This is a genomic window from Rhodococcoides kyotonense (assembly GCF_900188125.1).
Taxonomy (GTDB): Bacteria; Actinomycetota; Actinomycetes; order Mycobacteriales; family Mycobacteriaceae; genus Rhodococcoides; species Rhodococcoides kyotonense.
In genome coordinates this window covers 57283-113334 of sequence record NZ_FZOW01000004.1, presented here as the reverse complement: position 1 = coordinate 113334, position 56052 = coordinate 57283, and the positions used below count along the sequence as shown (strand labels likewise).

Below are 56052 nucleotides of genomic sequence, written 5' to 3'. Positions count from 1 at the left end.
CGTCATCGACGAAATCTGCTGTCTGCCTCACGTCGAGAACGTTCGCCAGGCCCGGGTTGCGCAGCCCGAGGACGGTAAAGCCGTTGTCCTGCAACAGTTTTTCATCCGGTGGCTGCGTGTACCGCAGTGCGTGAGCCTGTCCGGACAGCAGCGAGCCGACGCGCACACTGTCCTCGCGCACCGGCACGATGGTCAGCGAGTCGAGGTAGGCCTCGCCCTGATGATCGGCCGTCGGCGGCGCCCAGTCGTACCCACGCCGTTTGACGAGGCGAATCTCCTTGGCCGGGATCTCGGATTCCGCGACGAACGGTCCGCTGCCGATCAGATTCGTGACGACGGACTGCTCCTCGTTCGTGGCGTCGATGGTGGCGTCGGCGACGAGGCCCGATGTGTTCATCGACAGAGTCGCGAGGAACGGCGCGTCGGGCTTGTCGAGCGTCACCGTCACTGTGCGCGCGTCGTTGTCGGCATCGGCAGACAGAACGTTCGGAAAGATGCTGTTGCGCGGAATGCCCTTGTCCGCATCGCCGTTCGCGAACCACAGCAGGTTCCGGGCCACGGATTGGGCGTCGAGCTGTTGTCCGTTGCTGTAGCTGACACCGTCGCGGACGACGAAGGTGTAGACGGTGCCGGTGGGGTCGATCGTCCACGAGTCCGCGATCCACGGAACGAACTGGAACGTCTTCGGATCCTGATAGACCAGACGATCGAGCATCTGGTCCTTGACGGCGCTGTTCTGCCAATAGCTGACCTGTACCTGCATCGAGGCGGTCACTTCGGCGTCGAGGTAGACGAAGTCGCCACCACGCTCGTTCGACGAGACCACCGGATCCGCCGACGCACCCGAGCAGGCGCTGACTGCGATGAGTGTGGCGGCCGCAAGGCTGACGGCGCGCAGAACGGACGAACGACGAGAGCGGAAATGCATGGGTTCCTTCGGGCTTCGAGACGATTCAGGCTGTCAGGGGGTTTCGGCCGGGGACGGAGTCGATCAGCCGGATCGTGTACTCGTCCCGTGGTGAATCGAATACTGTTCGTGCGCTGCCGGATTCGACGAGTCGGCCGTGCTCGAGCACCGTCACGGTGTCCGCGATCTGACGGACGAGCGACAGGTCGTGGGAGATGAACACGTACGTCAACCCGAACTCGGACTGCAGGTCGACGAGAAGATCCACGATCCGCGCCTGAACACTCACGTCGAGCGCCGACGTCGGCTCGTCGAGAACGAGAATGTCCGGAGCAAGAACCAAAGACCGAGCCAGTACGACGCGTTGGCGCTGGCCGCCGGACAGATCGAACGGTCGCCGATCGAGAATGTCCGACGGCAACGCCACCTTGTCCAGGACGTCGAGCACTTTCTTCCTACGCTCCGCCCGACGTCCGAGTCGGGAGATGGCGAGCGGTTCGGCGACGATGTTCTCGACGCTGTAGCGCGGATCCATTGCGGCCAGTGCGTTCTGCTGGACCAGTTGAAGGCGTCTCGCATTCGCCCGACGGGCCTTCCTGGACGTGTCGAGCGGCTCGCCGAAGATCTCCACACTCCCCGAATCCCGTTGCTCCAGGCCGCTGACGATCCTCGCGGCCGTCGTCTTCCCACTTCCGGACTCGCCGACGACGGCATGCGTCGTACCGCGGGCGACGGAGAACGAGACCCGGTCGAGTGCTGTCGTGGGCGGCCCACCGTCGGTCGACCGGAAGGTCTTCACGAGGTCGACGACACCGAGCGCCGTCTCGTGCGTGGCGGGGGCGAGACGGGAGGCGTACTTCTCCAGCGAGAGTGCCGGTGCGTCGGCGATGAGTTTTCGGGTGTAATCGTCCTGCGGTGATCCGAGAACCTCTGTAGCGCGCCCGGTTTCGCGCACTACGCCGTGATTGAGTACGAGCACGTCGTGCGCATGATCACGCGCGAGTGCGAGGTCGTGGGTGATCAGCAGGACGCCGAGCCCGAGGTCGGTGCGTAAGTCGCTCAGCAGGTCGAGAATGCGAGCCTGGACTGTGACGTCGAGTGCCGATGTCGGCTCGTCCGCGACGAGAATCGACGGACGGGCTGCGATGGCGATGGCGATGAGCACACGCTGCAGCTGTCCACCCGACAGTTGGTGAGGGTAGGCGCCGATGCGCTCTCGGGCATTTCGAACCCCGACGCGCTCGAGCAGCGACACCGCCTCCTGCTTCACCGACTTTCGATCGACGATGTCATGCAGCAGAAGGGTTTCGGCGATCTGATGGCCGATCTTCTTGAGCGGGTCGAGCGAGCCGAGCGGGTCCTGCGGCACGAAACCGATGGTGGACCCGCGCAATCCGCGCCACTGGGACTGGGTATATCCGGTGACGTCGGTACCGTGCACTGTCACGAGACCTTCGGTGATCCTGCCCGAGCCCGGCAACATCCCGATGGCCGCGCGAGCAATCGTCGTCTTTCCCGAGCCGGATTGCCCCACGAGGGCCAGTGTCTCACCGCGGCGTAGTTCGAAATCGACATCTCGGACGACCGGATCGGCGTCCCCGTAGGCGATGGTCAACCCCGCTGCTGCGACGACGGTCGCAAGGTCGGTGCGGTCTCGATCCAGAACGGTCATCTAGCCGACTCTCTTTCTGATCAGGTGGCTGACGCGACTGATGCTCGACACGGTGACCACTATGGCCACACCGGGAACGATGATCAGCCACGGCGCCGTATGAATGTAGTTGCGCGCTTCGGAGATCATCAGACCCCATTCCGGTGTGGGCGGATTGGCGCCGTATCCGAGGAAGCTCAGTGCCGCGATCGACAAGATCGCAGTACCGAATTGCAGTGCAGCCAAAGCGAGAACGGATGAGTACGCGTTAGGGAGGATGTGGCGCACCAGGATTCGAATGTTGCCTGCGCCGAGATGCTCGCTGGCTTCGACGAACGGAAGGTTCTTGACCGTCAACACCTCCGAGCGCATCAGACGGAAGAACACGACGATGGTCGAAACACCGACGGCGATAGCGGCATTGACCGTGCCGAAGCCGAGCGCCACGATGATCGTGATCGACAGCAACAACGTCGGAATCGACAACAAGACGTCGGCTATCCTGCTGGCCAGAGTGTCGACGACCTTGCCGAAGTACGCAGACACCAAGCCGAGGGCAGTGCCGACGACGAGGCCGATGACGACGGCGATCACCGAACCCAGCATCGTGACGGCGGTCCCGTGGACCAAGCGGCTCAACTGATCTCGGCCGAGGTAATCGGTGCCGAGCCAATGCGTCGTAGTCGGCCCGTGCAGCGGGGCGTCGGGAAATTCTTGCAGCGGATCGAACGGCGCGATGAGCGACGGCGCGACGATGAACGCGGCGACGACGAGGAGGGCCACGATCGCGAGAATGTCGCCGACGGTCCAGTGTCTTGTCCTGCGCTGGTGGGTTCGTGTCAGGGTTGTCGTCATGCGGTTACCGCCTCGCGGGTCGATGCCACCGATATGCGCGGGTCGATGACCGGATACACCAGGTCGACAATCAGATTGGTGATGACGAAGACCGTCGACACGAGGATGACGATCGCCTGAATGATCGGTAGGTCCTGGTTGCGGACCGCGTCCTCGACCAGAAATCCGATACCGGTGCGTGAGAAGATCGTCTCGGTGATGACGGAGCCGGCCAGCAGTTCGCCGATCGTGATGGCGGCGATCGTCAGTGTGGGAATCGAGCCGTTCTTGACGATGTGGCCGAATATGACGCGATCCTCGCGGAGTCCTTTGGATCGGAGGATGTCGACGTACGGCTGAGCCGATGCCGTCGCCAATCCTTGAATCATGACCTGTGCGATCGGTGCCGACACCGGAATGGCAAGTGCGACAGCGGGAAGCCAGAGCGACGCGACGCCCTCGTCGGCGATCGCGGAGACGATACCGAGTTGGAACGAAAAGATCTGCAGCAGAACAAGTCCGACGATGAACGACGGTACCGACAGGAAGATCGGTGGAATTCCGCGAGCGAATTCTCGAAGCCACGACGACGGCGCGAATACGGCAGTGAGTGCGATGCCGGCTGCTGCGACGACGGCAATGACGAAGGCGAACAACGCAAGTGCGGCCGTCTGCGGAATTGCACTGGCGAGCAACGACGTCACGGATTTGCCGCTCGTCAGGGAGAAACCGAGGTCACCGTGCAGAAGGCGTGACACCGAGATCCAGAACTGTTCGAGCGCGGACTTGTCGAGGTTGTAGTAAGCGGTCAGAACCTCGGCGTCCTTCGCGGAGATCGGGTTCTCAGGACTGTTGATCCTGCTCTCGATGGGATTTCCTGGAAGGATGTTCAGCACGAAGAACACGAACGTGTAGGTGAGCACGACGACGCTGAACGCTTGGACGATTCGTCGTAGGACATAACGCGACCGGTGGGACATGAATGAAGAACCTGTCGTAGAAGGCGATTGCGTCCATTGGACAGGACCTGTTCCAGCGCGTCGACCAATGGAATCGTGCAGATTCTTTTCACATTGGTATCGCCGCGTCCCTCCCCGTCATCGCACGACTCAGCCCACGCAAACGCATATGCGTTTGCGTTTGCGAGTGACGGGGGTGGGACGGGGTCAGGCGGCGTGCTCGATGATCTGCGGATCGGCGCGCTGGAGGATCGAATGCCACCGGAGCCGGGCAGCTTCGGTCGCGGAGTTCTCGATGCCTGCAGTCGTCGGTGCGGTCTGAGCCAGCAGAGTCAGAGCCTTCGTCGTCGAGATCAATCCGACCTTGTGACGGTGAGCGAACGCGGTCAGTTCTGCGAAGGCTTCGTCGGGGGAGTAGCCACACAGTCCGACCAGGATCCCGACGCCGATATCGATCTGGGTGCGCTGAGAGTCGGACATGGCCTGCCTCTTTCATGGTCGAAGGGACTTGTGATCCAAGTGTGGAGGGTTCTTTCCATTGCCACCATGGTTGAAATCCGGCTGATCGTTATTGTTGGAGTCGTGGCAGATGACCCGTCGACCAGACCGGACGAACGATTCACGCTCGCCAGCGAACGGACGTTCCTGGCGTGGATGCGGACGTCGCTCGGATTGCTGGCCGGTGGGATCGCGATCGTGCACCTGGTCCCCGACTTCAGTACGGGCTGGGTCAGAACCACACTCGGGCTGGTCCTGATCTTCATGGCGGCGTCGGCTGCGATGGTGGGACTGCGCCGATGGTTGCAGGTCCGCAAGGCACTGGAGTCCGGTGCACCGATGCCCGAGGCGCGCGAACTGTGGATCTTCGCCGTCGGCATCGGGTTCGTGGCCGTTCTCGCGGCCGTGGTGACGGTGCTCGGAATCGAATAAGACGCTGGGCGTCGGTTTCAGCGTGCACAATCGAATGATTAGTGACATATAACGAGGGAGTAGCGCGTGGCACAGGCTTTGAAGCTCGGTTACAAGGCGTCGGCGGAGCAGTTCGGTCCGCGGGAGCTCGTCGAACTCGGTGTGTTGGCCGAGGCGCACGGTATGGATTCGGCGACGGTCAGTGACCATTTTCAGCCGTGGCGTCACGAGGGTGGGCATGCGCCGTTCTCGCTGGCGTGGATGACGGCGGTGGGTGAGCGGACGAAGACGATTCAGCTCGGTACCTCGGTGCTCACGCCGACGTTCCGGTACAACCCGTCGGTGATCGCGCAGGCGTTCGCGACGATGGGCTGCCTGTATCCGGGACGCATCATGCTCGGCGTCGGTACCGGTGAAGCTCTGAACGAGATCGCGACCGGGTACAGCGGCGAGTGGCCGGAGTTCAAGGAGCGGTTCGCGCGGCTGCGTGAGTCGGTGCGGTTGATGCGTGAGCTGTGGCTCGGTGATCGCGTCGACTTCGAAGGTGAGTACTACACGACGAAGGGCGCCTCGATCTACGACGTCCCCGACGGCGGCATTCCGGTCTACATCGCGGCGGGCGGTCCCGTCGTCGCGCGGTATGCAGGTCGTGCGGGGGACGGTTTCATCTGTACCTCGGGTAAGGGTATGGAGTTGTACACCGACAAGCTGCTGCCGGCCGTGGAAGAGGGCGCGGGTAAGGCCGAGCGTGATGCCGGTGAGATCGACAAGATGATCGAGATCAAGATTTCCTACGACACCGATCCGGAGTTGGCGTTGGAGAACACTCGGTTCTGGGCGCCGTTGTCGCTGACGCCGGAGCAGAAGCATTCGATCGACGATCCGATCGAGATGGAGAAGGCGGCGGATGAGTTGCCGATCGAGCAGGTGGCGAAGCGGTGGATCGTGGCTTCGGATCCGGACGAGGCGGTCGCGAAGGTGAAGGACTACACCGATGCGGGGCTCAATCACCTCGTCTTCCACGCGCCCGGGCACGATCAGAAGCGGTTCCTCGAGCTGTTCGAGCGCGATCTGGCTCCGCGGTTGCGGGAGTTGGGCTGATTTTCCGCTGCCTCTGACCGCCGCTGTCTCTGACCGCCGCTGTCTCTGACCGCTTGAATGAACCATCGAAGCTATTGGTTCGTATGCGTGAACCATTCAAGCGGTCACGGGATCGGGCGCGGGCCTGCTTGAATGGCGCTGCGAAGCTATCTGATCGTATGAATGGACCATTCAAGCGGTGGGGGCGGCGGTGAGGCAACAGCGGCGGTCAGGCAACAGCGGCGGTGAGGGCGAACATCCTCATATCCCGGTCGGTCCGGGTCTTGTACTCGCCGTACACCCGGGTGATCTTGGTGAACTCGTCGAAGATCCTCACCTTCTCGGCCCCGAGGACAGGTGTCGCGGTCACCGGGATCTTCTTGCCCCCGATGGCGACGGTGGCCCGGGCGTCGGCGAGGAGGTTCGACGTCCAGGCAGGGTGGTGCTGCTGCCCGAAGTTGCTGCCGACGACGTAGAGCTGCTCGCCCTCGCGGTAGTAGAGCAGCGGTGAAGTCCGCGGCACTCCGGACTTGCGGCCCGTCGTCGTCAGCAGCACGACGGGTGCGCCGATCGGTCCGAGGATCGTGAACTTGCCGTCGGTTCGCTCGAGAAGCCTGCGGTCGACGCCCGCGAGGTTCCTGATGACCCACGACCCGGGCTTGGTCGCGGCGAACGCATTCGCGGGCTTCGTGAGGAAGCTGTTCTCGCTACCCCAGCGGACGTCGGGAAACGGTGATTCGGCCATGACCGATCCGACTACGGCAGGTCACCTTCTGTCAACACTTCACCCGCTACTCTGGCTGGCATGGCCGAGCCAGCATCGAGCATCTACATCGCGTCCCCCGAGGGCGACACCGGTAAATCGACCATCGCTCTCGGCGTCCTGCAGATGCTGTGCGCGTCCGCGGCACGTGTCGGAGTGTTCCGGCCCATCGCTCGTTCGACCACCGAGACGGACTACATCCTCGAACTTCTCATCGACCACACGACGGCCGATCTGACGTACGAGCAGTCCCTCGGCGTCACGTACGAGGAAGTACATGCCGATCCCGACGCGGCCCTCGGCGACATCGTCTCGCGCTATCACGACGTCGCATCCCAATGCGATGCGGTGGTGATCGTCGGCAGCGACTACACCGACGTCGGTAGCCCGAGCGAACTCGGGTTCAATGCGCGTATCGCCGCGAATCTCGGTGCGCCCGTGCTGCTGTCGTTGCGTGGGTCCGAGCGGTCGACGGAGGAGATCGTGCAGCTCGGCCAGCTGTGTCAGTCGGAACTGAAGGCCAACCACGCGCATCTCGTCGCGATCGTGGCGAATCGATGCGATCCGGAGAAACTCGACGACATCACTGCTGCCCTGCAGCCCCTCGGCGTACCGGCCTGGAGCCTGCCCGAGATCCCACTGTTGATCGCACCGACGATGGCCGAGCTGCTCGACGCCGTCGACGGCCAGCTGTACAGCGGCGACGCCGAGCTGATGCAGCGCGAGGCCCTGCGCGTCATGGTCGGGGGTATGACGGCCGAGCACATCCTCGAACGGCTGACGGAGGGCGTCGTCGTCATCGCGCCGGCGGATCGATCGGACGTCCTGCTCGCACTCGTCAATGCACATGAGGCAGAAGGCTTTCCGTCGCTCGCCGGCATCATCATGAACGGCGGAATCGAGCCACATCCGGCCATCGCGCGGCTCGTCGCCGGACTCGGACCACGTCTGCCGATCCTGACGACCGACCTCGGCACGTTCGACACGGCATCGGCGGCAGCCAAGGCACGCGGACGCGTCGCGGTCGGGTCTCAGCGCAAGGTCGACACCGCGCTGAGTCTGATGGAACAGCGCGTCGACGCCCGTGCGCTGCTCGACAGCCTCGAACTCAGCATCCCGTCGATCACGACACCCCAGATGTTCGAGTACCAGCTCATCCAGCGTGCCCGCGCCGACCGCAAGCACATCGTGCTGCCCGAAGGTGGCGACGACCGAATCCTGCGTGCGGCGGGGCGGTTGCTGCAGCGTCAGGTCGCACAGCTGACGATTCTCGGTGAGGAAGGCCCGATTCGTCGTCGTGCAGCGGAGTTGGGCGTCGACCTCGACGACGCTCAGGTTCTCGACCCGAGGGCCTCCGATCATGCCGAGGAGTTCGCGGCCGAGTACGCGGAACTGCGTAAGCACAAGGGCATGACCATCGAACGTGCGCGCGAGATCATGACCGACATCTCGTACTTCGGAACCATGATGGTGCACAAGGGAATCGCCGACGGCATGGTGTCCGGTGCCGCGCATACGACGGCCCACACCATCAGGCCGTCGTTCGAGATCATCAAGACCGCAGCCGGCGTGAACACGGTGTCGAGTATCTTCCTGATGTGTCTGTCGGATCGTGTTCTCGCATACGGCGACTGCGCGATCGTCCCCGATCCGTCGGCCGAGCAACTGGCCGACATCGCCATCTCGTCGGCGCAGACGTCGGCCCAGTTCGGCATCGACCCGCGCATCGCGATGCTGTCCTACTCGACGGGTGATTCCGGCACCGGCGCAGACGTCGACAAGGTCCGCGAAGCCACCCAGCTGGTGCGCGATCGTAGTCCAGAGTTGTTGGTGGAAGGGCCTATTCAGTACGACGCTGCCGTCGAGCCGACGGTGGCGAAATCGAAACTGCCGGACTCGAAGGTCGCCGGACGTGCGACGGTGTTCATCTTTCCTGATCTCAACACCGGCAACAACACGTACAAGGCGGTTCAGCGCAGCGCGGGCGCCGTCGCGGTCGGACCGGTGCTGCAAGGTCTCGCCAAGCCCGTCAACGACCTCTCGCGCGGCGCGTTGGTCGAGGACATCGTCAACACCGTCGCCATCACCGCCATCCAAGCGCAGGGACTGTCCGAATGAGCATTCTCGTCGTCAACTCCGGCTCGTCGTCGATCAAGTTCCAGGTCGTGAACACAGAAAACGGAACCGCCGTCGCGAGCGGTCTCGTCGAGCAGATCGGCGAGAGCGAGGGTCGCGTCGTACTCGATCTGTCCGGTGACGAATCCGAGAAGAAACTCGAGATCCCCGACCACGCCAAGGGCCTGCAGATCGCGTTCGACATGCTGGCCGATGCCGGCGTCGATCTCGGCGACAGTGTCAGTGCCGTCGGGCATCGCGTCGTGCACGGCGGTGAGGTCTTCTACCGGCCGACGCTCGTCGACGACAAAGTTCTGAAGAAGATCGACGAGTTGAGCAGCCTTGCGCCGCTGCATAATCCACCGAACGTTCTCGGTATCGAGGTGGCGCGCACGCAGCTTCCCGACGTGCCTCACGTCGCAGTGTTCGACACTGCGTTCTTCCACGGTCTCCCTGCCGCAGCCGCGACGTACGCCATCGATCGAGACATCGCCCGACAGCACGGTATTCGACGCTACGGCTTTCACGGCACGTCCCACGAGTACGTCTCGCAGCAGGTCGAGCAGTTCCTCGGTCGGGACGGGCTGAACCAGATCGTCCTGCATCTCGGCAACGGAGCATCCGCGTCGGCGATTCGTGCCGGCTCACCGATCGACACGTCCATGGGGCTGACGCCGCTCGAAGGACTCGTCATGGGTACACGTAGTGGTGACATCGATCCTGGCGTCGTCATGCATCTGCGTCGCAGTGCGGACATGGATGTGGATGCCATCGACGAACTGCTGAACCGACGGTCGGGCCTCAAAGGTTTGTCCGGTATCAACGACTTTCGAGCGTTGCAGAAACGAATCGACGACGGTGACTCCGACGCGTCGCTCGCGTACGACGTGTACGTTCATCGTCTCCGCAAGTACATCGGTGCGTACATGCTCGAGCTCGGGCACCTCGACACGATCACCTTCACGGCGGGTGTCGGCGAGAACGCAGCCAGCGTGCGGGCGGACGCGCTCGCGAACCTGTCCGGGTTCGGCATCGAGGTGGACGAAGAGCGAAACGCACAGCGCTCCAAGCATGCTCGGGTCATCTCGACGGATGCGTCGGCGGTGACGGTGCTCGTCGTTCCCACCAACGAGGAACTCGCCATCGCACGAGCGACGGACGCGCTGGTCAGAACCGCGAACGAGGCCTGATCGCGTTCGCGAGATCGACGAGCGTGAACCGGTGCGCACGGTCGGTTGCGTTGCGGGCCAGCGCACGTAGACCCGCTTCGGTGCCCTTGCGCAGACCGGTGTCGGTGAAGTGGACGCCGAGAATGGGTTCGCGTTCCGCTTCGGAGGCGTGGCCCGATCGGATCCAGTCCATCGCCATCGCGAGCACCAACGTGCGCATCTGCAGCGCCCGCGCTTCGCTGCGCGGGAGCATCCCGACGCGTCGTGCGGCCTCCCGAAAATCGCTCTCCTGCAGGTCTTTCGCCGAACGATCCATCAACAGCGTCAGGATGCTCGTCATTCTGGCGACCGCATAGTGACGGGAACTGATCGGGACCTGATCCAGCGCCGCGACGGCTGCGTCCGTCTCACCTCGGTAGGCGAGCTGGCGTGCGAGCCCGAACGCCGAACTCACGACCGCGCGGCTGGTCCGCCAGACGACGCGGTAATACGTTTCCGCGCGCGCACGACACTTCTCGCGCTCGTCGGCGTCGAGTGTCGCGTCACCTTCCACGATCAGTTCTGCACTGGCCGCGAGCGCGATCTTCGGAGCGAGCTCGCCCGGCATCGCATCGAGCACCTTCTCGAAATGGACAGGCGCGACGGTGAATTCGCTGCGGAGCAGGCAGAGCAGGCCTGCGTACCAGTCCACGCGCCACGGGTCGTCGCCTGTGGTTCTGACTTGCGACAGAACCGATGTCGCGGTACCGACGTCACCGAGGTCGATGTGCGCCTTGACTTCGGCGAGCGTGATCTCGAGGCCACCGGAGGAGCCGTCGGCGAATCGTTCGATGCCGTTGCGTCGCGCATGCGCCAACGAGTCGAGTGTCTGCTGCGGCTCACTGTGCACGGCGGCGGCCAGGAGTGGTGCGCTGGGATCGGTCGGATCGACGAGCGGAACCGGCAGCGCCGACACGACTTCTCGCGCGCTGATCCGGTCGCCGCGAACCTTGCCGTCGACGTAGGTGTCGGTGCGGCCGACGGATTCCTCGGTGCCGAACACCGTACGCGGCGGACTGAACGCGGTGGACAGGCCCGGTCGTTCGGTGCCCGTCTGCTGCGCCAGAACTTCTCGCAGGACACCCGTCGCCTGGCTTGCCAACACGTCGGCGGAGGCGAATCTCTGCGTCGGATCGGTGTTGGTGGCGCGCAACAACAGTCGATGGAACGACGGGTACGTCTGCAACAAGTCGTAGTCGTCCGGGGACGGGATGCCCGGATCGTAACGACCTCCGGTCGACGGCATCTTCAACGTCAGAACGGCGAGAGTCCTTCCGACGGTGTAGATGTCGGATGCGATCGTCGGACCGGTCTCGACGATCTCGGGCGCTTGATACCCAGCCGTTCCGTACAGGTATCCGTAGTCCTCGATCCCGGCGACGGCACCGAGGTCGATGAGTTTGATCTGGTCGTCGGTGACCATGATGTTCTCGGGCTTCAGGTCGTTGTAGACCAGCCCGATCGAGTGCAGATACGACAGCGCAGGCAGGACTTCGAGCACGTAGGCGATGGCCTGCTCGATCGGCATGCGCTCGTGATCGTCACGCGCAGAGAGGATGTCGCGTAGCGAGCGGCCACCGACGTACTCCATGACGATGAAGCCGACCTTCGTCCCGTCGCCTCGCGGCTGTTCGACGAAGTTGTAGATCTTCACGACGCCCGGATGCGCGACCTCGGCGAGGAACTGCCGTTCGGCGACCGCGACGGCATGGGCCTCGTCGTCACCGAAGTGCAGCAGACCCTTCAGCACCACCCAGCGGTCGCTGACGTTGCGGTCGATGGCCAGATAGATCCAGCCGAGACCACCGTGCGCGATGCAGCCCTGCACCTCGTACTGCCCGACGACCAGATCACCCGGCTCGAGCAGCGGCGAGAAGTCGAAATGCGCGCCGCAGTGAGGGCACCTGCCCGCCTCGACATCAGGCTCCCCGGCCGCGCTGCGACCGACCGGCGAATTGCACTTCCAGCAGAACCGCTTCTTCTGCGGCACCGTCGGATCCTTCATGACGGCGGTCGCGGGATCGACCGGATCTACGCGGGGGACGTCGACCAGCCCGGCGCCGAGGCGTCGGCGAATTCCGTTGCTGCGTCCGGACCGAGCCCGTCCGGACGTTCTCGACGACCGAGACGACCGTGCGACAGGGACAGCCTGGGTGCGTTCGGACGCTTGGGTTCGATCGACGGCCTGCGTCCGGTCCGCGGCTTGGGTACGTTCTGAGGCCTGGGTGCGTTCGGAGGCTTGGGTCCGCTCGGATACTTGAGTACGTTCGGAGGCCTGGGTGCGGTCGGACGCGGCCGTCATGGCCGCGGGGGCTGTTGCCGGCCCGGTGGGGGTTTCCGGATCGCGAGTGCTCATGCGGCGCTCAGTCCACGTACGACGGGGACGGTGGTCCGGGCGAGGCTCCCATGACCGTGAGCCAGCGCGAATACAGGCGGTTCCAGGTGCCGTCGGCGCGGATGCGTTCCAACGTGCCGTTGACTTCTCTGACCAAGTCCTCGCTCTCCTTCTTGATCCCTACGCCGTACGATTCCGGGCTCAGACTGGCGCCGACGAGTTCGAGATAGGGATCCTGCGCGGCGAGACCGGCGAGAATGGTGTCGTCGGTGCTGATGGCGTCGACCTGTCGTTGTTGTAGTACGACAAGGCAATCCGACCACATCGCAGCCGTCACGATCTGCGCTGTCGGCACGATGCGTTCGAGGCGTCGAAGCGACGTCGTGCCGTCGACCGCGCACACGCGCCGGTTCGCGAGATCGGCGACGCCGTTGATCCCGGAGTTCCGCACCGCGAGCACTCGATGCTGCGCCTGGAAGTAGACGGTCGAGAACGACACCTGCTCCTTGCGTGCACACGTGATGGTCATCGTCTTCACGACGACGTCGACGCTCGAATCCTGCAGTGCCTCGATACGTTCGGCGGAGGTGAGGATGCGGAAGTCGATGCGGTCGGGGTCACCGAACAGGTCGCGGGCGATCTCGTGTGCGATGTCGACGTCGAAGCCGACGAGTTTGCCGTCCATCGGTTCGAGGAACGAGAAGAGGTTGCTCCCGGTGTCGAGTCCGACGATGAGCCGGCCGCGTTCGCGGATGGCGTCGACGGTCGGAGTCGGTGGGGCAGGGACGAGTCCGGCAGGGGTCGGCCGCAAGCTGGCGGTGGGCCTGGTGCACTGCGCATCGGGTGCTGCCGGGTCCGGCGACGTACTTGCCGGTCCTGCGCCGTCGGGGAACGGCTGCTCGGAGTAGTCGACGTCGGGGACCGTCGGGATCGCAGGCTGCGTCGTACAGCCCACCGTCAGCAGTGCGACCAGAAGGAGAACCGCAAGAGCCACAGTACGTTTCACAGGTACTCCCGAAGTCTCGGTGCGATGCCTGCCCCGACGGCTGCGGCAGCGACGATCGTCAACGTCACTGCGCCGGAAGTCAATCCGCCCAATGCGGCTTTGGCTCGAAGGACGTTGCCGCGCAGCTCGATTCGAGCCTGCTCGATGCCGTCGACCAGTTTGCCGTCCAATGCGCGGAACTGGGCCGACGAATCGAGGACGCCGCTGCCCGTCGTGATGGTCACCGCCGAGTTGAAATCTCCCGTGCGCAAGGCGTCGGCGATTCTTCCGTGCGAGGCCTTCCACGCTGCCAACGTCTCGGTGATGTCCGGGTCGTCGGCGAACAAGGTCGTCAATTTGTCTGTGTTGGAGGTGAATTCGGCGTCGTATCCGCGGGTGCTGCCGCGTCGCACGAGGTCGAGAGTCTCGTCGGCGCGTGCTTGTTGGGCGAGGATGAAACCGGACGTGAGATTCTCGAGCGGGTCGACGCCTCGCTCGAGGGCGCGGTCGGTGGCCGTCGACGAGATCAGTCCGCCCACGAGCATCCAGCCGAGGAAGATGGCCATCGTCGCGGTGGCGCCGAGGAATCCCCAGTTGAACGTGCGATTGGTGCGCTTGGACAGGAAGATCTGCGCGAGTACGAGCAAGGCCAGGCACGCCACGATCAACGCGATCGCGAACAGCGGTGGACGCGTGAACCGCTCCTGATCGGCCGCGACACGCGCGGACTGGTCGGTGTACAGGCGCTCGGCGCGGGGGAGCAGCACCGTCTGCATCTGGTTCGACGCCTCACCGAGGTACGCAGCGCCGACGGGATTTCCGACGCGATTGTTGGTGCGTGCAGTTTCGACGAGCCCGGTGTACACGGGCAAACCGGCAGCAATTTCCATCAAGACCATGCGCGCGTCGTCGTCGGTGTCGCCGAGACCGTTGGATGCCCGGACGATCTCGGCACCCGCGTCGCCGATCGCTTGCGTGTACCGGTCGCGCGTCTCCTGCGGCTCGAGACCCCCGGCGAGGAACGCAGTGGACGCGGCCGCGTCGGCGACGGACAAGGCGCCGTAGAGATTCTGAGCCGAATTGGCCAGCGGCTCGGTGCGAACGAGCAGCGTGTCGAGTGTCTCGGCGCGATCGGCGACCGCCACGGACGTCACGACTCCGGACGCAACGAACGACACGACGAGAAGGACCCCGAAGGCGATCATGCGCACGGGAGTCGACCGCACCAACCGCTGCAGATCGCGACGCGAATCGCTGTCCGCGGTGGATGCTGCAGTCGTAGGAGGTACGGCAGCAGAGGGTGTAGTGCCGACCACAGTCACATGCCCGAGCATATAAGTAGCAGCACGCCCGTGTACTCGGACGGTGAACACACCCCACGTCGGTTCACCTAAGGTGTGTCGTATGCGCGGCGACGGCGACGGGTGGGTTGTAGGCGAGAACGGCACGCGGCACTGGGGAAAGCACGGCGCCGCAGGTCTGCTGTTGCGCGCGCCCTCGGCCGACGGCACCCCGACGGTGCTGCTCCAACACCGCGCTCCGTGGTCGCATCAAGGCGGAACGTGGGCCCTGCCGGGCGGGGCGCGGGACAGTCACGAGACCACCGTCCACGCCGCGGTGCGCGAGGCCGAGGAAGAAGCGGGCATCACGGCCGAGCACGTGCACGTGCGCGGCGAGAAAGTCACCGCACGAGCCGACAGTGAATGGACCTACACGACCGTCGTCGCCGACACTCCGAGTCAGCTCGCGACGACGCCCAACGGTGAAAGCACCGAGCTGCGTTGGGTTCCCGAGCACGTGGTGGACCAGTTGCCGCTGCATCCGGGCTTCGAGATCAGTTGGCCGACCCTGCGCACCATGCCGCTGCGCATCCTGCTCGACACCGCCAACGTGCTCGGCTCACGCCCCAACGGCTGGTGGCGTGATCGCAGCGGCGCTACGGGTGAGCTGCTGACGTCGCTCGCCGACGCGGTGCCGCGCACCGTCGAACTCCCCGGCGGAGACTTCGGCTGGCTGACGCACATCGACGCGGTTCTCGAGGGCGAGGCGCGTCGAGCAACGTTCGACGACGCACGCATCCCGGTCATTCACGCGCCCGGCAGCGGCGACGACGAACTCGCCCGACGCGCTGCCGCAGCGGACAGCCTGACCGCGCTCGTCACCGCCGACCGCGGACTGCAACAGCGACTGCCGACGTCCGTTCAGGTGCTGGCGCCGTCGACGGTGTTGTCGTGGCTGGAGTCAGCCTCGTAGCTTCTGCGACAGTTCCCGAGCCGCGGCCTGCGGATCGCGTGCCTGCGTGATGGCCCGCACGACGACGATCCGCTCGCACCCGGCCGCCAACACCTCGTCGACGTTGGTCGCGTCGACGCCACCGATGGCGAACCACGGCCGCGTCGGCGCCGATTCCGCGGTACTGCGGACCAGTTCGAGTCCAGCTGCGCTGCGATTGGGCTTCGTCGGCGTCGCCCAGACCGGACCCGTCGCGAAGTAGTCGACGCCGTCCTCGATCGCGGCGAGACTCGCCTGGTTGCGATTCTGCGTCGACCGGCCGATGAGCACGTCGTCGCCGAGAATCTGGCGTGCGTAATGCACCGGCAGGTCGCCCTGACCGAGATGCAGTACGTCGGCGCCCGACGCCAGCGCGAGGTCCGCGCGGTCGTTCACGGCCAGCAGCGCGCCGTGGCGTTTGGTCGCCGCCGACAGAATCGCCAACGCAGCCAGTTCGTCCTTCGCCTCGAGCGGGCCGAACTCGCGCTCACCGGCGGAGTTCTTGTCGCGAAGCTGGATGATGTCGACGCCACCGGACAACGCAGCCTCGGCGAACTGGGCTAGATCGCCCTTCTCACGCCTGGCGTCGGTGCACAGGTACAGGCGAGCCGACGCCAAACGCTCGCGCGCCGTCTCGTTCTGGGGACTCGAAGTGGGATGCACACAGCAAACGGTAGTCTGTCGGGAGTCGATACATACACGGGAGTCCTGGGGTTCGCAGGGCTGAGAGTGGACACGCCCGTCCTTACCGTCAATACCTGAACCGGATCATGCCGGCGCAGGGAGTGAGGTGGAAAGAGAATGTCCAAGTCCCTGGCCGTCGTCGGTGGCGGTGTCATCGGGTTGTCGGTGGCCGCACGCGCGGCGCGTGACGGCTGGTCGGTCCACCTGTACGACCCGTCCGTCGGATCAGGAGCCTCCTGGGTGGCAGGTGGCATGCTCGCGCCCTTGTCGGAGGGATGGCCCGGCGAACACGACCTGCTCGAGCTGGGTGCACAGTCGCTGGCACGGTGGCCGGAGTTCGCGCGATCGCTTCCCGACGACGTGTTCTCGTCGAGCGGATCGCTCACCGTCGCACTCGACGCCGCCGATGCCGCCGACCTGCGCACCATCGCCGAATTCGTCGGGGCGCAGGGGCATGAGCTCTCCGTGCTGGGGCGTGCCGAGATCCGAGAACTCGAACCCTCGCTCGCGCAGAACATCCGCCTCGGGCTCCTCGCGCCCACCGAATTCGCCGTCGACAATCGGTTGCTCGTCGCGGCGCTGCAGAAAGCGGCCGCGGGGGTCGAGTTCGTCGCCGAGGCCGTCACCGATCTCGACGCGCTGGATGCCGACCAGGTCGTCGTCGCCGCGGGTTCGCACACGGCAGCACTGTTGCCCGGCATGCCCGTCCGTTCGGTGAAAGGCGAGATTCTGCGGCTGCGGCGCAGGTCGAGCGCGATTCCGGCGCCTACACGCACCATTCGCGGCAGCGTCCACGGTCGTCCGATCTACCTCGTTCCACGCGGCGACGGCCTGGTCGTCGGCGCGACGCAGTACGAGTCCGGTGACGACACGCAGGTCACCGTCGCCGGGGTGCGTGATCTCATCGCCGACGCCGAACGCCTCATGCCCAGCATCGGCGAATACGAGCTGTACGAGACCGCCGCCGGACTGCGTCCCATGAGTCCCGACGGGCTGCCCGTGATCGGCAGGATCTCCGACCGCGTCATCGTCGCGTCGGGCCACGGGCGCAACGGAATCCTGTTGACACCCATCACCGCAGACGCCGTCGCCGCACTACTCGCCGGCGACGAACTCCCCGAGACGAAGGCTGCAGACCCAGCCCGATTCGAGATAGGTAGGACACCATGATCACCGTGAACGGGCAGGACCACGTTCTCGACGACGACGTCACCATGCGTCAGCTGCTCGACCAGCTGTCCATGCCGGAGAAGGGCATCGCCGTCGCGGTCGACGGCGTCGTGCTCCCGAAGAGTCGGTGGGACGTCACGACCGTCGAAAAGGGTTGTACCGTCGAGATTCTCACGGCGGTGCAGGGTGGTTAAGGGTCGTTCCGCAGGCTCCACTCCCGGCGTGGCTGAGGTACTCGAGATTGCCGACAAGGCCTTCGATTCGCGGCTCATCATGGGCACCGGCGGGGCCGCCAATCTGACGGTTCTGGAGGACGCGCTCGTCGCATCCGGCACCGAATTGACCACTGTCGCGATGCGACGCGTCGACGCCGCCGGTGGCACCGGAGTGCTCGACCTGCTTCGGAAGCTGAACATCGCGCCGCTGCCGAACACCGCAGGGTGCCGCGGAGCAGCGGAAGCAGTGCTGACGGCCCAGCTCGGCCGCGAAGCGCTCGACACCGACTGGGTCAAGCTCGAAGTCATCGCCGACGAGCGAACCCTGCTGCCCGACGCCATCGAATTGGTCAAGGCCGCAGAACAATTGGTCGACGACGGATTCCACGTGCTTCCGTACACGACCGACGATCCGGTGCTGGCCCGCAGGCTGGAAGACATCGGATGCGTCGCCGTCATGCCGCTCGGTGCGCCGATCGGAACTGGTCTCGGCATCTCGAACCCGCACAACATCGAGATGATCGTCGAGGCCGCAGGGGTGCCCGTCATTCTCGACGCCGGCATCGGAACAGCGAGCGATGCTGCACTTGCGATGGAATTGGGTTGCGATGCAGTGCTTCTCGCGACCGCAGTCACACGTGCGAAAGATCCGGCTTTGATGGCGTCGGCGATGCGGCACGCCGTCGCGGCTGGGTTCGAGGCCCGCCGGGCGGGGCGGATTCCGAAGCGGTTCTGGGCGCAGGCCAGCTCGCCCTCGTAGGGGCCTTCGGCCCATGTGCACGAAAGTACATAGTGGGTTATGTATTTTCGTGCACGTGGGCGAAGCCCCTCCATCATCCGAAAGGATGACTCGAGTCGCGACTCGAGGCCGATGTACAGGTATGCCCGGGTGAGGGACAGTTGGTTACATGATCGAAGTAACGGGACTGACCAAGCAGTACGGTGCCACCAAAGCGGTCGAGGATCTGACCTTCACGGTGAAGCCGGGCATCGTGACCGGCTTTCTCGGCCCCAACGGGGCAGGCAAGTCGACGACCATGCGGATGATCCTCGGATTGGACCGCCCTACCAGCGGCACCGCCCTCATCGAGGGTAAGCCGTACAACCAGCTCAAGCAGCCACTGCGTACCGTCGGAGCACTTCTCGACGCCAAGTGGGTGCACCCCAACCGGTCGGCGCGCGCTCACCTCAAGTGGATGGCCGCGTCGAACGGCATCCCGAAATCGCGGGTCGACGAGGTCCTGCGCCTCGTCGGACTCAGCGACGTCGCCAAGAAGAACGCGGGCGGTTTCTCGCTCGGTATGTCGCAGCGTCTCGGCCTCGCAGGCGCGTTGCTCGGTGACCCGAAGGTGCTCCTGTTCGACGAGCCGGTCAACGGCCTCGACCCCGAGGGCATCGTCTGGATCCGTAAGTTCATGCAGCGCCTCGCCGCCGAGGGTCGTACGGTCCTCGTCTCCAGTCACCTGCTGTCCGAAATGGCGCAGACGGCAGAGCATCTCGTCGTCATCGGTCGAGGCAAGCTCGTGTCCGACACGTCCGTCCAGGACTTCATCGATCATGCATCCGAGGCGTCGGTGCGCGTGCGAAGCCCTCAGCTCGACGCCCTCCGCAGCGCATTGACCTCCGCGGGATTGACGGTCCGCGAGCCCGCCGGGGCGGACGAACTGCAGCCGGGTCTGGTCGTCGTCGACTCGACGACGGACGCGATCGGCGACATCGCCGGCCGCAACGGCATCGTTCTGCACGAATTGTCCTCGCAGCGAGGATCTTTGGAAGAAGCGTTCATGAAGCTCACGGGCCAGGACGTTCAGTACCACGGTGAAGGCACCGAAACAATGGGAGGTGCACTCTGATGGGTGTCTTGGCAGCAGAACGTATCAAGATCACATCGACGAAGTCGCCGTGGTGGTGCACGATCGCAGTCATCGTGTTCGGCATCGGACTCGCGGCCGTCGTCGGTATCACCTCCAAGATCGGCCTGACGTCGTATCAAGACCAAGTGGCGCAGGGTAATACGCCGGACTACGAGCCGTACCTGCCGTCCGTCTACGACTCGGTGGGCAGTGGCGTCGGCGGCTTCGGCGTCATGGTTCTGATGATTCTCGCGGCGCTGACGGTCACGAGCGAATACCGCTTCGGCGTCATCAGGACGACGTTCCAGGCGATCCCCAACCGCAGCTCCGTGTTGGTCGCGAAGGCCGCGCTGATCGGCGTGTTCGCCTTCGTGCTCAGCTTCGTCCTCGGTCTCGTCGCGTTCTACACGACCAAGACCTTCGCCGGAGCCGACGCAGGAACACTGCTCAGCTTCGACGTCGACGGCACGTGGCGTGTCATCTACGGAACCGCGATTCTCGCCTTCTTCCAGGTCGTCATCGCGGTCGGCGTCGGCGCGTTGCTCAGGCAGTCCGCAGGCGCCATCGCGTTGCTGCTGCTGTGGCCCTTGGTCATCGAGTCGCTGTTCGGTCTGTTCGGATCGGTCGGCCGCGCTATCCAGCCGTTCCTTCCGTGGCTCAACGCCAGTCACTTCCTCGGCTCCGACGGCGGAGTCGACTTCCACTGGGGACCGATCGGCAGCCTGATCTACTTCATCGTGTTCACCGCGATCGTGTTCGGAGCGGCGCTCTTCGTCACCAATCGCAGGGACGCATAGCGTCACAGCCGCTAGGGTGCTGGATCTCCGGCTGCCGATTGTGGGTGCGAATCATCCGGCCATTCGGCTTGATCCCCGCTAGGGTGCTTGCATGCGACGGATGACACTGGTGGCAAGTCTCGCAGTCGGCACGCTCGTTCTGGCCGGTTGTTCGACCTCCTCGGGGGACGAACAACCGGCCAGTTCTGCACCCACTCCCGTTGCGACGGCGGACGGACCCGGCCTCGCCGACGCCGTCACCGAGGACGCGGTGGTAGGGCATCTCGAGCAACTCGAACGAATCGCGATCGACAACAACGGAAATCGCGCCGCAGGCACACCGGGATACGACGCCAGCGTCGATTACGTCGTCGACGAGTTGGAATCCGCAGGATTCGACGTCGAGACGCCGGAGTTCGAATTCGACCAATTCGAGGCGACCACACAGACTCTCGCGGCAGGGGAGCAGCAACTCGACGTCAGTGCACTGACGTACTCGCCGTCGACGCCGGACGGTGGCGTCACCGCGCGCGTCGTCGCCGCGCCCAAGGACGACTCTCCCGGTTGTGAGGCAACGGATTACGACGGCCTCGACGCGTCGGGCGCGATCGTCGTCGTCGACCGCGGCGTGTGCCCGTTCGGCCAGAAGCAAACGGTCGCAGCAGATCTGGGTGCCGCAGCCGTCGTCGTCGTCAACAACGAGCCCGGCCCGCTCGACGGCGGAACACTCGGTGGATCCGACATCGCCCGCATCCCGACCGCAGGCGTGAGTCTCGAGGACGGGCCGGCCGTGGCGTCGGCGCCGGAGTTGACGTTGACGCTCGACACCGAGACGACAACGACCAAGAGCCGCAACGTGATCGCGCAGACCAAGACCGGTGACACCGCGAACGTCGTCGTCGCGGGCGCGCATCTGGACAGCGTTCCCGAAGGCCCCGGCATCAACGACAACGGAACCGGAACCGCAGCTGTTCTCGAGACGGCACTGAAGATGGGCAGCGAACCCGACGTCACCAACGCCGTGCGCTTCACGTTCTGGGGCGCCGAGGAGCTCGGCCTCGTCGGTTCCGCAAAGTACGTCGAGGGACTCAGCGACGAGGACAAGAACGACATCGCGCTGTACCTGAACTTCGACATGATCGGCTCGCACAACGCCGGCTACCTCGCCTACGACGGTGATGACTCGGACAAGGTCGGAGCACCCGCAGGTCCCGCCGGATCCGACGCCATCGAGCGCGTCTTCCTTCAGCGTCTGCAGCAGGAAGGCATCGCGGCCGACGGTACCGATTTCGACGGCCGCTCCGACTACGGCCCGTTCATCGAGGTCGGCATCCCGGCGGGCGGCGTCTTCAGCGGTGCCGACGAGGACAAGACACCGGAACAGGCCGCCAAGTGGGGTGGAACGGCCGACGAAGCGTTCGACCAGAACTACCACACCGCCGAGGACACCCTGGCGAACGTGGACCGAGCAGCACTCGCCGAGAACGCGTCGGCCGTGGCCTACGGCATCGGAACGTACGCCCAATCCGTCGAAGGTCCGGACGGCGTGCCCGTCGGCGCAGCCCGCACGGAGGCTCGTTCGGGGGAGTGAATGAGTGTGACCGTCGGTTACGCTCGAGTTCGTGCCCTCGTACTGGACGTCGACGATCGACTGGGTCCGTGCGGTCGATCGCAGGCCGGCGATAGTCGAAGCGGTACGTAGAGTCCGGCAGATACTTCCCGGCGACCCGTCGTTCGGAGATCCCCTCTCGATGGCAGGTCCGGGATCGGCACTCGCCGTCGCACGCGTCGCCGATCGGTTTCGAGGCGACGAGCCGGGAGCCTCACGCGAGCTCGGTCTCGGCGCACTGCAGCTGTGGCAGGCACTGCTCGAGCGAGCCGGCCGAGGACGTGGCGAGCGCGACGTCACCATCGTGTTCACCGACCTCGTCGGGTTCTCGTCGTGGTCGCTCGTCGCCGGTGACGCGGACACGCTGACCTTGCTGCGGCAGGTGTCGAAAGCCGTCGAACCTGCCGTCGACATGCACGGCGGAAGGGTCGTCAAACGACTGGGCGACGGCTTGATGGCCGTCTTCCATCGCCCGGACAAGGCGCTGCATGCGGTGGCCGCGGCCCGCAGCGCGCTGACCGACGTCGACATCGACGGCTACACACCGACCATGCGCGTCGGGATACACACCGGCAATCCACGGCAGATCGGCTCGGACTGGCTCGGCGTCGACGTCACCGTGGCCGCACGCGTCATGGAAACCGGAGGCAACGGGAACCTGATGATCTCGCAGCGGTCACTCGAGCGCATGCCGCCGGGAACGCTCGAACACCTCGGTCTGACCGCCCGGCCCTACCGTCGTGGATTTTTCGCGCCGAAGCTCAACGGTGTGCCCGAGGACCTACGAATCCTGCGACTCGTGCAGACGCCAGAGCGGTGACACCGGGCCGTGGCCTGCACCGAGGTCGTACGACGCAGCCAGGCAGCGCGTGACCCATTCCTTGCCGAAGGCGACGGCGTCGGGCACCGAGTAGCCGTTGGCCAGTGCGCTCGCGATCGCCGCGGCGAGGGTGTCGCCGCCGCCGTGATCGTTGCCGGTGTCGATACGCGGGCTCGTGAACTCGACGAACTCGCTGCCGTCGAACAGGATGTCGGTGCTCTGCTCCGACGTCCGCAGGTGCCCGCCCTTGACCAGCGAATATCTCGCCCCGAGCGCATGCAGCGCCTCGGCCGCACGACGGGCCGACGCATCGTCGACCACGTCGATTCCGGTGATCAGCCGGACCTCGTCGAGATTGGGCGTCACGAGAGTCGCGATGGGGAAGAGGGTGTGCCGGACGGCGTCGAGCGCTTCCTCGTGCAGCAGGGGATCGCCGTGCATCGACGCGCAGACCGGGTCGACGACGAGCGGGATCGAGCCGTCGTTGCCGATTCCCACCTCGATGCACGTCGCGGTGACCGCTTCGATGATCGCCGACGACGCCAGCATGCCCGTCTTGGCTGCGCCGATTCCGATGTCGCCGACGACGGTGCGAATCTGATCGGCCACGACGGTCGGAGGGATCTCGTGGAATCCGCTGACGCCGACGGTGTTCTGCACCGTGACCGCGGCGACGGCGACGCATGCATGTACTCCGCACATCGCCATCGTGCGGCTGTCGGCTTGAATCCCGGCCCCTCCACCGGAGTCCGTGCCTGCGATCGTCAGCGCGCGGACAGGAGTCGATCCGTTGGGGGTCAGCGGTAGGAACTTCACGGAAGTGAACAGTACCTTCGGGGGTTCGGGCGCTCGCGACAGATGCATGGTCGAGCATGAATGTTGTTGCATCACAACGTCGATGACGACGGGCTATGACGCTTACCAGTCTCACCGTTGCAATTGCGTTGCGGACCTACGGCACCGAAGGTTTGTTGCGACAAACGGGTGACAAGCACCTTGGTTCACTGTTTAATAGTGGTGTAGGTCACATATTGGTCACGGTAAACAGTCCTCGGTAAGGAGGTGACTCGTGCTTGCCAGTAGTCCCAGTGCCGATGTTTCCATCAACAGGGATCAGAATCGCTTCGAGCTCAGGCTCAACGGCGACCTGGTCGGAATCGTCGGCTTCTACGAGTTCGAAGGTCAGCCCAAACGCGGCTCGCGCGCGCACGTCGTGTCGTTCATGCACACGGTCGTCACCGAAGATTTCGGCCATCAGGGCCTCGCGGCGATCCTCGTACGGCGGTCTCTCGACAGCGCCCGGTCGTACGGCTGGAAGGTGAAGCCGGTCTGTACCTACGTGCAGCGATTCATCGCAGCCAATCCCGACTATGCCGACGTCGTAGTTCCTGTCGACAAGTAACGGTTGAGACTCGTCGTTGCGTCGAATCGCTACGAAAGAGTCGACGGGTCGTCGAACGGCTGGTCTCATAGTGACATGGATCACATCGACTTCACGTCTCGAGCGGCCGTCACCGCTGCGGTGCGCATCGAGGACAACTGCGCCCACAATCGCTTCGACCTGTTTCTCGGCGACGAGTTGGTCGGCATCCTCGGCTACCGCGACGCGGACGACGGTGCGATCGCATTCATGCACACGGTCATCAAGGAAGAGTTCGGCGACCGTGGCTGGGCGGGCGTCCTCGTCCGCGGGGCGCTGAACACCGCGCGGGACCGTGAGTGGCGGATCGTGCCGATCTGCACGTACGTCCGGCGCTACCTCGCCCGAAACCCCGAGTTCCTCGATCTCGTTGCTGAGTGAGTCGTGGGTGCGGGCCGGTTTCCGGAGCGAGGGTGACATTCGGTCACTCTGAGTGAGTCAGGGGCGCATTCGGTCCGGACTTGCGGCGAGAGCACTGCTCTTGATTCCACGGCCGCTGGAGTGAATACTGCTTCCATGTGAGAGCGCCGCTCTCCGTGTGGAAGGGGCGCTCATGTTCGTCGTCACAGGAATCCTGTTCGCGCTCTATCCGATACTCCGCCCGTACTCGACAGAGACCGGCCCGGCGGGAGCCGAGGCGTTCGCGTCGCCGCTGTGGGTCGCCGCCCACGTGTGCGCGATGATCGGGTTTCTGACGCTGGTGCTGGCCGTCCGACAGCTGGCCGACTCGATGACACCCGTCCTGCTGATCGGCGTCGGACTGGTTCTGCCGTACTACGGCGCCGAGACGTTCGCGCTGCACGAACTCGGCCGCGAGGCCCAGGACACCGGGAGTTACGCGCTGATCGACCTCGCCGAACCCATCAGGTACGGCCCGACTCAGACGGTGATGTTCGGCGCCGGGCTGATCTTGATCGCGGTTGCGACGGTCCTGGTCGCGCGCAGGATCGGCGGTTGGCAGGTGTACGTCTTCGCAGCAGGATTCGCATTGTTCCTGCCGCAGTTCTTCCTGCCGCCGTGGTTGCGCGTCGCACACGGGCTGTTGATCCTGGCCGGGTGCTTACTCGTCGCACCGTCGGCTCGAGAGCCCGCCCGTCAGGAAATATCGACGACGACGGGTGCGTGATCGCTCGCGCCCTTGCCCTTGCGCTCCTCGCGGTCGATGGACGCGCCGGTGACGCGGGCGGCGAGAGCCGGTGACGCCAACGCCATGTCGATGCGCAGACCCTGCTTCTTCGGGAACCGCAGCTGCGTGTAATCCCAGTACGTGAACGTCTTCGGCTCGGGTGTGAACTGACGGGTGACCTCGGTGAAGCCTGCTTCGGTGAACGAGTCGAACGCGTCCCGCTCCGGCTGCGACGTGTGGGTCTTGCCCTCGAACAGGGCCGGATCCCAGACGTCGTCGTCGGTCGGTGCGATGTTCCAGTCGCCGACGAGCGCGATCTGGGCCTCCGGGTCGGCGGTGACCCAGGCCTGGGCGTCGGCGCGCAGTTTCGCCAGCCACTCCAGCTTGTAGGTGTAGTGGGGATCGGCGAGTTCGCGGCCGTTGGGGACGTAGAGGCTCCACACGCGGACGCCACCACACGTCGCTCCGATCGCACGCGCCTCGCGGACCGCCTCGACCTCGGGGTCCTTGCTGAAGCCGGGCTGATCCTCGAAGCCGATCTGCACGTCGTCGAGGCCGATGCGCGAGAGAATCGCGACGCCGTTCCACTGACTCAGGCCGACGTGCGCGACCTCGTAGCCGATGTCCGTGAACCGCTCGTACGGGAACTGCGCGTCCTTGCACTTGGTTTCCTGCATCGCCAGCACATCGATGTCGGACCGGCCGAGCCAGTCGACGATCCGATCCTGACGAGAGCGGACGGAGTTCACGTTCCAGGTAGCCAATCGCACGACCGTCACCCTAGGCGCTCAGCGCACGTGCACGAAAATACACAGCGGGTTATGTATTTTCGTGCACATGCGGAGCCGCATACCGGTAGCGATGATGCTCCAGAAACCCGAGACCCTCGTACATCGCGATCGCGTTCGAGTTCTCCGCCGACACCTGCAGGTACGCGTGCGTCGCCCCCTGATTCCGGCCCCACGCGACGAGCTCTCCGCAGATCCGCGTGCCGAGCCCGTTGCGTCGGTGCGCTTCGGCGACTTCGATGGCCGTCAAGCCCACCCAGCGCCTGCCGTCGGGAGCGTTCGTCACCGCGGCACGTCCGATCGCCAGCATCGCGCTGGCCGCCGAGCCGATGCGACCGAAACCGACGACGCCATCGCGGATCGACGAGATGACGTCGAGCGCGCCGGTGGGCAGGGGTCGGCCGCGATACCGGTACAACCCGAGCCAGTCGTCGTCGGGGGTGTCGGAGATCAGCGACACCGATTCCTCCGGCAACTGCACGCGGGAGATGTCCGCGGCCATGACGAGCGTCTCGTCGCGTGTCGTCCACCCCTCGGGTACCGAGCCGAGACGGTCGGGGAGCAGCAGCGTGGGAGGTAGCAGTCGAGCATGGAACCATCGGGAAATTCGGTCGACCGACGCCACCGACGCGCCCGGCTCGATCGGAGTCGCCGAGTTCGCGCGGCCGGTGAATCCATGTCCGGCGCGCAGCAGCCACCCGTCTACCCACTCTTGTTCGACGCCCGGCCACCCGTCGGCGGCAGCGCGTTCGAGCCCGCGAATCTCCGACGTCCGGATCGGGCGGGGCCCCAAGGCCTTCAGCGCGACGACGCGTTCCGGAGACACCCGTACGACGCGGCCGTCCCGCGCCCGCACCGCGACGACGGTCTCGCCGTGCTCGATCAGCTCGCCGACCACGTCCGTCATCGGATGACTGTGGCCGGGCGGCAGGCGGTAGCGAAGCGTGACGCGGGCCCCCAGCGAAACGGACAACAGATCAATCCTCGTGACCGAAAGGATCCTCGACGGTTCCCGGCACCCACGACAGCCCGGGCTTGCCCCACCCCGCGCGTTTGATGGCCTTCTTCGCCGCCCGGGCGTTGCGGCCGATCAGCACGTCGACGTACAGGAAGCCGTCCAGGTGCCCGACCTCGTGCTGCAGCATGCGCGCGAAGAATCCGGTGCCCTCGATGTCGACGGGCTCGCCGTTCGCATCGGTGCCCGTGACGCGTGCCCAGTCGGCGCGACCCGTCGGGTACTGCTCGCCGGGGACGGACAGGCACCCCTCGTCGTCGTCCTCGGGGTCGGGCATCGTCTCGGGAATGGCCGACGTCTCCAGGACGGGGTTGACGACCTCGCCCTTGCGGCGGATCATCTTTCCGTCCGGGCCCTGGTCGGGGCAGTCGTAGATGAACAGTCGCAGCGGTAGGCCGACCTGGTTCGCAGCGAGTCCGACACCGTTTGCGGCGTCGAGCGTCTCGTACATGTCCGCGAAGAGTTCGGCAAGTTCGGCGGGGGTCTTGGTGACCTGTTCGGTAGGGGTGTGCAGCACCGGGTCGCCGACGATCCGGATGGGGAGAATTGCCATGGTTGCCAAGAATAGTGGCGAGCGAGCTGTGACCGTGCACGCGGTGAATGCAGAGCGACTCGCCGCGAGTATCGCTACCTCACGGTCGTCCGTGCTCATCGTGGTTGAATAACAGCTGAGAAACACACGCGTGTAATTCGCGTCGACTGCCCCGCTGGGAACGTCGACGCGGGCCGAGGGGGCCGGCACGAATGATCAGAACATGACTCCGTTGATGCGGGTCCGAGAAGTCGAGGAGTGAGATGGACGGCGCTGCAGCGCGTGACTCGAACCAGTCTCCGAAGTCGGACGAAGCCCAGAACCCCAACGAGGTCGGCGACGACGGCCTGACTCGTCGCGAGCACGACATTCTGTCCTTCGAGCGTCAGTGGTGGAAGTACGCCGGCGCGAAGGAAGAGGCCATCAAGGAACTGTTCTCGATGTCCGCCACCCGGTACTACCAGGTCCTGAACGCGCTCGTGGATCGCCCCGAGTCTCTCGCTGCGGATCCGATGTTGGTCAAGCGACTTCGTCGTCTGCGTGCGAGCAGGCAGAAGGCCCGCGCGGCTCGCAGGCTGGGCTTCGAGGTCTGACGTGCGTAAGCGCACGAACCCGATCAACTACTGTCTTCCAGTGTGAGCAGTCCTAACCCGGAATCGTCCGGTCCTCCGCTCCGCGCTCTGGCAATGGTGTTGATCTCGCTGGCGATCCTGTTCGCGGCAATCGGTGCACTGTCTTTGACCGGTTCGGACGACAGCGAAGACACAGCCGCCTCCGATACCACCAGCGAGCAGACGGAAGCCCCGGCGACGTCCGCGGTCGCGCCTGCACCGACTGCCGAGCCCGAGTCCGGGTCCTCGGCTGCAACGACGACGGCTGCGACCACGTCGGTCGATCCCGCCGACGTCGAAGTGCGCGTCCTCAACAACAGCGACGTGTCCGGTCTCGCCGCCGACACCGCGGCGACCCTGACCTCCGACGGCTGGACCATTGCGGAAACCGGCAACTATGCCGCATCCCAGATCCCGTCGACGACGGTCTACTACGGCACCGGCCAGGGCGAGCAGGCTGCGGCTCAGCAGATCGCGCAACAGCTCGGCGCGACGGCACAGGCTCGCCCGTCCACGTTGTCCGGTTTCGGCACCGGCGTCATCGTCATGGTGACCCAGTAGTTGCAGTACTCGCTGTCGAACCCCTGTGGGCCGGTAGTACTACCGGGCATAGTTAAGATCGACGCAATCGTCCAGCCGGCCCCACGAAGGAGCTTCTTCCATGGCACCGACAAGTACAGCCCGATCGAAGATGCGCTCCTGGCGTTTCGCGACTCCGGTCGTCGCTGTTGCAGCATTCGGCCTGGCTGCCTGCAGCGCACCCGAGACGCCGTCCGACGTCCCGGGCACGACGCCCCCGGTCTGGACCGGACACGAGGACCCGAGCGGACACGGCGTCGCCGCCGACAACCCTGAGAGCACGGTCGAAGCCGAGTTCGAGAACGCGTCGGGCACCAGCGTCGGCACGGTCTCGTTCGTCGAAGAAGGTGACCACCTGGTCGTCACCGTCGAGGCAGAGGGTCTGACGCCCGGCTTCCACGGCCTCCACATCCACTCCGTCGGCCAGTGCGAGCCGAACTCCACGGCCCCGACGGGCGGCGAGCCCGGCAGCTTCCTGTCCGCCGGTGGCCACCTGCAGATCGACGGCCGCACCGAACACCCGGCGAGCGGCGATTTGACGTCGCTGCAGGTCGGTGAGGACGGCACGGGCACGCTCGTGACGACGACCGACGCCGTCACCCTCGACGATCTGCGTGCCGACGGCGGTCGCGCGGTCATCATCCACGAAGGTGCCGACAACTTCGCGAACATCCCGACCCGCTACACGCTGCCCGACGGCGCAGCAGTCCCCGACGCGAACACGCTCGCAACCGGCGACGCCGGTGGCCGCGTCGCTTGCGCTGTTCTGGAATAGGACCTTCTCGAACATGCCGGGCCGCACCTCGGGTTCCTCCGGCGCAGCCCCCAGAATCGACTTCGACAGCTCGGCTCGCCCGACGCTCGGAGTCGAGTGGGAAGTCGCGCTCGTGGACCAGACGTCGCTCGACCTGGTCAATTCGGCTGCCGCCGTCATGGACGGCGTCACCGAACTGGCTGGGGCTCAGACGCCTCGGGTGACCAAGGAACTGCTGCGCAACACCGTCGAACTCGTCACGGGAGTGTGCGACAACGTCGGCGAAGCGATGGACGATCTCGGCGAATCGCTGGATCTCGTTCGGCGAGCAGCAGATCCGCTCGGTATCGATCTGATCTGCGCGGGCACGCATCCGTTCGCCGAATGGTCGACGCAGGTCCTCACGCGGTCCCCGAGCTACGACGAGCTGATCGCCCGCACCCAGTGGTGGGGTCGTCAGATGCTCATCTGGGGTGTGCACGTTCATGTCGGGATCTCGTCGCCCGACAAGGTCTTTCCGATCCTGAACTCGCTGCTTCTGCAGTATCCGCATCTGCTCGCGCTGTCCGCGTCGTCGCCGATCTGGGCGGGCAACGACACCGGCTACGCCAGCAACAGGGCGCTGATGTTCCAGCAGCTGCCGACCGCGGGGCTGCCGTTCCAGTTCGAGAACTGGGGGCAGTTCGAGGGCTTCGTCCGTGACCAGATGAAGACCGGCGTGATCGAACAGCTCGGTGGCATGCACTGGGACATTCGGCCCGCGCCGAAGTGGGGGACCATCGAGGTTCGCGTCTGCGACGGTGTCTCGACCAAACGCGAACTCGCGGCACTCGTCGCGCTGACACACTGCCTGATCGTCGATCTCGACGAGCGTCTCGAAGCGGGCGAAGAACTGCCGAGCATGCCGCCGTGGCACGTGCAGGAGAACAAGTGGCGTGCAGCGCGATACGGCCTCGACGCCGAGATCATTCTCGACGCCGACAGCAACGAACGGCTCGTCACCGACGATCTGAACGATCTTCTGGAAAAGCTCACGCCGACGGCCGTGCGGCTCGGGTGCGCCGACGAATTGGCGTCGGTCGCCGACATCCCGCGTCTGGGTGCGTCGTACCAGCGGCAACGACGCGTCGCGTCGGATGCGGGTGGGGATTTGAAGGCCGTCGTCGGCTCGCTGGTCACGGACCTGAAGGCCTGACTCCTTCGATGTAATCTCCCGTTCACGCACCGTTTACTATGAACGGCGTGCTGCGCGCGGACGAACGGACGTCGGGATCCTTACGTCCCTTCGGCATCGGTGTCGCCGTTGTCGCGTCGGCGCTCGCCGTGCTGCAGCTCGTCGCGTCGTGCTCTGGATTTCCCGGCCCGATGCCGAGCATCTGGAACGACTTCTTCGGTACTCCCAAATCGATGGCCGTGCCGTGGGGTGGGCTCGCCCTCGCGATGGTCGGTGTCGGTACGTCCGTGCGGATCTGGGCGCTGAGTGCAGCGGTGGCGATCGACCTGATCGGCGTCGCGATCCGGCTCGATGCCGGACTGCCGTTCGCGGTCGGCAACGGAGCCGTCATCGTGCTCGCATCACTCGCGGTCTACACGGCCAGTCGCCGCGATATCCGCGGACTGAAAGCCGCGTGTTTCGGCGGCCTGCTGATTCTCGCGACCAAGGCGGGCGACGCGTGGTTGCAGATCACCACGATCGTTCGGCCGTACGTTCTCGACGAATATGCCCAGCTCGCCGATCATGCGCTCGGCAACCCGTCGTGGATCGTCGGGAGCGCTCTCGCGCAGCTCGGGCCGGGCGTCTACGCGGTGCTGCACTGGGTCTACATTCAGCTTCCCGTTGCGGCGATCGCGATCGCGATCTACCAACTGCGCGGGCTGACCAGGGGCGAGGCGTGGCCGTCGCACTACTTGGTGCGGACGTTTCTGCTCATCGGACTCGTCGGACCCATCTTCTACGTTCTGTTCCCGGTGGTCGGACCGGTGTTCGCGTTCGGGCCCGACGGCGACGGCTTCCAACTCGGGAACTACTGGCCGAGTCTCGTGCCGTTCGACGCGACGCCGTCGGCGATCGGTTTCGACGGCGAGACGCCACGCAACTGCATGCCGAGTCTGCATACCGCGTGGGCTCTCGCGCTGTTCGTGCATTCCCGACGCGGCCCGTGGTGGCTGCGTGCAGGCGGAACCACATGGCTCGTGTGCACGCTCGCCGCGACGCTGGGTTTCGGTTACCACTACGGCGTCGACCTCGTGGCAGGCGTCGTGCTGTGCCTGACACTCGAATCGACGCTGCGTGACCCGGAACGCGGATGGGATCGGGCGCGGATCCGTCTCGTCGCGTTCGGGTCGACGATCATGGTCGCGTTGTTGCTGAGCTACCGGTACCTCGCCGTGCAGTTCGGGACGTTCCCCGAACTGTTCGGCCCGCTGACACTGGTGCTGATGGGAGCCGTCGTCGGCATGTTCTACGCGACGTTCTTCGCGACGCCGGGAACCGCGCTGGCCACGTGGGGCGGCCAGGCTAGTCCCGTCCGTCCGACTCCATCTCGTTGACGATCAGCAGCCCGTCACGTCCACGCTGTTCGCGGTAGGCGACGCGACCGACGACGTGTGCGATGACGGGGGCCGTCACGAGAGTGAAGATGCCGACCAGCACCAGCATCCAGATGTCGACGTTGCCGCGGAGTTCGATCACCGCGCCTGCCAGCACCAGCAGGAGGCCGACGACCTGAGGCTTGGTGGCGGCGTGCATGCGAGAGAGCGTGTCGGGGAATCGAACGATGCCGACCGCGGCGGTGAACGCGAGGATCGCGCCGAGGAGGATCAGGATCGCCGAGATCACTTCGAGAATCGTGTTCATTCGTCCCTCACCCTGAATCGTGCGACGCTGACGGACCCGATGAAGCTGACCAGCGACAATGCGACGATCGCGGGCACGATCGTCGTGTCCTTGCTGTAGACCGACCACACGGCCAGTCCGCACATGGACACCGCGAGGATGGTGTCCATGGCGACGAGGCGGTCGAGTGTGCTCGGCCCGTCGAGCAGCCGGTACGCCGTGACGACGGCGGCGGCGATCAGGAGGGCGCCGGCAATCGTGAGAACGATCGTCACTTCCACTTTCCCTTTCTCTCGTCGTCGGTCTTCTTGTCGTCTCGGCCTTCGTGATAGGTCGTCACGTCGTCGCCGAGAACGCCGTGGTAGCGCTCGTACTCCTGGAAGTGCAGTGGGCTCGGCTTCCAGTCGGAGTCACGTTCGAACGCCGCGATGAACAGCTTCTCGAGGTGGCGAACGTACGCGTAGAACGAGTCGACGGCCTTCTGACTACCCATGTCGAGCACGTGGACGTACAGCAGGCGCCGCGTCTGGTCGATCTCGAGAACCATCGTTCCCGGAACCAGGTTCATCGCGTCGACGAACAGCGTCAGCACCAGATCGGACTTGATCGCGATGCGGCACCGCAGCACGCCGGTGACCGGCGGTGCCTTCGGGCGAACCGCGAGCCAGGCGACGTTCACGCTGGATTCGGCGGCGTAGTAGAAGAACCAGGCCGTCAGCTTCACCAGCGACCACACGTGGATGCGACCCTCGACGGGGACCTTCGGCAACGGCAGCAACACCATGATGCCGATCCCGACGACGATTCCACCGAGGATGTTCGCGGGACTGACGTTGCCCCACAACAACACCCACACGGCCGTCAGCCACGCCAGAATCCACAGGCGGAGAAGGACGAAGCGATTCAGGAACTTCATTTGCCTGCCTCCATCGTCTTGTCTCCGACGAACTCCGCACCTCGGACCGCATCGATGTACACCGAGCGGTCACGCAGGTCCGCGGCAGCGCGGTCGCTGATGTCGATGATCCGGCCTGCGAACACCGTCAGCGCGAGGCCGACGATCACCAAACCGATCGTCGGAATGAGCATGAACGCGGGCATGCGGCCGACGTCCTCGCGGTCGGCGAGCTGGATGTCGCTCGAGTCGTCGAGCAGCGCCGACGGGCTGTTGTCCGCGAGGTCGCCCTCGGGCGCATCGGCGCGGGCACGCCAGAACGCCTTGGTCCACACACGAGCCATGACGTAGAGCGTCAGCAAGCTGGTGATGGTGCCGCCTGCGACGAGGATCCACGCCAACACGCTCGCCTGCGCGCTACCGGCCTGTAGCAGCGCGACCTTGCCGATGAAGCCCGAGAACGGCGGAATACCACCGAGATTGAGCGCGGGGATCAGGAAGATGATCGCGAGGACCGGGCTTGCCGCGGCCAGACCACCGAGGCGTCGTAGCGACGAGGACCCGGCCTGACGCTCGATCAAGCCGACGACCAGGAACAGCGTCGTCTGCACGATGATGTGGTGGGCGACGTAGTAGATCGCACCCGACAGCCCCGACTGCGTCGACAGGGCGACACCGAACACCATGTAACCGATGTGGCTGACGAGGGTGAAGGACAACAATCGCTTGATGTCGCTCTGCGCGATCGAGCCGAAGATACCGACGAGCATCGTCAACAGACCACACACCATCAGTACGCTGTCGAGACTTCCGTCCGGGAACAGCAGCGTGTGCGCTCGAATGATCGCGTAGACACCGACTTTGGTGAGCAAGCCGGCGAACACTGCGGTGACCGGCGCGGGCGCGGTGGGGTAGGAGTCCGGTAGCCACGTCGACAGCGGGAAGACTGCTGCCTTGATGCCGAACGCGACGAGCAACACCGCGAAGATCGCGGTCCTGGTGCCCGACGGGACGTCGTCCAGGCGCGTGGCGATGTGCGCGAGATTCAGCGTGCCGGTCGCGGCGTAGACGAGTGCGATGCCGAACAGGAAGATCAGCGACGACACCATCGACACCATGACGTACGAGACGCCTGCCCGGACACGGTCCGCGCTGGCACCGAGCGTCAGCAGCACGAACGATGCGGCGAGCAGAACCTCGAACCCGACGAACAGGTTGAACAGGTCGCCGGCGAGGAACGCGTTGCAGACACCAGCGCTCAGCGCCAGATACGTCGGAAGGAAGATCGAGACGGGCTGGTTCTCGTTGCCGTCGCGAATACCCTGACCGATCGAGTAGACCATGACCGCCAGCAGCACGATCGCGCTGACCAGCAGCATCAATGCAGAAAGCCGGTCGACGACGAGCGAGATGCCGATAGGGGAGTCCCAGCCGCCGACCTGTAGTGCGAACGTGCCGTCACGGTCGGCGAGGTAGAGCAACAGCGACGACACGACGACGACCGCGGTCAACGCGACGACGGTGATGAATCGTTGTGCTCTCGGCCGTCGACCTGCGACCAGCGTCAGGGCGGCAGCGAACAGTGGGATCAGGACGGGTAGCGGTGTGAGGGCGCTGATGGCGGTAGCGGGAATCGTCATTTCGCGCCTCCCTTCTTCCGCGTCTTCGTCTTGCCCTTGGGTGTGTCTTCCACTGCGCTGTCGATACCGTCGAGGCCTTTCAGATCGGGTTCGTCGTCGTCGTCGAAATCGCCTTCGTGCAGGTCCTCGTAGCACTCGAGGTCTTCGATGTTCTTCAGATCCTCGATGGGAATCGGGTTGCCTCGGCTGTCGAATGCGTCGCCGCTGAAGCTGGGCTCACCGGTGACCGGGTCGTCCGAGCGGTCGCGGTCGGGCATGTCCGCCATCGACCGACGCTTGGAGACCTTGGCATCCTCTGGGTCGTTCTCGACGTCGTCCTTCGTGTTGAGCGTGAAGGAGCGGTAGGCGAGCGCGAGGACGAACGCCGCGATACCCATCGTGATGACGATCGCGGTCAGAATCATGGCCTGCGCCAACGGATCTGCCATGGTGTCGTGGATGGACGTCGTCCGTCCGACGATCGGCGGGTTGCCCGACGGTCCTCCCACGGTCAGCAGCAGGATGTTGATCCCGTTGCCGAACAACAGAAGTCCGAGCAGCATCTTGGTGATCGAGCGTTCCAGAAGCAGATACACCCCCGTCGCGACGAGGATGCCGACGACTATCAGCATTCCGAGGTTCGCGGTCATCGGGCGTTCACCTGGCTCTGCATCTCCACCTGAGCGTCGAGACGTGCACCGAGACTTCGGAGTACGTCGAGTACGAGACCGACCACGATGAGGTACACACCGAGATCGAAGAACAACGCGGTGACCAACTTGATGTCACCGAGCACCGGCAACGTCACCTCGAGCGTCGCCGACGACAACGCAGGCGCACCGAGGAACATCGACGAGATGGCCGTGCCCGACGCGAGGATCAGACCGAGTCCCAGGATCTTGCCCGCGTCGATCGGTACTGCTTCGCCGAGTTCGTAGCGTCCGCCTGCGAGATAGCGCAGCACCAGTGCGAGGCCCGCGGTCAGACCGCCTGCGAATCCGCCTCCGGGAGCATTGTGTCCGGAGAAGAAGAAGTACACCGACAGCACCATGATCGTCGGGAAGATCAGACGTGTCGTGACCTCCAGGATCAGCGAGCGGTGACGCGGATCGATGAGGTCGCCGCCGAGCAGCCACGTCGTGTCGGTGCCGACTCCGCTGTCCGAGTCCGTGGCCGGGGCGTCGGACACGCGGGGTGCGCTGCCGAAGCGACGGTTGCGGAACACGAGACTTGCGACGCCGGTGGCCGCGACGAGCAGGACCGAGATCTCACCGAGGGTGTCCCACGCACGGATATCGACGAGGAGGACGTTGACGATGTTCTTGCCGTCGCCCAATAGGTAGGCGGCATCGGGCAATTGCAACGAAATCGGATCGGTGCTGCGGGCGTTCATCGCGAACGCACCCAGCACGGTGACCGTCGCACCGACCGCGATGGCAAGAGCCGCACGCGGCAGGCGCGATCCCGCCGAGCCTCGGTCGTCGACCTCGGCGGGCAGTTTGCGCAGCACGAGAACGAACACGACGAGCGTCAGTGTCTCGACGAGGAACTGCGTCAAGGCCAGATCCGGGGCGCCGTGGACGGCGAAGATGACGCCGCAGCCGTATCCCGTGAGTCCGACGAGGATGACGCTCGCGAGGCGGTTACGCATGACCGTCGCACCGAGGGCGCCGGAGATCATGATGACCGAGATGACGACCTGCATCGGGGTGTCGAAGAAGACGAAGTCGAGTTCCGGCTCACGTCCGATCGCGAGCAGTATCATCGGCAGCAGCACCAGCGTGAGCAGGATCGTTCCCTGCGTCAGGGGGAGCGAACCACGCTGCGTCGTACCGGTCAGTCGAAGCGACAGGGTGTCCATCGACTTGAGGACCGAGTCGTAGACGCGGTCGGCGTTGCCGAGCGGCGGGTGCTCGAACCTGAGGCGGTTCACCATGCGGTGTGCGATGAACAGGCTCACACCACCGACGACGACGATGGCCGTCAGGCCGAGCGGCAGGTTGAACCCGTGCCACAGCGACAAGTGGTACGAGGCCTGGCCGTACGCGTCGACCGTGCGAGCGAACGGGCTGACGAGGGTGTCGACGACGGGCGAGAAGATGCCCGAGACGAGTCCGAGCACCGCGAGGAACGCAGGCGCCGCCATGAACAGGGCCGTCGGCGCGTGCATGTTCTTGACCGCCGGGCTCGGGCGCTTGAGCTGCTTGCGCCCGAACGCGCCCCACACGAACCGGATGCTGTACGTCACGGTCAGGATGGATCCGACGACGAGTCCGGTGACCACCAGCGCGCTGACGGCCGGGTTCAGCACCGGGGTCCCGATGACGGCCGACAGTGCCGCTTCCTTGCCGACGAATCCGAGGAACGGCGGTAGGCCTGCCATGCTGGCGGCGGCCAGCGCGGCGATGACAGCGAGCCACGGCGCTTTCTTGCCGAGATGCGCGAGCTTGCGAATGTCACGCGTGCCGGTGGTGTGATCGATGATGCCGACGACCATGAACAGAGTCGCCTTGAACATCGCATGCGCGACGACCATCGTCAGGCCAGCCAGCATCGCCTTCTCGGTCCCGATGCCGACGAGGACCATCAGGAAGCCGAGCTGGCTGACGGTTCCGAACGCGAGGACCAATTTGAGGTCGAACGCGCGCAGCGCTCGCCACCCGGCCAGGATCATCGACAGCAGACCGAGCGAGATGACGGTGGCACGCCAGGGACCGGAATCGGCGAAACCGGGAGCCAAGCGCGCGACGAGGTAGATACCGGCCTTGACCATGGCCGCGGCGTGCAGATAACCACTGACGGGCGTCGGGGCAGCCATGGCACCGGGGAGCCAGAAGTGCATCGGGACGATCGCCGACTTCGACAACGCGCCGATCAGAATCAGGACGATCGCGACGCCGGGCAGCCATCCCGACGGGGCGTCGGCGATGACGTCGGACAGGTTGTAACTGCCCGCGACCTGGCCGAGGATGATGATGCCGACGAGCATCGCGAGGCCGCCTGCGGTGGTGACGAGCAGTGCCTGCGTCGCTGCGCGGCGTGACGACGCACGCTCGGCGTAGTGACCGACGAGCAGGAACGACAGGACCGTCGTGATTTCCCAGAACGTGTACAGCACCAGCATGTTGTCGCTGGTGATGAGGCCGAACATGGCTCCCGAGAACGCCACCATCTCGGCGGCGAAGATGCCGAGACGCGGCTCGTCGTCCTCGAAGTATCGGGCACAGTAGAGAAGGATCAGCGCGCCGATGCCGAGTACCAGCAGCGACATGATCGCGGCCAAGGAATCGAACCGCATGTCGACGTTCATCGACAAGCCGGGGGCCCATTCGATGCTCAGGAACTGTTCGGTGTTCCAGTTGGCGACGACCCAACCGAGGCTGACGAGCGGTACGAGCGCGAGGGGGAAGAAAGCGTTGCGACCCCACCAACGGACAAGAAGTGGAGCGAACACGGCAGCGACCGTGTGCGCAATCAAGATAGCGAGCAAAAAGGTACTCCGTCGTCTCGGGTCGCGTCACCTCGGCGGGTGACGCGGTGGTCGTGGGGCGGCGTCGAGTAGGCGAACAAAACGGAAAATATGCTCGCGAGCCGTTTGCTCGGCCGGCGAGTACAGGTTGACAACCATCCTACTTTGCGTGGTCGAAGCGCTGCCAAGCGGTGCAAAAGGACAGAAGTGTTGACGGCCCGGTCGATCGGATCTAACGTAATCAACGTACTGATTGATAAAGGAGTTAGTTGATAATGGGCGACGAGGCGGATCGGCTCGACGGGGCGTTCATGGCCCTGGCGGACCCGATCCGGCGTGCGATCGTCGCTCGGCTCAGCCGAGGCCCTCTGACGGTGAACGATCTCGCCGAACCGTTCGAGATCAGCAAGCAGGCCGTCTCCCGGCACATCCAGGTTCTCGAGAGTGCAGGTCTGGTGACGCGATCGCGGGACGCCCAGCGTCGCCCGGTGCATCTGGACTCGGCGCGCCTCGAGGAGATGACCGCCTGGATCGACAAGTACCGCATCATCCACGAACAGCAGTTCAGGAAGCTCGATGCACTGCTGGCAAGCGACAAGGACAAAGACAATGGTTAATCCCGTCAGCATCACCGTCCCGGAGGGTGTTCCCTTCATCTTCATCACCCGTGAGTTCGACGCGCCCGTCGAAGCCGTGTTCCGAGCCCACAAGGATCCCGAGCTCGTCAAGCAGTGGCTGGGGCCCAACGGGTACGACATGAAGATCGACACCTACGACTTCACGACCGGTGGGCGCTACCGCTACATCCACACCAATCCTGAGGGGTCGACGTTCGCGTTCAACGGCGTCTTCCATGTCGTCCGAGAGAACGAGTTCGTGATTCAGACGTTCGAGTACGAGGACTTCCCCGACGTCGTCAGCATCGAGTCGCTCAGGTTCGTCGACCTGGGTAACGGTCGCACCCGCCTCGAGGGCCGCAGTGTCTATCCCTCGATCGAGGCGCGCGACGGTATGGCCCAGAGCGGCATGGAGAAAGGCGTCACCGAGGGGTACGAGCGTCTCGACGCCATCATCGGGAAGGCGTGAAGACCATGGACTGGACTCTGGAGGTCGTCGTCGTACCCGTGTCCGATCTCGATCGGGCCATCGAGTTCTACCGTGACAAGGTCGGTTTCGACCTCGACCATCACACCGTGAACGAGCACATGACCGTCGCGCAGTTCACGCCGCGCGGATCGGGATGCTCGATCGTCATCGGGTCGCTGCCGTCGCAGCGCGAGATGACGCCGGGGTCCTTGAAGGGACTTCAGCTCGTCGTCGCCGACGCGCATGCCGCGCGTGAGGAGCTGCTGAGTCGCGGCGTCGACGCGAGCGAGATCACCGTGTTCGACGAACGCGACGGCGGCACTTTCTTCGGTTTCGCCGATCCGGACGGCAACGCCTGGGCGGTCCAGGAGCTGAAGGTACGGGCCGACAAGCCTCTGATCCCGCACGAGGCGCGCGGTAGGTTCGGTGCGTGAGTGTCTCGTTGATTCGTACCGCTGGGTTAGCGCATGTGAAGGACCGTCGGATGCTGCAGGCCCGCTCGGTCGGGAAGACGGCGTTCTACATGGCCGGCGGCAAGATCGATCCGGGTGAGACCCCCGAGCAGGCGCTGCATCGGGAGATCCGCGAGGAGCTGGATGCCGTCGTCGTCGATCCTCGTTTTCTCGGTGTCTTCGCGTGTGACGCATGGGGGCATCCGTCGGGGACGCCGCTCGAGATTCATTGTTTCGTCGCGGAGTTGGGGTCCGAGCCGGTGCCTACCAGCGAAATTGCGGAGATCGCCTACTTCACGCGCGACGAGTACGCGGCGATGCCGGACGTGGCTCCTGGGTCGTTGATGGTGTTCGACCGAATGCGTGCGCTCGATCTGATCGACTGAAGCAGGTACGGTTGTGGAGAACGCACGTTCTCCCATCGTTAGGAGCTTCAATGTCGAGCTTGTCCCAGAAGGCGACCACCCTCCTCGAACTCCACAAGCCGGGTGACCCGGTCGTGCTGCCCACGGTGTGGGATGCGTGGTCCGCGAAGCTCGCGGTCGACGCCGGCTTCGTGGCCCTGACCGTCGGAAGCCATCCGGTGTCCGATTCGATCGGTAAGCCGGACAACGAGGGAATCACGTTCGACGAGTTACTCGCTCGCATCTCGCAGATCACTGCGGCCGTCGACGCGCCGTTGTCCGTCGACATCGAGGCCGGCTACGGCGAGGACCCCAAGCGGCTGATCGACGGGCTGATCTCTGCAGGCGCCGTCGGCCTCAACATCGAGGACACCGTCCACAGCGAAGGTGGCCGTCTGCGTGAAGCGCAGGAGCACGCGGACTTCGTCGGGGCGCTGCGGAAGGCGTCGGATGCCACCGACGTGCATGTCGTCATCAACGCGCGCACGGACCTGTTCGTCAAGCAGATCGGTGACGAGAACGACCGCGTCGACCGCGCGATCGAGCGTCTGAAGCTCGCAGCGGCCGCCGGTGCCGACTCGCTGTACCCCGTCGGATTCCACAACGACGCCGACTACAAGCGCCTCGCCGAGGAACTCCCGCTGCCGATCAACGCCATCGCCAACCCGGCCGACGGCGACCTGTCGCACTTCGCGTCCCTCGGCGTCGGGCGTATCAGCTTCGGTCCGTTGTTCCAGGGTGCTCTGGCCGGTGAGGCGTCGAAGTTGCTGGCTCGTTGGAAGTAGGGCGCTCCGCGCCATGTGCACGAAAATACATAGCGGGTTATGTATTTTCGTGCACGTCAGCGCGCAGCGCTGTAAGCCTCCAGGTGCGCCACTTGCTCGGGATCGAGCGAGGGGCGCACCTGTTTGCGCGCCGTCTCGACGTCCTCCGCGGTGACGAACGCGGCATCCATCGACCGTCGCATGGCCGTCAGGGCGGCCTCCCTCAGGAGCGCGGAACAGTCTGCGGCCGAGTAGCCGTCGAGATCGGATGCAAGCAGATCGAGGTCGACGTCGTCGGCCAATGGAACGGACTTGCCCGACGCCCGCAGGATCTGCGCTCGCGCCTCCGCGTCGGGTGGCGGTACGAAGACCAGGCGTTCCAACCGGCCCGGGCGCAGCAGCGCCGGGTCGATCAGGTCCGGTCGGTTGGTCGCCCCGAGTACGACGACGTCTCGCAGTGGCTCGACTCCGTCCAACTCGGTCAGCAGAGCGGCCACGACGCGATCGCCGACGCCCGAGTCCGATGTCTGTCCGCGGCGGGGTGCGAGTGCGTCGACTTCGTCGAGGAAGATCAGCGACGGCGCCGAGTCGCGTGCGCGTTGAAACAGTTCGCGTACAGCCTTTTCCGACGAACCGACCCACTTGTCCATCAGCTCTGCGCCTTTGACCGCATGCACACTCAGTTGCCCGGAACTGGCGAGAGCGCGCACGAGGAACGTCTTGCCGCACCCCGGCGGACCGTACAGTAGAAGACCCCTCGGCGGCTCGATTCCCAAGCGCGAGAACGAGTCCGGATGTCGAAGGGGCCACAGAACAGCTTCGGTCAGTGCCTGCTTGGTCTCGACCATGTCTCCGACGTCGTCGAGGCTGATGCTCCCGATCGCCAATTCCTCTGCGCCGGAACGGGACAGGGGTCGAATGACGTCGAGCGCGCCCAGTAGATCGGATTGGGTGAGCTGGGGTTCGGTCTTCTCGGAACTTGCCCGCGACGCGGCTCGCAGGGCGGCTTCACGGACCAGTGCTGCCAGATCCGCGACGACGAATCCAGGTGTTCTCGACGCGATCTCGCCGAGAGAGAGTCCGTCGGTCGGCGCGGTGCGGAGCAGATGTTCGAGCAACGCTGCCCGGCCCGCGGCGTCGGGCAGCGACAACGTCAGTTCGCGGTCGCAGAGGTCCTGCGCGCGTAGTCGCGAATCGGTGTCCTCGGGATGAGCTGTCGTGGCGACGAACGCCAATCCCTGTGTGTCCACGGCACTTCGGAGCTTGTCGAGCACGAGCGTCGACGCAGGTTCCGTGGTTGCCGGAAGTAGCGCGTCGATGTCGGTGATCAACAGAACGCCCGAGCCGGCGAGACCGTCGATCGCCGAGGAGACCGCGTCGACTCGCGCCGACGCCTCCAACGCGCCGATGGACGGACCGTCGAGTTCGGCGACGCGTCGTCCCGCGAGAACCGCGCGTGCCAGCGTCGATTTCCCGACGCCCGCAGGGCCGGTGATCAGTACTCCGAGGTGCGCCGACGCCCCGAGACGCGCCAGAAGTTCCGACTCGTCGAGGGCCAGGCGAAGCCATTCGGACAACTTCGCCTGCTGAGCGGACACACCGACCAGCTCGGTCACAGGGACGGGGACGGGGGTCTCACGAGCTGGGGCTGTAGGCGCTTCTCCCCAGCTGACCGCGGTGTTGGGTTGCACGCTGACCGGTCCCGACGGCGACGTGCTCGACACTGTCAACAATTCGCTCGTCCACGTGAAACCGAACGTGCGCGAGAGGGCCTGCGTCGCCGCGGTCGTGCTCGTGCCGGGGCCGAGGTCGCGAGGGAGGAGCGAGACAGTGTCGCCGACCGTCACGACCTTGCCCAGCAGGGCTTGGCGCAAGGTGGCGTCGGAGATGGATCCCGAGGCGAGTGCCGAACCGCTGACCGTGATCGTCTTGGCGCCGTAGACCGTCACGGGTGCGACCGCGACGGAGCCGTCTTCCTTGATGCCTGCGTTGGACAGTGTGACGTCGTCGAGCAGGGCGGCTCCCGACGACGCGGAGTCCGGTGCACGTCCCGCCACCGCCGCAGTGCGACGCGACCCGATCACTGCGATGGCGTCCCATTCGCGGATGCCCAGAGCAGCGAGAACCTCGGGGTGCAGGCGAACGACGCCGCGTCGGGCATCGGCTGCCGAAGTGTTGAGCCGGGCCGTCAAGACCAACTCGGGCGTCGTCACTGAGGGCCTTTGGGGCGGCGCAGGCCGAGTCGGGCGGAGGATCGACCCGCGTTGCCGGGTGCGCGTCGAACTGCCCGGCGTTCGGCGCGGCGTTCGGCCGGCTTCGCGTCCCAGGCATACGGACGCGCGGCCACCCAGCGCTGCGAGCGAACGGCGAACGGAATGTGGACCAGGTAGACGAGCACCAGGACCATCAGCAGGACCAGCGGGTACGTGATCAATGCGGCAGCGGCGAGCGCGACGAGAATCAGCAGAGCCGCTGCCATACGCGGCGGCACGGACACGGTCTTGAGTGCCAGCGTCGGGATACGGCTGACCGCGAGACCCGCAGTGAACAGCGTCCAACCCACGACGACGTAGAACGACGCCCACCAGCCGTCGCCCCATTCCTGGAACGCTGCGATGGGTGTCAGGACGATCAGCGCGCCCGCGGGAGCAGGTACGCCGGTGAAGTATTCACGGGCGTAGGCGGGGGTGTTGTCGTCGTCGAGCAGGGTGTTGAAGCGCGCGAGGCGCAGGACCATCGCGACGGCGTAGACGAGGGCGATGATCCAGCCTGCGCTGCTGCCTTCGAGAAGTGTCACGTACAGCACGAGCGCGGGCGCCACTCCGAACGAGATGGCGTCGGCGAGCGAGTCGAGTTCGGCGCCGATCTTGCTCGTGGCGTCGAGCAGTCGGGCGATACGGCCGTCGAGCGCGTCGAGAATCGCGGCCGCACCGACCATGGCCATCGACACGCCGAGTTCCCCGTCGAGCGCGAATTTGACCGCGGACAACCCGGCGCACAAGGCGAGGATCGTCACGACCGAAGGGAGAAGCCGAACGGCAGCGGGTGGACGTGCTCGTCTGGTGATCATCGCACCGACTATCGGGGGAGTTCGGCTAGCACGGTCTCTGCCCCGACAGCGCGCTGGCCGCGTTCGACGAGCAACTCGGTGCCGGCGGGGAAGTACGTGTCGAGGCGCGATCCGAACCTGATGAGCCCGTACGTGTCGCCGATGGTGAGCGTGTCGCCGACCTTCGCGTTGTTGACGATGCGACGCGCGATCAGGCCGGCGATCTGCACCACGGCGACGTCGTGACCCGACGGCGTCCGGATGTGCATGCTGTTGCGTTCGTTGACCTCGCTGGCCTCGGCCAAGTCCGCGGACTTGAACTGGCCCCGGCGATGCACGACCTCGATGACCTCACCGCCCACCGGCACGCGCTGCACGTGCACGTCGAGTACCGACAGGAAGATGCTGACGCGGGGTACCGGCGTCGAACCCAGATCGAGCTCGGCGGGCGGGACGGCCGTGTCGACGAGCGTGACGAGGCCGTCGGCCGGGGCGACGACGACACCCGGACGGTTCGGCGGGACGCGGCTCGGATGCCGGAAGAAGGTGGCGCACGCACCCGCGGCGGTCAGGCCCGCGCGTCGGATCCACTTGTGCTTGCGGCCCAGTGCTGCGACCGCAAGGGGACCTGCGACGAACGGAAGACCTGCGGGATGCAGGGGCGGAACGGTCTCGCGAACGAGGTCGACGAAATGAGCTGCGCCGGTACGTGGAGGTTGACCGATCGGGGTGGGACGGCGTGCCACTTCGCTCCTTGGGGGATCTACGGCGTGCAGGGCCCGGCAAAACCACAGCTGCCGGGGCCTCACAGAGTACGTGAGATGCCCCGGCAGCTGTGGGTGCGTAGTGGGTCAGACCCTCGATCGGCCGGTGACGGCCTTGACGATGAAGAGCAGAATCACTGCGCCGAGCAGGCAGGTGAGGAAACTGAAGATCAGTCCTCCGCCGTTGACGTCGACGCCGAATATCTTGAGCAGCCAGCCGCCGATCAAGCCGCCGATGATGCCGACGACGATGTTCAACAGGATGCCCATCGAGGCGTCGGTCTTCATGATCTTGCTGCCGATCCAGCCTGCGAGTCCGCCGATGATGATCCAGCCGATGATTCCTAGACCAAGCATGTGGTGCCCCCTCTTTCTGTGCCGTTGCTATTGCTAGAGGGGACTGCCCAGATAGTTCACCGCGCAAACATCGCTACGGCCTTTCGCTCTCCGACTTGATCCGCTGAAGCGTCTTGTTCATGCCGTCGACGAGCTCGACGTCGAACTGCTCGATACCGCCGAGCACGTTCTTGACCAGGAACGTGGACACAGCGCTCGTGCCGGTCGGAGCTTCGCGCTTCTCGACGACGGTCGTGCCGCGCTCGGACGGGGTCAGCGTGTACGACCAGATGGTCCGGTTCTCGTTGACTCGGAAGGCAATCGACTTGTTCGGCTCGAAGTCGACGACCTTGGCTGTAGTAGGCCAGACGAGCGCGCCCTTGCGATTGACGTTCAGCGTGGTCGTGCCCTTGCGAACCTCGCCGCCGAACACCTTCATCAGCTTGCACTGAGGGCTCCACTCGCCCATGCGCTTCAGGTCCGAGACGATCGTCCACACCTTCTCCGGACTGGCGTCGACGTCGATGCTGGCTTCGAGGGTCTTGCTCACGCGTTCCTCCATCAGGGTTGGTGCGACCTATGGTTACACATACTTCGACCCTGCGTGGGCAGGATGCACCAGTCGTCCGCTGCTCATCAGGTTTTCCTGATGGCAACAGGACAGTGGGACGCCCTGCCCGCCCAGCTACATCCGCGCGTACCTGGCCAGGACGAATGCGTAGACCCCGTACAGCGCGATTCCGATGCCGGCGAGGACCAACAGGACCTGCCCGAAAGGCTGCGATCCGAGAGTCTTGACGGCACCGTCGACGCCTGTGGCCTTGCTGGGGTCCGAGGTGAAGACCGCGACGATGACCAACGCCCCGGCCCCGATCAGCGCGATTCCCTTGGCTGCGTACCCGGCGATCCCGAGACGTTCGACGGCTTTGCCGGTGTGGCCTTCGAGGTCGTCGAGGAAGTTCTTCGATATCCCCTTGTAGACGTGGTAGCCGCCGACTCCGATGATGACGAGCCCGACGACGATCAGTACGAACTTGCCGAAGCCGTTCTCCATCAAGCGTGCGGTCATCGACGCGTTCTGCTCCCCGCTGGATTTGCCGGTTCCCCGGGCGAAGCCGAACGTGGACCATGCGAACGCGATGTAGACGACCGCGAGCGAGGCGGCCTTCAGCCTGTCGAGAGCGCTGCCTTCGTCCGCGTCCGACTTCTTGCCGACGATGGCCTCGACGATCCGCCACAACGCGAGGGCGACGAACGCGACGACGGCGATCCACAGTGCAATGGATCCGCCCGGCTTGTCGGCGAGTTCCGCGAGCGCGCCGGATTGATCGGCGTTGCCGCCCTGCCCGAACGCGAGTCGGATCGCGATGTAGCCGATGAGTATGTGCAGCAGGCCGCTGACGAAGTGCCCTGTCCGCGCGGCCTTCTCGAAGACAGTGTTGTTCTGTACGCGTTCGGCCGCGTTGCTCGTGTTCACGTCTGGACCCCGTTCCATCGATGTGGCGCGAGGTGTACCCGAATCTGTGCGCTGTCGAAACACGCCCCGCGCGCCTACGGGCGTCTCGGTAACGCGAGGTGAAGACTGGTCGATACAACGAACGAGAAATTCAGGCCAATTCACATTTGTTCGGAGTGATCGATCGTGAACTTTCATTCGATCTTGCGTCGCGGCAGTGCCAAGGTGCCGCTGCTGGAGTCCGCGCGTTTGACCGGAAGTCCCCGTACGTGGCCGAGTGAGAAGCTGGAGCGATTGCTGACTCCGCGCGAGATCGACATGGTCAGGCGAGGGCTGGTGTAAGACCTCGGCGCAGACCTCCTCGGAACGGCATAATCGGTGAGTACTGAACCGGCTGTTCTGGAGGGTCATGAAGCCTGCAATTCTCAGCGTGGACGACGACCCGGGGGTATCCCGATCCGTCGCGCGCGACCTGCGCCGTCATTACGGCGAGAACTACCGCATCATCCGCGCCGAATCCGGTGCACAAGCGCTCGATGCGCTGAAGGAACTGAAGTTGCGCGGCCAGCCCGTCGCCGTGCTCCTCGCCGACTACCGCATGCCTCAGATGAACGGCATGGAGTTCCTCGAGCAAGCGATGGACCTCTACCCCTATGCGCGACGCGTCCTGCTCACGGCCTATGCCGACACGGACGCCGCGATCGAGGCGATCAACGTCATCGACCTCGACTACTACTTGCTCAAACCCTGGGACCCTCCCGAGGAAAAGCTCTATCCGGTGCTCGACGCGCAGCTGGAGGCGTGGGCGTCGTCCGATCACAGGCCCGTCGAGGAGACGAGGATCGTGGGCCATCGGTGGTCGGCGCGGTCGTCGGAGGTTCGCGAATTCCTGGCCCGTAACCAGCTGCCGTATCGCTGGTACATGGCCGACGAGCCCGAGGGCGCTCGGTTGCTCACGTCGGCGGGCGTCGACGACACGGTGTGTCCGGTGATCGTGACGTCGGACGGTACGGCGCTGTGCGCACCGACAGATGCGGAGCTCGGAGATCATCTGGGTTTGACGACGACGCCGTCGAACGAGTTCTACGACCTCGTCGTCATCGGCGGTGGACCAGCTGGATTGGGTGCTGCGTTGTACGGCGCCTCGGAAGGACTGCGTACGACGCTCATCGAGCGCACGGCGACGGGTGGTCAGGCCGGGCAGAGTTCGCGGATCGAGAACTACCTCGGATTCCCCGACGGTGTCTCGGGTGCTCAGCTCGCGGAGCGGGCGCGTCGGCAGGCGTTGAAGTTCGGCGCGGAGGTGGTGACGACGCAGGACGTCGTCGGACTGGAAGCCAACGGTGCTGCGCGGACGGTGCGTTTCGCGGACGGTCGGAGCATCGACGCGCAGACGGTGATCCTGTCGACGGGTGTCGCTTATCGGCAGTTGACGACTCCCGGCATCGAGAACTTCACCGGCCGCGGAGTGTTCTACGGCTCGGCGATGACCGAGGCAGCGGGGTGCAAGGAGCAGGACGTCTACATCGTCGGCGGCGCGAACTCTGCCGGTCAGGCTGCGGTGTACCTGGCACGCGGGGCCCGATCGGTGACGATTCTCATCAGGGCGCAGTCGCTCGAGGCGTCGATGTCCTACTACTTGATCAAGCAGATCGAGGAGAATCCTTCGATCACGGTCCGCGCGTGCACCGAGGTCGTCGGTGTCGGCGGCGACGGGCACCTGGAGTCGATCACGCTGCACAACCGCGTGACCGGCACGGAAGAGACCGTTCCCGCGCAGTACCTGTTCCTGTTCATCGGGGCGGCCCCACGCACGGACTGGCTCGACGGGTTCGTCGTGCGCGACGAGCACGGGTTCGTCGTCACCGGACCCGATCTGGTGATCGACGGTAAAGGCCCGAGTGGGTGGGATCGGGATCGGCTGCCCCACCATCTCGAAACCAGCGTGCCCGGTGTCTTCGCGGCCGGGGACGTGCGATCCGACTCGGCGAAACGCGTCGCGTCGGCGGTAGGAGAAGGAGCGATGGCCGTGATGCTCGTGCACAGATACCTGGCGAACCCATGAACCCGACGTGTTCTCCTCAGGAGCTGAAGACTCTCTTCCTCTTCGAGAAGCTGGACGACGACCAACTCGACAAGCTGTGTCGCGAAGGGCATGTCGAGATCATCGAGCCGGGTCCGGTGTTCACGGAGGGCGAGCCTGCGACGTGTTTCTACGTGCTCATCGAGGGTGCGCTCGTGCTGTCGAAACTGTCGAGCGGGGAAGACCTCGTCATCAGTCGCACGTCGCAGCGCGGTGTGTACGCCGGGGCATGGCAGGCGTACCTGCGAGAGCGTGTGCCGCAGACGTATCCGAGTTCGATGCGGGTGACCGAGACGTCTCGGTTCTTCGTGCTGGATGCGGACTGCTTCGCGGAAATCATCGAGGAATGGTTTCCGATGGCGCTGCACTTGCTGGAGGGGTTGTTCGTCGGGACGCTGAACACCAAGCAGATCATCGATCAGCGGGAACGGCTGCTGGCGCTCGGCTCGCTGTCGGCGGGGCTGACGCACGAGTTGAACAACCCTGCGGCCGCGGCTGTCCGCGCGACGTCGGCCCTGCGTGACCGCGTCGCGCACATGCGTCAGAAGCTGCGCATGATCGCCAACGGGTCGCTCGATCGTGGATCGTTGACGTCGCTCGTCGGGTTGCAGGAGGAAGCCGTCGAACTCGTCGCGAAGGCGCCCAAGCTGACACCGCTGGAGGCGTCGGACTTGGAGGACGAGCTGGGCGACTGGTTCGACGACCACGACATCGCGGGCGGGTGGGATCTCGCCCCGACCTTCGTGCAGGCCGGCCTCGACGTCGCGTGGCTCGAGAAAGTGGACTCGACCGTCGACGACCCGGCGATGCTCGAGGGCGCGATCCGGTGGCTGAACTACACCGTCGAGACCGAGCTCCTGATGAACGAGATAGCCGATTCGACGACGCGTGTCTCCACTCTCGTCGGTGCGGCCAAACAGTATTCGCAGATGGATCGGGCGCCGTACCAGACCGTCGACGTCCGAGAACTCCTCGACAGCACGCTGGTGATGTTGGGGCGCAAGATCGGTGACGTCGAGGTGGTCAAGGATTACGACGCCGCCGTGCCGCCGATCCCGGCGTATGCGGCTGAGCTCAACCAAGTCTGGACCAATCTGATCGACAACGCGGTGCAGGCCATGGACGGTGAAGGCGCGCTGACGGTGCGCACGCGTCGGGACCACGACCAGGTGCAGATCGAGATCTGTGATACCGGACCCGGTGTGCCCGACGATATTTCGTCGCGCATCTTCGAGCCGTTCTTCACCACAAAACCGGTGGGGGAGGGAACCGGCCTCGGACTGGACATCTCGTGGAGAATCATCGTCAAGAAACACCAGGGTGATCTGAGTGTTCGGTCCGTTCCAGGTGATACTCGATTCATCGTCAGGCTGCCGATACAGCCTGCGACACAGGAGGAACAATGAGCGAACCGATTCCGGGGATCGACACCGCGGTGGCCCCGTCCGGACCCGGGTGCGCCGAGTGTACGACGTCGGACGGCTGGTGGTTCCATCTGCGCCGGTGCGCGCAGTGCGGACACATCGGGTGCTGCGACTCGTCGCCGTCTCAGCATGCGAGCAAACATGCCGAAAGCACAGGCCACCAGTTCATTCGGAGTTTCGAACCGGGCGAGAACTGGTACTACAGCTACGCCGACGAAACGATGTACGACGGACCGGATCTTGCTCCGCCGCAACATCATCCACTCACTCAGTCGACGCCGGGCCCGGCGGATCTGGTGCCGGCCGACTGGCAGCGATACCTGAACTGATGAGCGAGAACAAGACCAAGCCGACGGATGTCGACGCAACGGAGTGGCTGCGAGCCGTCGAGCATCCTGTTCGCCGCGCGGACGGACTTACGTTGCACGACATGATGTCTCGGATCACCGGTGAGCCCGCGGTGATGTGGGGGCCGACGATGGTGGGATACGGCGAGTACCACTACAAGTACGACACCGGACGCGAAGGCGACGCTCTCGCCGTCGGATTCTCCCCGCGCAAGGCATCTCTTGCGCTGTACGGACTCACGTATGCACCCGAGTCGAAGGCGATGCTCGATGCGCTCGGCAAGCACAAGACCGGTGCCGGATGTCTGTACGTCAACAAGCTCGCCGACGTCGATATCGCCGTGCTGGAGAACATGATCGAGGTGTCCTTCCCGTACGTCGTGGGTACGCTCGGCACATGACGCTGATCGCGGAGGACCTGTTCCTGTTACTCGTCGACGACGAGACGGGTAAGCCGGTGGTCGACAGCACCAAGTTTCCGCGTGTACTCGCCGGAGCTGTCGTGCTCGAGCTGGCCATGAGTGGTTCCGTCAGGATCACGGCGAAGGGCGAGCCGGTCAAGACCGGACGGCTCGTCGTCGTCGGTCCTCCGCCGCCGGATCCGCTTCTCACTCGCGCGCATGCGCTGATCCACAACGACGACGGTCGGTTCAAGCCTCAGCGAGTGATCGAGAAGTTGCACCGAAATCTGAACAAGGAGATCGGCGAGCGGCTGGCACACCAAGGATTCGTGCGCCGTCACGAAGACAAGATTCTCGGGCTGTTCCCGACGACGGCCTGGCCGGCCCTCGACACCGCGCACTCGAACTCGCTTCGTCAGTGGATCGGCAGCGCGGTGGTGGACGGGACGACCCCCACTCCGCAGATCTCGGCGTTGATCTCACTCGTCTCGGCGATCGATGCCGTCCACAAGGTGCTGCCGGGCGTCGACAAGAAGTCGGCGAAGAAGCGTGCCAAGGAGATCGCCGAAGGTGAGTGGGCGAGTGAGGCTGTCCGCAAAGCCGTGCAGGACGTCAACGCTGCTGTCATGGCGGCAGTGATAGTTCCGGCCATCGCTGCGACCGGATCGTCGTAGTCGTGCCCCGTTCCCTTGCGATTCTGATGTTCGACGACGTCGAGGTGCTCGACGCGTGCGGCCCGTTCGAGGTGTTCTCGGTGGCCAACCGCATCACTGTGCGTGATGGCGGTGAGCCTGCGTTCGACGTCGTACTCGTGGGTGTCGACAGCGAACCCGTCCGTGCGCGGGGTGGAATGAGGATCGCCGTCGACACCACGATCGAGGACACGAGACGTTTCGACGTCGTGCTGGTTCCGGGAGGCGTCGTCGACGAGGTCCCACCCGGTGCCGTCGCGTGGATCGAGAACCAGTCGGCGTCGACGGAATTGACGGCGTCGGTGTGCACCGGCGCGTTCCTGTTGGCGGATGCCGGCGTGCTCGACGACCGGCCCGTGACGACGCACTGGGAGGACATCGAGGAGCTACGGCAGAAATGGCCGAATCTCGATGTGCGCGAGGATGTTCGGTTCCTGGACCACGGAGACGTCGCCACGTCGGCGGGAATCAGCGCGGGACTGGATCTGGCGCTTCACCTCGTCGGACGTCTCGTGAGTGCGGATGTCGCGAAACGTACTGCGCGGCAGATGCAGTACGAGTGGTCAGGCGGTAACTAGCCGGAGGACCAGTGCTGCGACGGCGACGAGCGCCAAGAATGCAGCAGGCCCGAATCCCTTGGTGTCGCCGACCCTGATATGCGCGACGACGGCACCGACGAAGTAGAGGATGACGCCGATCGCTGCGGCCACTCCGATGGGCCAGACGAACAGGCCGACGACAAGTCCGATCGCGCCGAGGATTTCGACGTAGGCGAGCAGCGGAATCTTGTCGGCCGGGACCTTGACCTGCTCCATGATGGGAATCACCGACGGATTCTTGGTCAGTTTCCCGATGGCGGAGAAGACGAGTGCGACTGTCAGGAAGATCGTGACGACGTACAGCGCAATGACCATGTTTTCGAACCCCGTCCCAGGAAGAAGCGTCGGCACACACGAACATCGAAGACACTAGACCGATTGCGCACGAATGGGGAACGAAAGGGCTCGACATGCGTCGAGCCCCAGCGATCTCGAGGTACGCCAGCACTGGAATCCTGTCGGCGGGCACCCCGACCTGTGCCATGGTGTCGACGACCGGCTGAGTGAACTCGGACACGCAGGTCTCGTGGAACGCAACGTCGACGAAGGTCCGCCGATCTCGGTCGAGTACCGGCTCACGTCGTCGGGCAAGGCTCTTCTGCCGGCTCTCAACGAGCTCACGATCTGGGCGGATGCCAACCTTTCATCTGGTGAATGCCCGCGGTAACGACGAAAGGCCCGGCAGATGCCGGGCCCTTCGTGCCGATCGGGTGCTACGAGTTCGACTGCGTCTGTCCCTCGTGGGAATCGGCGAACTCCTGAGTGTCGAACACTTCGCCGCCCAGCGGGTCGACGAGACCGTCGTCGCCGGAGTACTCCACCGCACCGGTCTCTGGATGGACCTCGAGGGACTCGGTGGACACCTCGTGCACGGCGAGAACGACGTGACCGTCCTCGACGGCCTGCGCGAGTCCGACCTGCGACGGCCCCAGACCTGAGAACGTCGACGAAATTCCAGCCCCGCGTTTACGTTTCGGAGACGTTCCGTGTCCCGGACCGTCGCCGTTCTCGGACGACGTGGGTGTCGCGGTGACGCGCACGTAGCGAGGTGTGGTGGCGACGTCGTACCGGAATGCCTTGAGCATCGAAATGCATGCCAGCACAAGGATTATCGAGAACGGTACCGCCGTCGCGATCGACATCGTCTGCAGTGCCGTGAGAGACCCTGCCCCGCCGACGAGCAGCAGAACCGTCGCCGCGGTGCCTTCGAGAAGCGACCAGTACACGCGGGTGATCTTCGGCGGCTCCAGATCGCCACCGGTGGACAGGATGTCGATGACGAGCGATCCCGAGTCCGACGACGTCACGAAGAAGAACACGATGACGAAGATCGCGAGCACGCTGCTGATCGTCGCCAGCGGCAAGCCGTCGAGCAGCTGGAAGAGTGAGGTGTTGGTGTTCACGGCACCGTCGACGAGCATGTCGTTCTGCTCGATCTGACGCAGGATTCCGGCGTCGCCGAAGATCGTGAACCACAGCGAGCCGATGATCGTGGGGGCGAGAAGGACACCGAAGACGAACTCGCGGATGGTGCGACCACGCGAGATGCGCGCGATGAACATGCCGACGAACGGTGCCCAGCTCATCCACCATCCCCAGTAGAAGATGGTCCATGCGCCGGCCCAGCCGTCCTCAGCGAACGGGGACGTGCGGAGCATGAGCTCGGGCATCGCCTGGATGTAGCCGCCGAGGTTCTGGACCCAGGACTGCATGAGGAACAGCGTCGGGCCTGCGATGAGAACGAACACGGCGAGGCCTGCGGCCAGCGCCATGTTGATGTTCGACAGCCACTTCAAACCGCGCTTGACGCCGGAGACGACCGAGTACGTCGCGATGCCGGTGATGCCTGCGATCAGCAGGACCGTGACCCAGTTGCTGGACTCGATCCAACCGAGGTACTCCAGTCCGGCCGAGATCTGCTGGACACCGAAACCGAGCGACGTCGCGACGCCGAACAGTGTGCCGATGATGGCAACGGCGTCGATCGCGTGTCCGATGCCGCCTTCGACGCGCTGACGTCCGAGCAGTGGCTCGAGCAACCAGCGGACCGACAGCGGGCGACCCTTGCGGTAGGTCATGTAGGCGAGTCCGAGGCCGACGACGACGTAGATCGCCCACGCGTGCAGTCCCCAGTGGAACAGCGTCAGCTCCATTGCCTGGTTGGCAGCGGCGTCCGTCGATCCGGGGATGCCACCGGCCTCCGGCGGCGTCACGTAGTGCGACAACGGCTCGGCGACGCCGTAGAACACCAGGCCGATGCCCATACCCGCGCTGAACAGCATCGCGAACCAGGACAGGACACCGAACTCGGGCTTCTCGTCGTCACGTCCCAGACGGATGTTGCCGACGCGGCTGACGCCGCAGTACACGGCGAAGACGACGAATCCCGTCGTGGCCAGGATGTACCACCAGCCGACGCCGTCGGTGATCGCCGAGTTGAGGGTGGCGAACGCGTCGGCAGCGGTGCTCGAGTAGATGACCGCGAACGCGATCATGACGAAGATGACGATCGACGCGGGGATGAAGACGGGCTTTCGAAGCCCGTCCCACGCTTCCTTCACTGGGTTGGGCTTCTTGTCGAGATTCACTGAATCGTCCGTCCTCACAATTTCGTATCCGAAATGTGGACGGCGGCCGATGCGTGGTCGCTACCGTGCCGGGCCGACCACTTTCGTTTCTCGTGCGTATCCCTGTAATTGGTCAAGTGCCGGTAAACACCGTACCCGACGGGCGTTGGGCAAGCGAATTGTCGAGAGTTCGCATTACTGTTTCTTCGTGCCGCAAACCCTCCTCGTCGTGCTGCTCGCATTGGGTGCTGCTCTGTGTATTGCGATCGGAACTGTGGTGCGACAACGCACGGCAGCGGAAATTCCTCTGGAGGACGTCGGCGTCCTCGGCCCCATCACGACGCTCGTGAAGCGCCCGATCTGGTGGGTGGGAACCGTCGTCGGAATCGGTGGTTACGGGTTGCAGGCCGCGGCCTTGGGCCTCGGATCGCTGCTGCTGGTTCAGCCGCTTCTCGTGTTGTCGTTGCTGTTCGCGCTGCCGCTGGGGGCACGTTTCTCCCATCGAACCATTCAGACGACGGAATGGCTGTGGGCTGGGGCGTTGACCGCGTCGGTCGCAATTCTCGTCGTGGTCGGGGATCCCAAACCCGGCATCGAACGTGCCGAAGCGCGGCACTGGGCGGTGATCTGTCTGATCGGCATTCCGTTCGTCGCGCTGTGTGTGTTCGCCGCGTCGCGAAGTGCAGGGTCGCGAAAAGCGCTGCTGCTCGGCATCGCTGGTGGGACGTTGTTCGGCGTCGCGGCCGTGCTGACGAAAGGCGTCGTACATCTCGTCTCACGTGGAATCGTGCCTGTTCTCACGTCGTTCGAGTTGTATGCGCTGATCGTGGTGGCCGTCTG

At 64.9% G+C, this 56052-nt stretch carries 62 protein-coding genes and 1 riboswitch (2 of these 63 cut by a window edge); of the genes, 34 read left to right on the top strand and 28 right to left on the bottom strand.

All coding sequences use genetic code 11. From position 1 onward, the window contains the following. The 5 genes from CHB96_RS08270 to CHB96_RS29625 form a co-directional block, all read right to left on the bottom strand. Positions 1-928, bottom strand: the 5' portion of a protein-coding gene (locus tag CHB96_RS08270) for an ABC transporter substrate-binding protein (RefSeq protein WP_089244972.1). It extends 701 nt beyond the left edge of the window; only the first 928 of its 1629 coding nucleotides appear in the window; it begins with the start codon at positions 926-928; the stop codon falls past the left edge of the window. A gap of 25 nt (positions 929-953) precedes the next feature. Then, positions 954-2579 (bottom strand): dipeptide ABC transporter ATP-binding protein, encoded by a 1626-nt coding sequence (locus CHB96_RS08265; protein ID WP_089244970.1) that lies wholly within the window; start codon positions 2577-2579, stop codon positions 954-956. Further along, positions 2580-3413, bottom strand: a complete 834-nt coding sequence (locus CHB96_RS08260) for an ABC transporter permease (protein ID WP_089244968.1) — start codon at positions 3411-3413, stop codon at positions 2580-2582. After that, entirely contained in the window at positions 3410-4372 is a 963-nt protein-coding gene (locus CHB96_RS08255) for an ABC transporter permease (protein WP_089244966.1), read from the bottom strand. Before CHB96_RS08255 ends, CHB96_RS08260 begins: the two co-directional genes overlap by 4 nt. Positions 4373-4558: 186 nt before the next feature. Beyond that, positions 4559-4831 (bottom strand): ANTAR domain-containing protein, encoded by a 273-nt coding sequence (locus CHB96_RS29625; protein WP_089244964.1) that lies wholly within the window; start codon positions 4829-4831, stop codon positions 4559-4561. A 102-nt stretch (positions 4832-4933) separates the two neighbouring features. Here CHB96_RS29625 and CHB96_RS08245 point away from each other — a divergent pair, with 102 nt between their 5' ends. Then, positions 4934-5281, top strand: coding sequence for a YidH family protein (locus CHB96_RS08245; RefSeq protein WP_281254401.1), 348 nt, complete (start codon positions 4934-4936; stop codon positions 5279-5281). A 66-nt stretch (positions 5282-5347) separates the two neighbouring features. Beyond that, positions 5348-6361, top strand: coding sequence for a glucose-6-phosphate dehydrogenase (coenzyme-F420) (gene fgd, locus CHB96_RS08240; RefSeq protein WP_089244962.1), 1014 nt, complete (start codon positions 5348-5350; stop codon positions 6359-6361). A gap of 208 nt (positions 6362-6569) precedes the next feature. On the opposite strand, the gene CHB96_RS08235 is transcribed toward fgd, so the two are convergent. After that, a complete protein-coding gene (locus CHB96_RS08235) occupies positions 6570-7085 on the bottom strand; it encodes a nitroreductase/quinone reductase family protein (RefSeq protein ID WP_089244960.1) in 516 nt (171 codons plus the stop codon). Positions 7086-7145: 60 nt separating this feature from the next. Here CHB96_RS08235 and pta point away from each other — a divergent pair, with 60 nt between their 5' ends. Both pta and CHB96_RS08225 read left to right on the top strand, forming a co-directional pair. Next, positions 7146-9221, top strand: a complete 2076-nt coding sequence (gene pta, locus CHB96_RS08230) for a phosphate acetyltransferase (RefSeq protein ID WP_089244958.1) — start codon at positions 7146-7148, stop codon at positions 9219-9221. Beyond that, the gene (locus CHB96_RS08225; RefSeq protein WP_089244956.1) at positions 9218-10408 is read left to right on the top strand and encodes an acetate kinase; all 1191 of its coding nucleotides are present in this window, start codon (positions 9218-9220) and stop codon (positions 10406-10408) included. The genes pta and CHB96_RS08225 overlap by 4 nt, the downstream gene beginning before the upstream one ends. On the opposite strand, the gene CHB96_RS08220 is transcribed toward CHB96_RS08225, so the two are convergent. The 3 genes from CHB96_RS08220 to CHB96_RS08210 form a co-directional block, all read right to left on the bottom strand. Beyond that, entirely contained in the window at positions 10386-12728 is a 2343-nt protein-coding gene (locus tag CHB96_RS08220) for a serine/threonine-protein kinase (protein WP_089244954.1), read from the bottom strand. The two genes, CHB96_RS08225 and CHB96_RS08220, sit on opposite strands and share 23 nt — an antisense overlap. A gap of 61 nt (positions 12729-12789) precedes the next feature. Continuing rightward, positions 12790-13767 carry a transporter substrate-binding domain-containing protein gene (locus tag CHB96_RS08215; protein ID WP_089244952.1) on the bottom strand — a complete coding sequence of 326 codons (978 nt, stop codon included), beginning with the start codon at positions 13765-13767 and terminating at the stop codon, positions 12790-12792. Then, positions 13764-15068, bottom strand: a complete 1305-nt coding sequence (locus tag CHB96_RS08210) for a GlnX family signal transduction membrane protein (protein ID WP_089245442.1) — start codon at positions 15066-15068, stop codon at positions 13764-13766. Before CHB96_RS08210 ends, CHB96_RS08215 begins: the two co-directional genes overlap by 4 nt. Positions 15069-15150: 82 nt before the next feature. Here CHB96_RS08210 and CHB96_RS08205 point away from each other — a divergent pair, with 82 nt between their 5' ends. Further along, positions 15151-15999, top strand: coding sequence for an NUDIX domain-containing protein (locus CHB96_RS08205; protein ID WP_089244950.1), 849 nt, complete (start codon positions 15151-15153; stop codon positions 15997-15999). Here the strand turns inward: CHB96_RS08205 and thiE are convergent. Then, positions 15988-16680 (bottom strand): thiamine phosphate synthase, encoded by a 693-nt coding sequence (thiE, locus tag CHB96_RS08200; protein ID WP_089244948.1) that lies wholly within the window; start codon positions 16678-16680, stop codon positions 15988-15990. The genes CHB96_RS08205 and thiE overlap by 12 nt on opposite strands. 26 nt (positions 16681-16706) lie before the next feature. Further along, a riboswitch (TPP riboswitch) is annotated at positions 16707-16819 on the top strand. Between thiE and thiO the strand changes: the two genes are divergently transcribed. The 7 genes from thiO to CHB96_RS08165 all read left to right on the top strand — a co-directional run bounded on the left by thiO (position 16819) and on the right by CHB96_RS08165 (position 23144). Next, positions 16819-17871 carry a glycine oxidase ThiO gene (gene thiO, locus CHB96_RS08195; RefSeq protein ID WP_089244946.1) on the top strand — a complete coding sequence of 351 codons (1053 nt, stop codon included), beginning with the start codon at positions 16819-16821 and terminating at the stop codon, positions 17869-17871. Its footprint overlaps the riboswitch before it by 1 nt. Continuing rightward, complete coding sequence (thiS, locus tag CHB96_RS08190) at positions 17868-18065, top strand: sulfur carrier protein ThiS (protein WP_089244944.1); 198 nt, start codon at positions 17868-17870, stop codon at positions 18063-18065. The genes thiO and thiS overlap by 4 nt, the downstream gene beginning before the upstream one ends. A 28-nt stretch (positions 18066-18093) precedes the next feature. Continuing rightward, positions 18094-18846, top strand: a complete 753-nt coding sequence (locus CHB96_RS08185; protein ID WP_089244942.1) for a thiazole synthase — start codon at positions 18094-18096, stop codon at positions 18844-18846. 148 nt (positions 18847-18994) lie between these two features. Beyond that, complete coding sequence (locus CHB96_RS08180) at positions 18995-19939, top strand: ABC transporter ATP-binding protein (protein WP_089244940.1); 945 nt, start codon at positions 18995-18997, stop codon at positions 19937-19939. Then, entirely contained in the window at positions 19939-20736 is a 798-nt protein-coding gene (locus tag CHB96_RS08175) for an ABC transporter permease (protein WP_089244938.1), read from the top strand. The genes CHB96_RS08180 and CHB96_RS08175 overlap by 1 nt, the downstream gene beginning before the upstream one ends. A 91-nt stretch (positions 20737-20827) precedes the next feature. Then, entirely contained in the window at positions 20828-22306 is a 1479-nt protein-coding gene (locus tag CHB96_RS08170; protein WP_089244936.1) for a M28 family peptidase, read from the top strand. 31 nt (positions 22307-22337) lie between these two features. Further along, entirely contained in the window at positions 22338-23144 is an 807-nt protein-coding gene (locus tag CHB96_RS08165; RefSeq protein WP_089244934.1) for an adenylate/guanylate cyclase domain-containing protein, read from the top strand. Here the strand turns inward: CHB96_RS08165 and thiD are convergent. Further along, entirely contained in the window at positions 23106-23960 is an 855-nt protein-coding gene (thiD, locus tag CHB96_RS08160) for a bifunctional hydroxymethylpyrimidine kinase/phosphomethylpyrimidine kinase (protein WP_089245440.1), read from the bottom strand. The two genes, CHB96_RS08165 and thiD, sit on opposite strands and share 39 nt — an antisense overlap. Before the next feature lie 253 nt (positions 23961-24213). On the opposite strand from thiD, the gene CHB96_RS08155 reads away from it, so the two are divergent. The 3 genes from CHB96_RS08155 (at position 24214) to CHB96_RS08145 (ending at position 25690) form a co-directional block, all read left to right on the top strand. After that, positions 24214-24546, top strand: coding sequence for a GNAT family N-acetyltransferase (locus CHB96_RS08155; protein ID WP_089244932.1), 333 nt, complete (start codon positions 24214-24216; stop codon positions 24544-24546). A 75-nt stretch (positions 24547-24621) separates the two neighbouring features. Next, complete coding sequence (locus CHB96_RS08150) at positions 24622-24945, top strand: GNAT family N-acetyltransferase (RefSeq protein WP_089244930.1); 324 nt, start codon at positions 24622-24624, stop codon at positions 24943-24945. A 172-nt stretch (positions 24946-25117) separates the two neighbouring features. Beyond that, positions 25118-25690 (top strand): hypothetical protein, encoded by a 573-nt coding sequence (locus CHB96_RS08145; RefSeq protein WP_089244928.1) that lies wholly within the window; start codon positions 25118-25120, stop codon positions 25688-25690. On the opposite strand, the gene CHB96_RS08140 is transcribed toward CHB96_RS08145, so the two are convergent. Genes CHB96_RS08140 through CHB96_RS08130 form a run of 3 tightly spaced genes read right to left on the bottom strand, consistent with a single transcriptional unit; the run spans position 25660 to position 28046 of the window. Beyond that, positions 25660-26460, bottom strand: a complete 801-nt coding sequence (locus tag CHB96_RS08140; RefSeq protein WP_089245437.1) for an exodeoxyribonuclease III — start codon at positions 26458-26460, stop codon at positions 25660-25662. The genes CHB96_RS08145 and CHB96_RS08140 overlap by 31 nt on opposite strands. 49 nt (positions 26461-26509) lie before the next feature. Beyond that, entirely contained in the window at positions 26510-27439 is a 930-nt protein-coding gene (locus tag CHB96_RS08135; RefSeq protein ID WP_089245435.1) for an N-acetylglutamate synthase, CG3035 family, read from the bottom strand. 16 nt (positions 27440-27455) lie between these two features. Next, complete coding sequence (locus CHB96_RS08130) at positions 27456-28046, bottom strand: peptide deformylase (RefSeq protein WP_089245433.1); 591 nt, start codon at positions 28044-28046, stop codon at positions 27456-27458. Positions 28047-28288: 242 nt separating this feature from the next. Between CHB96_RS08130 and napA the strand changes: the two genes are divergently transcribed. From napA to CHB96_RS08105, 5 genes are all read left to right on the top strand, one after another. Next, positions 28289-28618: a nucleoid-associated protein NapA gene (gene napA / locus CHB96_RS08125; RefSeq protein ID WP_089244926.1), complete on the top strand. Its 330-nt coding sequence runs from the start codon at positions 28289-28291 to the stop codon at positions 28616-28618. Between the two features lie 42 nt (positions 28619-28660). After that, positions 28661-29197, top strand: coding sequence for a LytR C-terminal domain-containing protein (locus CHB96_RS08120; protein ID WP_176444201.1), 537 nt, complete (start codon positions 28661-28663; stop codon positions 29195-29197). A 100-nt stretch (positions 29198-29297) separates the two neighbouring features. After that, complete coding sequence (gene sodC / locus CHB96_RS08115; protein WP_089244922.1) at positions 29298-29990, top strand: superoxide dismutase[Cu-Zn]; 693 nt, start codon at positions 29298-29300, stop codon at positions 29988-29990. 13 nt (positions 29991-30003) lie between these two features. Beyond that, the gene (locus tag CHB96_RS08110; RefSeq protein ID WP_089244920.1) at positions 30004-31164 is read left to right on the top strand and encodes a glutamate--cysteine ligase; all 1161 of its coding nucleotides are present in this window, start codon (positions 30004-30006) and stop codon (positions 31162-31164) included. A 38-nt stretch (positions 31165-31202) separates the two neighbouring features. Next, positions 31203-32519, top strand: a complete 1317-nt coding sequence (locus CHB96_RS08105) for a phosphatase PAP2 family protein (protein WP_089244918.1) — start codon at positions 31203-31205, stop codon at positions 32517-32519. Here CHB96_RS08105 and mnhG read toward each other — a convergent pair. Genes mnhG through CHB96_RS08075 form a run of 6 tightly spaced genes read right to left on the bottom strand, consistent with a single transcriptional unit; the run spans position 32488 to position 38809 of the window. Further along, the gene (gene mnhG, locus CHB96_RS08100) at positions 32488-32826 is read right to left on the bottom strand and encodes a monovalent cation/H(+) antiporter subunit G (protein ID WP_089244916.1); all 339 of its coding nucleotides are present in this window, start codon (positions 32824-32826) and stop codon (positions 32488-32490) included. The two genes, CHB96_RS08105 and mnhG, sit on opposite strands and share 32 nt — an antisense overlap. After that, complete coding sequence (locus CHB96_RS08095) at positions 32823-33080, bottom strand: monovalent cation/H+ antiporter complex subunit F (RefSeq protein WP_089245431.1); 258 nt, start codon at positions 33078-33080, stop codon at positions 32823-32825. The genes mnhG and CHB96_RS08095 overlap by 4 nt, the downstream gene beginning before the upstream one ends. Continuing rightward, entirely contained in the window at positions 33077-33712 is a 636-nt protein-coding gene (locus CHB96_RS08090) for a Na+/H+ antiporter subunit E (protein ID WP_245865403.1), read from the bottom strand. Before CHB96_RS08090 ends, CHB96_RS08095 begins: the two co-directional genes overlap by 4 nt. A 5-nt stretch (positions 33713-33717) precedes the next feature. After that, positions 33718-35340 carry a Na+/H+ antiporter subunit D gene (locus CHB96_RS08085; protein WP_089244912.1) on the bottom strand — a complete coding sequence of 541 codons (1623 nt, stop codon included), beginning with the start codon at positions 35338-35340 and terminating at the stop codon, positions 33718-33720. Further along, positions 35337-35969 (bottom strand): Na(+)/H(+) antiporter subunit C, encoded by a 633-nt coding sequence (locus CHB96_RS08080; RefSeq protein WP_089244910.1) that lies wholly within the window; start codon positions 35967-35969, stop codon positions 35337-35339. Before CHB96_RS08080 ends, CHB96_RS08085 begins: the two co-directional genes overlap by 4 nt. Beyond that, complete coding sequence (locus tag CHB96_RS08075) at positions 35966-38809, bottom strand: Na+/H+ antiporter subunit A (protein ID WP_176444200.1); 2844 nt, start codon at positions 38807-38809, stop codon at positions 35966-35968. The genes CHB96_RS08080 and CHB96_RS08075 overlap by 4 nt, the downstream gene beginning before the upstream one ends. A gap of 254 nt (positions 38810-39063) precedes the next feature. On the opposite strand from CHB96_RS08075, the gene CHB96_RS08070 reads away from it, so the two are divergent. From CHB96_RS08070 to CHB96_RS08050, 5 genes are read left to right on the top strand one after another with little or no spacing between them, the layout of a single operon-like run. Then, a complete protein-coding gene (locus CHB96_RS08070; RefSeq protein ID WP_089244908.1) occupies positions 39064-39405 on the top strand; it encodes an ArsR/SmtB family transcription factor in 342 nt (113 codons plus the stop codon). After that, positions 39398-39874, top strand: a complete 477-nt coding sequence (locus CHB96_RS08065) for an SRPBCC family protein (RefSeq protein WP_089244906.1) — start codon at positions 39398-39400, stop codon at positions 39872-39874. The genes CHB96_RS08070 and CHB96_RS08065 overlap by 8 nt, the downstream gene beginning before the upstream one ends. 5 nt (positions 39875-39879) lie before the next feature. After that, a complete protein-coding gene (locus CHB96_RS08060; RefSeq protein WP_089245427.1) occupies positions 39880-40308 on the top strand; it encodes a VOC family protein in 429 nt (142 codons plus the stop codon). Between the two features lie 50 nt (positions 40309-40358). Further along, positions 40359-40712 carry an NUDIX hydrolase gene (locus CHB96_RS08055; RefSeq protein ID WP_089244904.1) on the top strand — a complete coding sequence of 118 codons (354 nt, stop codon included), beginning with the start codon at positions 40359-40361 and terminating at the stop codon, positions 40710-40712. Positions 40713-40762: 50 nt separating this feature from the next. Further along, the gene (locus CHB96_RS08050) at positions 40763-41515 is read left to right on the top strand and encodes an isocitrate lyase/PEP mutase family protein (RefSeq protein ID WP_089244902.1); all 753 of its coding nucleotides are present in this window, start codon (positions 40763-40765) and stop codon (positions 41513-41515) included. Positions 41516-41571: 56 nt separating this feature from the next. On the opposite strand, the gene CHB96_RS08045 is transcribed toward CHB96_RS08050, so the two are convergent. The 6 genes from CHB96_RS08045 to CHB96_RS08020 all read right to left on the bottom strand — a co-directional run bounded on the left by CHB96_RS08045 (position 41572) and on the right by CHB96_RS08020 (position 47138). Continuing rightward, entirely contained in the window at positions 41572-43707 is a 2136-nt protein-coding gene (locus CHB96_RS08045) for an AAA family ATPase (protein ID WP_089244900.1), read from the bottom strand. Then, entirely contained in the window at positions 43704-44564 is an 861-nt protein-coding gene (gene pssA, locus CHB96_RS08040; RefSeq protein ID WP_089244898.1) for a CDP-diacylglycerol--serine O-phosphatidyltransferase, read from the bottom strand. Before pssA ends, CHB96_RS08045 begins: the two co-directional genes overlap by 4 nt. An 8-nt stretch (positions 44565-44572) precedes the next feature. Further along, the gene (locus CHB96_RS08035; protein ID WP_089244896.1) at positions 44573-45289 is read right to left on the bottom strand and encodes a phosphatidylserine decarboxylase; all 717 of its coding nucleotides are present in this window, start codon (positions 45287-45289) and stop codon (positions 44573-44575) included. Positions 45290-45394: 105 nt separating this feature from the next. Beyond that, a complete protein-coding gene (locus CHB96_RS08030) occupies positions 45395-45664 on the bottom strand; it encodes a GlsB/YeaQ/YmgE family stress response membrane protein (protein WP_089244894.1) in 270 nt (89 codons plus the stop codon). Positions 45665-45737: 73 nt separating this feature from the next. After that, on the bottom strand, positions 45738-46193 hold the full coding sequence (locus tag CHB96_RS08025) for an SRPBCC family protein (protein ID WP_089245425.1): 456 nt from the start codon (positions 46191-46193) through the stop codon (positions 45738-45740). A gap of 135 nt (positions 46194-46328) precedes the next feature. Next, positions 46329-47138, bottom strand: coding sequence for a DUF1206 domain-containing protein (locus CHB96_RS08020; RefSeq protein WP_176444199.1), 810 nt, complete (start codon positions 47136-47138; stop codon positions 46329-46331). A 147-nt stretch (positions 47139-47285) separates the two neighbouring features. Here CHB96_RS08020 and CHB96_RS29620 point away from each other — a divergent pair, with 147 nt between their 5' ends. The 7 genes from CHB96_RS29620 (at position 47286) to CHB96_RS07990 (ending at position 52624) form a co-directional block, all read left to right on the top strand. Next, positions 47286-47441: a hypothetical protein gene (locus tag CHB96_RS29620; protein WP_176444195.1), complete on the top strand. Its 156-nt coding sequence runs from the start codon at positions 47286-47288 to the stop codon at positions 47439-47441. Positions 47442-47508: 67 nt separating this feature from the next. Further along, entirely contained in the window at positions 47509-49164 is a 1656-nt protein-coding gene (locus tag CHB96_RS08015) for an NAD(P)/FAD-dependent oxidoreductase (RefSeq protein WP_089244890.1), read from the top strand. Beyond that, complete coding sequence (locus CHB96_RS08010) at positions 49161-50588, top strand: ATP-binding protein (protein ID WP_089244888.1); 1428 nt, start codon at positions 49161-49163, stop codon at positions 50586-50588. The genes CHB96_RS08015 and CHB96_RS08010 overlap by 4 nt, the downstream gene beginning before the upstream one ends. Next, positions 50585-50935, top strand: a complete 351-nt coding sequence (locus CHB96_RS08005) for a UBP-type zinc finger domain-containing protein (RefSeq protein WP_089244886.1) — start codon at positions 50585-50587, stop codon at positions 50933-50935. Before CHB96_RS08010 ends, CHB96_RS08005 begins: the two co-directional genes overlap by 4 nt. Then, on the top strand, positions 50935-51354 hold the full coding sequence (locus tag CHB96_RS08000) for a DUF1801 domain-containing protein (RefSeq protein ID WP_089244884.1): 420 nt from the start codon (positions 50935-50937) through the stop codon (positions 51352-51354). Before CHB96_RS08005 ends, CHB96_RS08000 begins: the two co-directional genes overlap by 1 nt. After that, a complete protein-coding gene (locus CHB96_RS07995) occupies positions 51351-52028 on the top strand; it encodes a GOLPH3/VPS74 family protein (RefSeq protein WP_089244882.1) in 678 nt (225 codons plus the stop codon). The genes CHB96_RS08000 and CHB96_RS07995 overlap by 4 nt, the downstream gene beginning before the upstream one ends. Before the next feature lie 2 nt (positions 52029-52030). After that, positions 52031-52624: a DJ-1/PfpI family protein gene (locus CHB96_RS07990; RefSeq protein WP_089244880.1), complete on the top strand. Its 594-nt coding sequence runs from the start codon at positions 52031-52033 to the stop codon at positions 52622-52624. On the opposite strand, the gene CHB96_RS07985 is transcribed toward CHB96_RS07990, so the two are convergent. Then, positions 52610-52960 (bottom strand): DoxX family protein, encoded by a 351-nt coding sequence (locus CHB96_RS07985; protein WP_089244878.1) that lies wholly within the window; start codon positions 52958-52960, stop codon positions 52610-52612. The two genes, CHB96_RS07990 and CHB96_RS07985, sit on opposite strands and share 15 nt — an antisense overlap. Before the next feature lie 73 nt (positions 52961-53033). Here CHB96_RS07985 and CHB96_RS07980 point away from each other — a divergent pair, with 73 nt between their 5' ends. Further along, positions 53034-53312, top strand: a complete 279-nt coding sequence (locus tag CHB96_RS07980) for a winged helix-turn-helix transcriptional regulator (RefSeq protein WP_089244876.1) — start codon at positions 53034-53036, stop codon at positions 53310-53312. Positions 53313-53358: 46 nt separating this feature from the next. Here CHB96_RS07980 and CHB96_RS07975 read toward each other — a convergent pair whose 3' ends face one another. Beyond that, positions 53359-55233, bottom strand: a complete 1875-nt coding sequence (locus tag CHB96_RS07975; RefSeq protein ID WP_089244874.1) for a BCCT family transporter — start codon at positions 55231-55233, stop codon at positions 53359-53361. 187 nt (positions 55234-55420) lie between these two features. Here CHB96_RS07975 and CHB96_RS07970 point away from each other — a divergent pair, with 187 nt between their 5' ends. Beyond that, positions 55421-56052: the 5' portion of a DMT family transporter gene (locus CHB96_RS07970; protein WP_089244872.1), read on the top strand. It continues 244 nt past the right edge of the window; 632 of the gene's 876 nt are visible here — the first part of the coding sequence; the start codon lies at positions 55421-55423; its stop codon lies beyond the right edge, outside the window.

What these genes read in the sequence shown, in the direction of transcription:
- CHB96_RS08265 (WP_089244970.1), bottom strand. Translation starts at nt 2,579, where the DNA reads ATGACCGTTCTGGATCGAGACCGCACCGACCTTGCGACCGTCGTCGCA.
- CHB96_RS08260 (WP_089244968.1), bottom strand. Translation starts at nt 3,413, where the DNA reads ATGACGACAACCCTGACACGAACCCACCAGCGCAGGACAAGACACTGG.
- CHB96_RS08255 (WP_089244966.1), bottom strand. Translation starts at nt 4,372, where the DNA reads ATGTCCCACCGGTCGCGTTATGTCCTACGACGAATCGTCCAAGCGTTC.
- CHB96_RS29625 (WP_089244964.1), bottom strand. Translation starts at nt 4,831, where the DNA reads ATGTCCGACTCTCAGCGCACCCAGATCGATATCGGCGTCGGGATCCTG.
- CHB96_RS08235 (WP_089244960.1), bottom strand. Translation starts at nt 7,085, where the DNA reads ATGGCCGAATCACCGTTTCCCGACGTCCGCTGGGGTAGCGAGAACAGC.
- pta (WP_089244958.1), top strand. Translation starts at nt 7,146, where the DNA reads ATGGCCGAGCCAGCATCGAGCATCTACATCGCGTCCCCCGAGGGCGAC.
- CHB96_RS08225 (WP_089244956.1), top strand. Translation starts at nt 9,218, where the DNA reads ATGAGCATTCTCGTCGTCAACTCCGGCTCGTCGTCGATCAAGTTCCAG.
- CHB96_RS08220 (WP_089244954.1), bottom strand. Translation starts at nt 12,728, where the DNA reads ATGACGGCCGCGTCCGACCGCACCCAGGCCTCCGAACGTACTCAAGTA.
- CHB96_RS08205 (WP_089244950.1), top strand. Translation starts at nt 15,151, where the DNA reads ATGCGCGGCGACGGCGACGGGTGGGTTGTAGGCGAGAACGGCACGCGG.
- thiO (WP_089244946.1), top strand. Translation starts at nt 16,819, where the DNA reads ATGTCCAAGTCCCTGGCCGTCGTCGGTGGCGGTGTCATCGGGTTGTCG.
- thiS (WP_089244944.1), top strand. Translation starts at nt 17,868, where the DNA reads ATGATCACCGTGAACGGGCAGGACCACGTTCTCGACGACGACGTCACC.
- CHB96_RS08180 (WP_089244940.1), top strand. Translation starts at nt 18,995, where the DNA reads ATGATCGAAGTAACGGGACTGACCAAGCAGTACGGTGCCACCAAAGCG.
- CHB96_RS08175 (WP_089244938.1), top strand. Translation starts at nt 19,939, where the DNA reads ATGGGTGTCTTGGCAGCAGAACGTATCAAGATCACATCGACGAAGTCG.
- CHB96_RS08170 (WP_089244936.1), top strand. Translation starts at nt 20,828, where the DNA reads ATGCGACGGATGACACTGGTGGCAAGTCTCGCAGTCGGCACGCTCGTT.
- CHB96_RS08150 (WP_089244930.1), top strand. Translation starts at nt 24,622, where the DNA reads ATGGATCACATCGACTTCACGTCTCGAGCGGCCGTCACCGCTGCGGTG.
- CHB96_RS08145 (WP_089244928.1), top strand. Translation starts at nt 25,118, where the DNA reads ATGTTCGTCGTCACAGGAATCCTGTTCGCGCTCTATCCGATACTCCGC.
- CHB96_RS08130 (WP_089245433.1), bottom strand. Translation starts at nt 28,046, where the DNA reads ATGGCAATTCTCCCCATCCGGATCGTCGGCGACCCGGTGCTGCACACC.
- napA (WP_089244926.1), top strand. Translation starts at nt 28,289, where the DNA reads ATGGACGGCGCTGCAGCGCGTGACTCGAACCAGTCTCCGAAGTCGGAC.
- sodC (WP_089244922.1), top strand. Translation starts at nt 29,298, where the DNA reads ATGGCACCGACAAGTACAGCCCGATCGAAGATGCGCTCCTGGCGTTTC.
- CHB96_RS08110 (WP_089244920.1), top strand. Translation starts at nt 30,004, where the DNA reads ATGCCGGGCCGCACCTCGGGTTCCTCCGGCGCAGCCCCCAGAATCGAC.
- CHB96_RS08105 (WP_089244918.1), top strand. Translation starts at nt 31,203, where the DNA reads ATGAACGGCGTGCTGCGCGCGGACGAACGGACGTCGGGATCCTTACGT.
- mnhG (WP_089244916.1), bottom strand. Translation starts at nt 32,826, where the DNA reads ATGAACACGATTCTCGAAGTGATCTCGGCGATCCTGATCCTCCTCGGC.
- CHB96_RS08085 (WP_089244912.1), bottom strand. Translation starts at nt 35,340, where the DNA reads ATGACGATTCCCGCTACCGCCATCAGCGCCCTCACACCGCTACCCGTC.
- CHB96_RS08080 (WP_089244910.1), bottom strand. Translation starts at nt 35,969, where the DNA reads ATGACCGCGAACCTCGGAATGCTGATAGTCGTCGGCATCCTCGTCGCG.
- CHB96_RS08070 (WP_089244908.1), top strand. Translation starts at nt 39,064, where the DNA reads ATGGGCGACGAGGCGGATCGGCTCGACGGGGCGTTCATGGCCCTGGCG.
- CHB96_RS08065 (WP_089244906.1), top strand. Translation starts at nt 39,398, where the DNA reads ATGGTTAATCCCGTCAGCATCACCGTCCCGGAGGGTGTTCCCTTCATC.
- CHB96_RS08060 (WP_089245427.1), top strand. Translation starts at nt 39,880, where the DNA reads ATGGACTGGACTCTGGAGGTCGTCGTCGTACCCGTGTCCGATCTCGAT.
- CHB96_RS08055 (WP_089244904.1), top strand. Translation starts at nt 40,359, where the DNA reads ATGCTGCAGGCCCGCTCGGTCGGGAAGACGGCGTTCTACATGGCCGGC.
- CHB96_RS08050 (WP_089244902.1), top strand. Translation starts at nt 40,763, where the DNA reads ATGTCGAGCTTGTCCCAGAAGGCGACCACCCTCCTCGAACTCCACAAG.
- pssA (WP_089244898.1), bottom strand. Translation starts at nt 44,564, where the DNA reads ATGATCACCAGACGAGCACGTCCACCCGCTGCCGTTCGGCTTCTCCCT.
- CHB96_RS08030 (WP_089244894.1), bottom strand. Translation starts at nt 45,664, where the DNA reads ATGCTTGGTCTAGGAATCATCGGCTGGATCATCATCGGCGGACTCGCA.
- CHB96_RS08020 (WP_176444199.1), bottom strand. Translation starts at nt 47,138, where the DNA reads ATGGAACGGGGTCCAGACGTGAACACGAGCAACGCGGCCGAACGCGTA.
- CHB96_RS08015 (WP_089244890.1), top strand. Translation starts at nt 47,509, where the DNA reads ATGAAGCCTGCAATTCTCAGCGTGGACGACGACCCGGGGGTATCCCGA.
- CHB96_RS08010 (WP_089244888.1), top strand. Translation starts at nt 49,161, where the DNA reads ATGAACCCGACGTGTTCTCCTCAGGAGCTGAAGACTCTCTTCCTCTTC.
- CHB96_RS08005 (WP_089244886.1), top strand. Translation starts at nt 50,585, where the DNA reads ATGAGCGAACCGATTCCGGGGATCGACACCGCGGTGGCCCCGTCCGGA.
- CHB96_RS08000 (WP_089244884.1), top strand. Translation starts at nt 50,935, where the DNA reads ATGAGCGAGAACAAGACCAAGCCGACGGATGTCGACGCAACGGAGTGG.
- CHB96_RS07995 (WP_089244882.1), top strand. Translation starts at nt 51,351, where the DNA reads ATGACGCTGATCGCGGAGGACCTGTTCCTGTTACTCGTCGACGACGAG.
- CHB96_RS07985 (WP_089244878.1), bottom strand. Translation starts at nt 52,960, where the DNA reads ATGGTCATTGCGCTGTACGTCGTCACGATCTTCCTGACAGTCGCACTC.
- CHB96_RS07980 (WP_089244876.1), top strand. Translation starts at nt 53,034, where the DNA reads ATGGGGAACGAAAGGGCTCGACATGCGTCGAGCCCCAGCGATCTCGAG.